The sequence below is a fragment of the Pseudarthrobacter sp. 1G09 genome (assembly GCF_050038305.1).
Classification (GTDB): Bacteria; Actinomycetota; Actinomycetes; order Actinomycetales; family Micrococcaceae; genus Arthrobacter; species Arthrobacter equi.
This window is the reverse complement of record NZ_CP188306.1, coordinates 4,159,982-4,217,284: the sequence shown is the minus strand read 5'-3', so window position 1 is coordinate 4,217,284 and position 57,303 is coordinate 4,159,982. Positions and strand designations below refer to the sequence as shown.

The following is a 57,303-nucleotide window of genomic DNA, read 5'->3' as shown; positions in this document are numbered from 1 at the left end:
GATTTCTTTCGTACTGAAAAAGCAAATGACGAAGAGCACGATCGTGACAGTCCCGATCAGTGGAACGGTGGCTCCGTAGCCTTGCGCGGCATTTCCTTCAGAACCGGAGAAGAACTCAATTAGGGGGAAGACAAGAAACCCGACGATCGTGCTGCCGAGGCTGGCCGCGACCATTCGATAGCTCGCGAAGGAGAGACGGTCGTCCGTGTTGAGGGACACAACTGCATTCAGAGCTCCGTATGGCATGTTCACTGCCGTTGAAGCGAGAGCTGCGATCGTGAAGGTGATGATGGCGTAAGTGATCTTGGCCGGCTCACTCCAATCCGGGTGAGCCCAGAACGTCAGGGACATCGCGATGACCATGACGATAGGTGCGAAGAGGATCCAGGGCCGGTATCGGCCCCACTTCGAGCGGGTGCGGTCGACGAGGCTGCCAACTAGCGGATCTATGACCGCATCGCTCAGCCGGATGAGCATGACGAAGATACTGACCACGGCCGCGGGAATAAGGAAGACATCTGTGTAGAAAACCAGCAGGAGTGCGCTGATGATGTACCACGAAAAATTGTAGGCAAAGTCGCCCAATGCGTACCCGATCTTCCTCCACACGGAGGCTTTGACGGTACGAAGATCTATATTTTTTCCATCTGGGGTGATTGCAGACATGCGTGATTACCTTTCGTCACTGAAAGCGCATAAATAGGGAATAGAGGGGTGAAGACAAGAAGAGCCAGTTCACTGGTTGTTCAGGATGAGGACTTTCCTAAAGTCGTTCTTTCCGCGCTTCCAGCACGTTATCGACTTCTTCGAGTGGAATGGCATGAGTGATCATGCCCGTTCGATATCATGAGTACTGTTTGCGTGTGGTGCCGGCAGGTGTACCAGCAGCAAAACATCACCGTCAGGTTCTTTAGAAACGGGGTTGACCTTTGCGAATTCCTCCGTTTTCATATGCAAGCCTGCGATGACGATGCGATCGCCAACCTGAAATCTTGCACGCCCGCACCGAGCTTGGTGATCATGCCGGCGAACTCATGGCCGAGGCTGAGCCCCGATCCGAGCGATTCGAGCGAATGAATATCACTGCCGCAGATTCCGCTCGAATCTAGGTAGATGGTGAATTGCCCCTCCCCGGGCGGAGACATCTCGAGCTCAACCGTCCCCGTGGGGCGGTCATCCCTGGTTACAGCAGCCTTCATGTAGTAAGCCTCCGGCTCTGCTTCGTTGCAGCAAGTGGTTTGACGGTAGGGCACAAAATGAACAGGTGTCAATGCTATTGACACCTGTTCATTGGCTGTCTAGTGTCGAGTCACCGCCCCATGGTGACGATGCCGGGGGAAGTACGAGGAGGTACGGAAAATGCAGACAGCACCCCAGGTCGCGGAGCTAGGGTCCATCAAGGAACGCTTTTCTCTCGCAGGCAAAAAAGCCTTGGTTACCGGCGCTGCCGGTGGGATCGGGCGCACTACTGCGGCGGCATTCGCCGAACTTGGAGCTGATGTAGCAATTGTTGACATCGCTCCGCGGCTGGACGATGCGCAAAAGGTTGCTGACGAAATAGCTGAGCGGTTTGGCGTGAAAACAATCGCCGTAGCCAGCGATGTGGGTGACGCCAATGCGGTCGACGCCATGGTCCAGACAGTCATCGACCAGCTGGGTGGGTTGGATATCGTCCACAGCAATGCCGGGATTGTCTCAGGCGAGGATAACGCTGATATGCCCGTCGAAGTTTGGGACCGGATGGTCCGGGTCAACTTGACCGGGATGTTCCTTGTGAACCGTCGCGCTGCAGCAACAATGAAGGCCAACGGCACCCGCGGTTCGATTATCAACACCGCATCGATGTCGGGGACGATCGTTAACCAAGCGCCGGAAGGCGGCCGCCACGGGATCGCCTACTCTACGACCAAGGCCGGGGTTATCCATCTTACGAAGGCGATGGCCGCGGATTATGCCCTCGATGGTATCCGTGTCAATTGCGTCAGTCCCGGCGTCATGATTTCAGGGATTCACGACGCTTACCTGCAAAGCCAGGGAGTCTCCTACGAGCAGTTCAACGCAGCCGCTCGGCACGCGCCCTTTTCCGTTCCCATGGGCCGTTTCGGAACCATGGACGAAATCGGCGGCATCGTCGCCTTCCTTGCCACTGACCTCGCTTCTTTCATGACGGGTGCTGACGTCGTGATCGATGGCGGCACCACTATCTGGTGACCCCCGACACCCACATCCCGGTCGCCTCTCGGCGCCTGAAAGGAACAACACTATGACTATCCTCGACGTATCGACCACGTCAGTCGATCAGGATCTCGTGAGCCGGTTGGAAGACAAGGCCATCAGGATTCGGAAGCAAATCGTGCTCTCCTCGCACTTGATCGGAGTCGTCCATTTGGGCGGACCCCTTTCTGCCACTGACGTCGCCGTCGCCCTCTACTACGAGTTCCTCGGCTTCGACCCCGAGAACCTCGACGACCCCGAACGCAACAAATTCATCCTGAGCAAGGGCCACAACGGCGTGCTGCTCTACAACATCCTCGCGGACCAGGGCCTTTACGACTGGGACGAGCTCTTCGGCGGCTACAACAAGCCGGACCACCCCTTCGGGATGCACCCTAATCGAAAGCACATTCGGGGAATCGAAGCCTCCACCGGATCCCTCGGGCACGGGATGTCGATCGCGACGGGCCTCGCCCTGGCGAACCGCGTGGACAATAAAAAGTCCCGCATCTTCGTCATGACCGGCGACGGGGAAATGGAAGAGGGGTCGAACTGGGAGGCCGCCATGTATGCCGGCTCGCACCAGCTCAGCAACCTCGTACTGATCATCGACTTCAACAAAGCGACCGGAATGTTCCGCCTCGGCGAAAATATCGTCGTCGACTATGTCAAGGCGTTCGACGCATTCGGGTGGGACGTTATAGAGATCGACGGAAACGATATGGAACAGGTCGTAGCGGCATTCCAGTCCCTGCCGCCAGTTGATTTCACCACCAAGTCCAACCCCACCGTGATCATCTCCCACACCGTCAAGGGTGCCGGTGTCGACTTCATGTCCGGCAGCCCCAAATGGCACCTCGGCAGCATCGACGACAAAAACCTGGACGTCGCAATCGCGTCCATTGAGAGCACCAGAAAGGCACGGAACTGAAGATGGCCGGATTCACCTTCAACACTGAGGACATGGTCAAACTCGAAAGCGCTCGAGACCTTGTCCCCAAGTACCTGCTCGAACTCATGGAAACCGACGACCGCATCATCATGCTCGACGTCGACGCCACCGCCGAAGGCAGCCCCCGTAAGGAGGGCGCGAAGAAATGGCCCGACCGGGTCATCGACGTCGGAATCGCAGAACAGAATCTCGTTGGTATTGCCGCCGGCTACGCCCTGGCCGGAAAAATGCCCTTCGCTAACGCCTTCGGGCCCTTCCTTTCACTCCGCGCGGTCGATCAGATCCACGCTGACGTCGCCTACAACGACGTGCCCGTGCGACTCATCGCCACGCACGGAGGCACAACATCAGGAGGGGGCCCCACGCACTACGCGATCGCTGACTTCGCAATCATGAACGCGATCCCCAACATGACCGTTGTCGCGCCCGCTGATGCCGCGCAAGCCGTGAAACTCATCAAAGCCTCGCTCGATTACCCCGGGCCCATTTTCATGCGCGTCGCACGGGGAGCCGAGCCGGCCGTGTACCCCGAGGGTGAAGATTACGAATACGTGATCGGAAAGTCGATCCGGGTCCGTGAAGGCAACGATCTGACAATCATCGGCACCGGCGTCGGTGTGTGGTTGGGACTGCAGGCATCGCTCACTCTTGAGAAGGAGGGCATCGGAGTCCGCGTCATCGATATGCACACCATCAAGCCGATGGACAGGGATGCGGTTGTGGAGGCAGCCGTTGAGACCGGTGCAATCCTAACCGTCGAGGACCACAACACCCTGGGTGGTCTCGGCACCCTGGTGGCTGCCACCGTCGCGGAAGCCGGGGTCAGCGCGCAAATTAAGAAGCTTGGAGTTCCCGACGAATTCGCCGTGCTCGGATACCCGGAGACGATCTACCCGCACTACGGATACGACGTTGCCGGGGTCACAGCGTCAGCACGCGAGCTCGCGAACGTGAAGGTTTCCGCCTAGCTGAATGCGTTCGGGCCCGGCGGATGGGACGATTCCGCCGGGCCCGCCTTTTGCCCGAAACAATATTGAGAGCAGTCAGATGAAGATTGGAATTCTTACCTCAGGTGGCGATTGCCCAGGACTGAACGCGGTGATTCGAGGGGCCGTTCTCAAGGGTGACCGCGTATTCGGGTCCCAGTTCGTCGGGTTCCGATTTGGTTGGAGAGGTGTGGTCGAGGGTGACTTCGTCCACCTCGACCGCCACAGCGTGCGGGGACTCTCCAAACAAGGTGGAACGATACTCGGTTCCTCCCGCACCAATCCATTCGACGGTGAATACGGCGGTCCCGACAATATTCGCGCCATGCTCAAACGCAATTCGATCGACGCAATCATCGCCGTCGGCGGCGAAGGAACGCTCACAGCCGCCGGCCGCCTCTCTGAATCGGGGATCCCTGTGGTCGGCGTTCCCAAAACCATCGACAATGATCTGGCGGCAACAGACTACTCTTTTGGATTCGACACCGCAGTGGAAATTGCCACCGAAGCGATCGACCGTGTCCGCACCACAGCTGAATCGCACGAACGCTGCATCGTCGTCGAAGTTATGGGGCGGCACGCGGGCTGGATCGCTCTCCACGCCGGAATGGCGGCAGGCGCTCACGCGATCCTCATTCCCGAACAGCCTCTCACGATCGAGACAGTCTGCGACTGGGTCATAAATGTGCGCGACAGGGGCAGAGCCCCCGTCATCGTCGTCGCAGAAGGTTTCCGTTTCGAAAGCATGGATCAGGCCTATTCCGACAAGGGCCTGGACGCATTCAACCGCCCTCGACTAGGCGGAATCGCCGATCGCCTCGCCCCACTGATTGAGGAAAAGACGGGCATCGAATCGCGGTCAACAGCAGTTGGATTCGCCCAGCGAGGCGGCGTCCCGAGCGCGTACGACCGGGTCCTCGCCACGCGCCTAGGCATGGCCGCCGTTGATGCCGCAGAGGCCTCACGCTGGGGCAGCATGGTCGCCCTCAAAGGTACTGACATCGTCACCGTGAGCATCGCCGAGGCCACCCACGCTCCCAAGCAAGTACCGCCGGAGCGCTACCACGAAGCATCACTTCTCTTCGGATAAACCACCCTGATCTAGGAACCACCATGACTCTTCAACGCCAACGGGATCAGCTCACAGGGTCCCGCATACACATCGGAACAGACCATGCAGGTCTGGAACTAAGCAAGCTACTCGCCTCAGCACTCACCGAAATCGGACATGAAGTCCTCGACCACGGACCAACCGAATACGACCCCCTCGATGACTATCCCGAGTTCTGTATCGCCGCAGCCCAAGCAGTCGCACGAGACATCGCGAATGGAACAGCCAGCCTCGGCATTGTCATCGGAGGATCAGGAAACGGTGAACAGATCGCGGCGAACAAAGTTCCAGGGATCCGAGCCGCCCTGGTATGGAACGAAGACACGGCGCGCCTCGCCCGCGAGCACAACGACGCAAACATTCTTGCCATCGGTTCACGACAGCATTCCCCGGATGAATGCATCAGGCTCGTCCAGGCCTTCGTTCGCGAGCCATTTTCAGGCGAGACGCGCCACCGCCGTCGCATCAGCCAAATACTCGACTATGAGGCCGGCCACTTGTCCAACCGGGGCTAATGCCCCAACAGAAGGAGAACCCCGATGTCCATCAACAGCAACGCACGCACCAACTGGAGAGGCGATTTCGCGTCCGGAGCAGGGCGAACCCTGCTGGCAACCTCGGGAACCACCGAACTCGACGTCAACTGGCTGGCACGGTCCGCGGGCAGCCATTCGACGACAACCCCAGAAGAACTGCTCGCAGCCGCACATGCTTCCTGCTATTCCATGGCCCTCGCGAACGTGCTCTCGGAAGCTGGCTCACCTCCTATCCAGCTGAACGTGGATGCCACAGTCACCTTCGTACCCGGCACAGGAGTAACGAGAAGCGAGCTGCGCGTTCACGCCAGCGTCCCGGGCATTTCAAAGGACGATTTCCAGCTCGCAGCGGTGGATGCCAAGACCAACTGCCCGGTGTCTCAGGCCCTTGCCGGAATCGAGATTGTCCTCGAGAGCGCCACCCTCGATTGACACGACGTCGGTCGAAGGAAGTCGCGCAAACGCTGGCCAGTCGCTTCCAGACGCCACCGGGTGCCCGCACTTTGGGAAGGGAACACAATGCGACTGCGCCCGACGCGCCCTGCGACGTGCACATCCTCAAACGGATCAGTTCGTCATCGTCAATCCCTGCAACAAAACCTGCCGCGGCGGCAGAAGAGATACCTAGGAGTGAACTCGTCCCAATGCAACAAGAGCCCGACGCACTAGAAACGCAAAAGGTCGATACAACACCGGCAGAAACTCCTCGGGAGCGCTTCCAGAACAGTAACTTCATGCCCTCTGACGTCCCCGAGTGGGTCCATCTCAATGGCGGGAACTACAACGGACCGCCGAGCAGCGAAGCTACTGGTTGAGGCGTCTAAAATCGAGGGCTGGTACTGGCACCTGGCCTTTGGGCACCGCTGACGCCCTTTTCAATTTTTCCCAGGGATCCTCACGCGGACTCGGAAGTCCTTATTTGAAGATACGGAAACACCTAGTTCCTGTCCTAGGAAGGAAACACAATGAACTCTCATGATCGTCCCCTCACGATCACCGCAAGCAACAGGGACGTGCTGGAGCGCGAGCTCAACCATGCCGTGGAGCTGACGCGTGAAAAGGCCATGTCAGAAGGTCTTCGCGGAATTCTGGTCACTCATGAGGCACCTGGTCGCTTCACCGTTGCCCTCCATGACGATGTTCCGTTTGGTCTAACCCGCGAAAAACGTGCGTGGTAGGCGGATACGTGGAAGCGGCTTACGGCATAAGTGACGATGCCACGACTTCACAACCCACCGACTAGTAGGGGAAACAGGAGCCCTTCGCCTGCCAGCCGATGCCACTTTGCGCTCGCGCGTTGATCACAAAAGAAGGGCCGACGGCGGCGCTGTATGCGCCGTCGTCGGGCCCTTCCTTTGGTGCGTGGCGCTTAGGCTGTGGGCTTAGTTGAGGTAGCCGTTCGGGTTCAGGACGTACTTCGTGGCCGCGCCGGCATCGAATTCCGCGTAACCCCGCGGCGCGTCCTCCAGGGAGATGGCCGTGGCGTTGACGGCCTTGGCGATGTGGATCCGGTCATGCAGGATCGCCATCATGAGCTGCCGGTTGTACTTCATCACCGGGCACTGGCCCGTGGCGAAGGAGAGGGACTTGGCCCACCCCGTGCCCAGCGACAGGGACAGGCTGCCCTTCTGGGCCGCCTCATCCGCAGCGCCCGGATCCCCGGTGACGTACAGGCCGGGGATGCCCACGGACCCGCCGGCGGTGGTGATGTCCATCAGCGAATTGAGTACGGTGGCCGGCGCCTCCTGGGCGCCGTGGCCGTGCCCGCGGGCTTCAAAGCCGACCGCGTCGATTCCGGAGTCCACCTCCCGGACACCGAGGATCTGTTCGATCTGGTCAGCGGGGTCGCCGTTGGCCACATTGACGGTTTCGCAGCCGAAGGACCGGGCCTGGGCCAGGCGGTCCTCGTTGAGGTCGCCGACGATGACCACCGCGGCACCCAGCAGCTGGGCGCTGGCGGCGGCGGCGAGGCCTACGGGTCCGGCTCCGGCAACATACACGGTGGAGCCTACTCCCACACCCGCTGTGACGGCTCCATGGAAACCGGTGGGCAGGATATCCGAGAGCATGGTCAGGTCCATGATCTTCTCCAGCGCCTGGTCGCGGTCCGGGAAGCGCAAAAGGTTCCAGTCGGCGTAGGGGACCAGAACGAATTCGGCCTGGCCGCCAACCCAACCGCCCATGTCCACGTAGCCATAGGCGGATCCCGGACGGTCCGGGTTGACGTTCAGGCAGATCCCGGTCTTGCGTTCCTTACAGTTCCGGCAGCGGCCGCAGGAGATGTTGAAGGGGACCGAGACGATGTCCCCCACCTTGATGAACTCGACGTCCGGCCCCGCCTCAATGACTTCCCCGGTGATTTCGTGACCCAGGACGAGGCCGGCCGGGGCGGTGGTGCGGCCGCGGACCATGTGCTGGTCCGAGCCGCAGATGTTGGTGCTTACGGTGCGCAGGATGACCCCGTGCGGGACCTTCCGGCCGACATTGATGGGATTGACGCCGGGGCCGGCCTGCAGTTCAAAGGTGGGGTAGGGGGTGTCGATGATTTCGACGACGCCGGGCTCCTTGTACGCAACGGCTTTGTTACCTGACATGGGCGTTTCTCCTTTGGTTGGTGTTCCGATTGCCACAAAAGGCCTGACGCTGGTTGCATCAGACCTTCCGTGGGACAGCTATTGACAGTTGTGGTGCAGCGGCCGGGTTCAGTCATGGATGCCGCAGCGGACGGCTACGCGTCGATGACCATGTCCGTGCGGGCGGTGGAGCAGCAGGGCAAGAACTTGCCGGCGTCGATTTCCCGCTTGCGGATTCCACCCTGGTGGTTCATGTCCACCTCACCGGACAGCTTGACCACCTTGCAGGAACCGCACATGCCCTCCTTGCAGTTGGCGCCGATCCGGACGCCCGCACGCTGCGCCACCTCAAGGATGGGGAGCTCCGGATCGATCCGAACATTGATTCCGGTGCGCAGGAAGGACAGGGTCAGGCTTCCGGTTCCCACGGTGTCGAAGCTGGACGCATCGGGAGCGCTGGTTTCCGGTGCGGCGCCGGTGCTCTCCTTGGAGGCCGGAGCGTCAGGGTCCACTGCTTCCAGCGGCAGCCCGGAAGCCTTCAGCGTTCCATCCTCGTCGTAGCCGGGCTCGTACATACCGAACGCCGCAGGCTGGCTTTCGTAGTAGTCCTCGGCTGAATCGGCGATCTCCTCAGCGATTTCTTCGGCAATGTCCGCTGCATGCGCGAGCTCCGCCTGGTATTCGAGGAGGGTCTGCCGGTCGCCGGAGAAGAACTCCATGTAGATGGAGGTGTCGTCGACGCCCACCTTCTTCAGCAGCTCAGTGGCGGTATTCAGGTAACCCTCCGGGCCGCAGGCGTACACCTGCCGGCCGTTGGCATCGGGGGCCACCTCGTCGATCATCGCCGAGGACAACCGTCCCTTGAAGCCTTCCCACTCGTCGGGCCTGCCGCGGTCGCCCAGTGCGTAGAACACCTTGACGCGCGAGTCCACGGACGCGATGTAGGCAAGCTCCCGGTGGAAGGCAAAGCCGCCGGCTTCGGCGCCGTGGTAGAGGACCACCACGTCGGCTGTTCCGGGCAGGTCGTGGATGGTCCGCAGCATCGACATGATAGGCGTGATGCCGGCGCCGGCCGCCAGGAAAAGGTACCGTGCGCGCCGGTCCGCATCGGGCAGGTGGAATGCACCCACTGGTCCCAGCATGTCCAGGACGGTGCCCGGCCGCACGTTGTCGTGCACCCACGGTGAAACCAGTCCACCGGCGTCGCGCTTGATGGTGACGCTGAAGGTCCAGGGTTCCGTTGGCGAGCTGGACAGCGAGTAGCTGCGGTCCACCGGCTCCTGGTCTTCGCCGTTCACCGGGAAGGCAATGTTCACGTACTGGCCCGCACGGAACGCCAGGGGAGCCCCGTCGCAGCGGCGGAACACGAACGTCATCATGCCACCGGCTTCGGGCACGGTCTCAACGCATTCGGCCATGAACTCCTGCGGGTGCCAGGGCCCCAGGGCGCGCGCGGCGCCTGCGGGTCCCTCGGTGCTGCCCATCACCCTGTTCCACGGCATCTCCAGGCCGCGGATGCGCTGCGGCTCCTGGATAGCCGCCGTTTCCGAGAGGAGCTCAATCATGCCAAGTGCTCCTGCACCCGCTGCACGTACCAGTTGATGAAGGCTTCCACCTGGTATTCGCTCTTCATGTACGGGCCGGGCTCGTAGGCGGGGCTGGCTGCACCCTGCTGGCAGAGTTCCACGAACGCCTTGTCCTGGATGTTGGTCTGCTCCCAGGTGTAGGTCAGCTTCTCGCGGTCGTAGTCGACGCCTTCCACGGCGTCGTCAGCTACCAGCCAGGTGGTACGCACAAGGGTCTGGTGTTCGTTGATGGGGAAGACGCCGAAGGTGATGACGTGGTCGCTCTGAAAGTGGAACCAGCTGTTCGGCTGCAGGTGCATGGAGCAGCGGCCCAAGCGGAAGTCCCGCAAGTCGCCGAGCAGCTTCTTGGAAAGCCTGCGCCCATCGGCCGAGAAGGACTCGCCCTCTCCGTCAAGGGATTCCCGGGAGATCCGGATGCCCGCGATGCGCGTGTCCAGTTCCTCCACCACCTCGTAGGGGAGGCCGTAGCGGCGGCACCGTTCCTCGAGCGAGGACTGTGCTTCCTTGTTGCGGTCCCACACCTCCTCGAGGTGGGTGGGGATCAAACCTTCCGTCAGGCCCCAGGTGGGGAAGAGGGAGCAGGCGAGTTCCGGGTGCCCGTCGCAGTGGTAGCACTCACGGTTGTTCTCCATGACGAGCTTCCAGTTGCCCTCTTCGATGATGTTCTGCTGGTAGGCAATCTTCGTCTTGGACAGGTCGTGCGGCGCGAGGTAGGGCTCGAAGATCTTCGAGGTCTCATCGAAGTCTGCGGGCGGTTCGTCAGCGATGCAGACGAAGATGAGTCCGGCAACCTCGCGGCTGTGGGCCTTCTTGAGGGCGAAGCAGTTCTTGTCGAACTTGGCCTCCCCGGGAGCGGAGGCGTGGATCAGGTTGCCCTCGGGGGAGTAGGTCCAGGAGTGGTAGCCGCACACCAGGTTGCCGGTGGAACCGGTGGCCTCGGTCAGGACGCGGGCGCCGCGGTGGCGGCACACGTTGTGCAGGACGTTGACGCCGCCGTCGTCGTTGCGCAGCACGATCAGGGAGTAGGGGCCGTAGTCGACAGTGATGTAATCGCCTGGCTCGGGCAGCTCGGCAACGCTGCCGGCAAAGATCCAGTGCTGGCCGAAGATGGCCTCCATGTCGATCTTGAAGATCGTGGGGTCAGTGTAGAAGGGGGCGTCGAGGGAGTAGCCCGTGCGCCGGAACTCGAACAGCGCAGCGATCTCTGCCTGCTGCTCTGCAGGCAGTGATGAAGCGAGTTTTCCGCGTGAGTTCAGGGGCACGTTCACTGGAGCAGTCATTTTTTCCTCCCGGGAGGCTGGGTAAGTATGCGGTTGGTGGGGAGACTTCGGAGTTGGTGGAGGCAACCCGCGGTGTCGGAATGTCGCCGTTACGCGGTGGGGGAGGATCGATGCGGAAGAAGGCCCGGCGTACGGATTGTGCTTTTGGTAAGCATCTCCATGTTTGGGGCCCCTCCGCATGCGTCTTACGCAACAACAATCATGATGTGCAACAGCGTGACGTATGCCACGCCGACTGTCAAGTAGTTACAAATGCATAGCCGGGGCCACAGAAATGTCTTGACATCGTGGTGCGTCGGGCCGCCGCGGCATGGCGGCTGATTGACCCGTCGGGCGCCGGGACGACGCCGTCAAAAAGTCGTCAAAATCCGTCCGCGCGGGGCAGCACGGAAGGGCCGACGACGGCCTGGCGAGTGCCGTCGTCGGCCCTTCCTGTGCGTTGTGCAGCAAGCGGTGGTGCCCTTTAGGGCACCCTGGCCACGACGGCCTCTTCCTCAGCCGGAACAGCGCCAGCTGGAAGAGATTCAGCGGGAGCAGCGTCCGGGGCCGGGCCTGCGGACGGGTGGGCTGCCACTGCAACGGCGTGCTCGGCCAGCACGCCCGTCTGGTGCCTGATCTTCAGCCGGTACAGCAGGGCCCCGCCGCCGGTCACGGCAGCTACAAAGAGGACGCCGCCCCACTGCAGGTACCACTCGAAGGGCGGCACCGAATTGTAGATCTCCGGCCGGGGCCAAATCAGGTTCACCGTCATGGCACCACCCCACAGGACCGCAAGGATGTTCACCGGCAGCCCCCACTTGCCCATGCAGAACCCTGGCTCGGCGCCGTCGGCATCGGCCAGCGGCCACTTCTTCAGGAGCCGCTTGCGCAGAAGGGGGACCGTCACCAGCAGGTAGGACATATAGATCAGCACGATGCTGATGCTGGACAGGATGGTGAAGATGGCCGGCTGCATCACGTTGATCAGCAGCGGCAGGACCGCAAGGATGCCGATGACAATGGCAGCCACGGTGGGGGTGCGGCGGACCGGGTCCACTTTACTGAGCTGCCTGCTGAAGGGCAGGTTGTTGTCCCGGGCCATGGCGAACATCATCCGGATCGCAGCCGCGTGGACGGCCAGGGTGCACACCACCACCGCCACCACAATGCAGGCCAGGAACGCCTTGCCGAACGGGCCGCCCAGGACACTGAGCACGATGTACTGCAAGCCGCCATCGGCTGAACCCACCTTCGGGTCGGTCAGGTCCGGGGCCGCAAGGATGCCGAACAGCAGGATAAGGCCGCCCAGCAGGAATGACGCCGTGACGGCGCGGAGGATGGCCTTGGGGGCAGTCTTCTTGGGGTCCTTGGTCTCCTCACCCAGCGAGCTGGCGGTGTCGAAGCCGTACATGACGTAGCCGGAGGCCATGGCCCCGATCAGGAAAACGCCGAAGAAGCCGAGGTCGTGCCCTTCGCCGAAGCCCGCCGTATCGAAGAAGACCTCCGGACCGCGCACCACATGCCAGCCGAGTGCGAGGATCAGCAGCACCGCCGCCACCAGCTCCACGAAGACGCCGATGCTGTTAATCCGCGTCATCAGCTTCACGCCGAAGGCGTTAATCAGGGTGGAAATGGTGATCATGATGGTGGCCAGCACCACGCCGTTCATGGCGAAATCGAACGGGCCGGTACCGTCACCGACGAACTGGAAGCCGGACCAGAGCTGCGGCAGCGTGATCTGCAGTGCCAGTGCCACCGAGCCCAGCGCCATGATGGACGACAGCAGCAACAGCCAGCCGGCCAGCCAGGAGGACGTCCCGGACGCCAGCCGCTTGGCCCAGTTGTAGACCGAACCGGCCACCGGGTAGCGGCCCGCGAGCTCGGCGAAACAGAGGGCCACCATCAGCTGGCCCACGAACACGATGGGCCAGGACCACGCGTACGCGGGGCCGGCCATGGAGAAACCGAAATAGAACAGCTGGAAAACGCCGGTGAGGATGGAAATGTAGCTGACGCCTGCAGCGAAGCTGGCGAACTTGCCGATGCTGCGGTCCAGGGTCTGGGTGTAGCCAAATTCGTCCATGCCGCTTGAATCAATACTCTTGCTGGGTTCCACTGTGGACTCCTAAATCAGAAAAGCACGATGGGATCGGCCGCCCTGGGGCGCGGCTGAGTCGAAGGGACGGCGTGCACGCGGCGTGGCCATATTAAGCCCGCTGCCGCGGTGCCGCGCCTGTCAGGCGAATGAAGGGGCGAAATCCTCCTCAGCCGTTGCCGCGGAGCTGCCGGCGTAATCCGCCTTGATCAGATCGGCGCAGCGCTCGCCGATCATCATCACCGTGATGTTCGGGTTGACCGTGACGTGCTCGGGCATGACGGACGCATCGGCGACCCGGAGCCCGGTGACACCCTTGACCCGCAACCGTGCATCCAAAGGCGACATCCCGTCGTCGTCCGCTCCCATCCGGACGGTGCCCACCGGGTGGTAGACGGTGTTGTGGGTCTTGCGGATGTAGTCCTGCAGTTCCTCGTCCGTCTGCGCCTCAACGCCGGGCGAAAGCTCCCGGCCGGTCCATTCCGCCATGGCGGGCTGGGCCGCGATTTCGCGGGCCTTGCGGATACCGGCCACCATGACGCGCATGTCGTGGCCGTCCGGGTCCGTGAAGTAGCGGGGATCCACCATCGGCTTGTCCCGGAAGTCGCGGCTGCGCAGCCGCACTGTCCCGCGGGAGCGGGCGTGGGTGACGTTGGGGGTGAGGCTGAAGCCGTTCTCCGTGGTGGGGTAGCCGTGGCGCAGCGTGTTCATGTCGAACGGGACGGAGCCGTAGTGCATCATCAGGTCGGGCCGGTCCAGGCCGTCCTCCGTGGGGGTGAAGATGCCGATCTCCCACCACTGGGTGGACGTCTGCACCATGGGCTGCCTGGCTTCGAACTGCACCACGCCTTCCGGGTGGTCCTGCAGGTGCTCGCCAACACCGGGGGAGTCCACCAGGACCTCAATGCCGTGGGCGGCGAGGTGTTGGGCCGGGCCGATGCCGGAGAGCATGAGCAGCTTGGGCGAATCGATGGCACCGGTGGACAGGATGACTTCCTGCCGCGCGGACAGCCGGTGGGTGCGGCCGAACGCTCCGTCCACCACGTCGACGCCGGTGCAGCGCCTGTCCGCATCGAACACCAGCTGGCGGGCGCGGAGGCCGGTCAGCAGGGTGAAGTTGTCCCGCTCCATGATGGGATGGATGTAGGACACCGAGCTGGAGGACCTGGTTCCGTCAGCCCGGCGGTTGATCTGGAAGAAGTTGGCGCCGTTGACCACGGTGGTGCCGGTGTTGAACCTGGCGCGGGGAATGCCCGCCTGTTCGCAGGCGTCAAGGAGGGCGACGCCGGAAGGATCCGCCGGGGGCACGTTCATCAGGTGCACGGGGCCGGAGTCCCCGTGGTGGGGTGCGTCCGGGCCGGCGTCCTGGTTGGTTTCCAGCCGTTTGTACAGCGGCCACGCGGCGTCGGCGTTCCAGCCGGTGACGCCGTATTTGGATTCCCATTCGTCCAGGTCCTCGCGCGGGGCCCAGAAGGCGATGCAGGAGTTGTGGCTGGAGCAGCCGCCCATCACCCTGGCGCGGGCGTGGCGCATGAACGAGTTGCCGTTCTCCTGCGGCTCGATGGGGTAGTCCCAGTCGTAGCCGGATTCCAGCAGTTCCATCCAGCGGTCCAGCTGCAGGATTTCGGGCAGGTTGCGGTCGTCCGGGCCCGCCTCAACGAGGGCCACGGTCACGTCCGGATCCTCGCTCAGCCGCGCGGCCACGGCGGCGCCGGCGGACCCGCCGCCGATGACGACGTAGTCGAATCCGCGCTCGCTGAGGTTTTCGATGTTGTCGATGTGCATCTAGTTCTCCTTGCTGTGCTCAGCGAACCAGCCGGTGACCTGCGGGCTGGTGTTCTGGTAGATGTGCTTGGCTTCCTGGTACTCGGCAAGGCCGGTGGGGCCCAGCTCGCGGCCGACACCCGACTGGCCGAAGCCGCCCCACTCGGCCTGGGGAAGGTAGGGGTGGTAGTCGTTGATCCAGATGGTGCCGTGCCGGAGCCTGCCCGCCACGCGCTGGGCCTTGCCGGCGTCCTGCGTCCAGACGGCGCCGGCCAGGCCGTAGATGGTGTCGTTGGCGGTAGCCACGGCTTCGTCCTCGGTGCGGAAGGTTTCCACCGTGACCACCGGGCCGAACGCCTCGTCGGTGACCACGGACATGCCGCGCTGCACCTGGTCCAGGATGGTGGGCTGGTAGTAGAACCCGGCGTCGTACTTTTCGCCTTCCGGTGCCGCGCCGCCGGTCCGGAGCCGCGCGCCCTCCTCGATGCCGCGCTGGACGTAGGCGTTGACCTTGTCCCGGTGGGCGGCGGAGATCAGCGGCCCGGATTCGGCGTCCTCGTCGAAGGGGCCGCCCAGCCGGATGCCCTGGGCACGGCGGACCAGTTCGTCCACGAAACGTTCGGCGATGGATTCCTCCACCACCAGCCGGGCGCCGGCGGAGCAGACCTGGCCGGAGTGGACGAACGCGCCGTTGAGGGCGTTGTCGACGGCGGCATTGAAGTCCGCGTCCGCGAACACCACGTTGGGGTTCTTGCCGCCGAGTTCAAGCGCCACCTTCTTGACGGTGCCGGCAGCGGCCGCGGCGATGCGCTTGCCGGTTTCCAGCCCGCCGGTAAAGGAGACGAGGTCGACGGCGGGGTGTTGCGAAAGGGGTGCGCCCGCCTCGGGACCGGTCCCGGTGACGAGGTTGGCCACGCCGTCCGGCAGGCCCAGGTCGTGCAGCAGTTGCATGGCCAGGATGCTGGTGGAGGGGGTCAGCTCTGAGGGCTTGAGGACGAAGGTGCAGCCGGCCGCCAAGGCGGGCGCGATCTTCCAGGCGGCCTGGAGTAGCGGGTAATTCCAGGGCGTGATCAGGCCGCAGACGCCCACGGGTTCGTAGGCGATCCGGCTGACGACGGCGGGGTCCCCGGCGTCCACCAGCCGGCCCGCCTGCTGCCCGGCGAGCCTGCCGAAGTATTCGAAGCAGGCGGCGATGTCATCCATGTCAATGCGGCTTTCCACCATCCTCTTACCGGTGTCCAGGGACTCGGCGCGGGCGAACTTTTCGCGGTGTTCCCGCAGGCCGGCGGCGACCTTGAGGAGGAATGCGCCGCGCTCGGGTGCCGGGACGCCGGACCAGGCCCCTGAATCGAAGGCGGCGCGGGCGGCTGTGATGGCACGCTCCGCGTCCGCTTGGCCTGCCTCGGACACCGTGGCGACCAGTTCGCCGTCGGCCGGGTTGCGGATTTCACGGACGGCGCCGGACGCGGCGGCCTCCCACGATCCGTTGATGAACAGGGTGGCTGCTGTATCGGTCATGTGTCTCCCTAAGTGGTAGGTCACGGGCCGCACCGGCTGGTGCAACGGCCGCGCTGCGGGCACGGCAGGGCAGCGCCGGGTGGTGCGGCGGCTGTGCTGCGGAGGTGACTTTTGCGGTGCGCGACGTCCGTGGTGCGGACATTGCGCCGGGGGTTTCGGGCAGGCGGGGCTTAGTGCGGCGCGGAGCGGAGGGTGAAGTGCCGGGCCCTGTCAGCCATAACCCGGGGAGGTGTGGCGTACGTCATAGAAGGACAGTAATGCATGTTGAACGAGTGTTCAATAGCAAGTTGAACACTCGTTCAAATGTGACGCAGGGAGAGTTTTTGTGGTGCTTCTGATTAGCGGGCTTCCGGAGCGGGGGCGAAGGCGATGTCCTCGGTGCGCTGGATGCTGCGCTGGATGGATGCCTTATCCACGCCCAGTAGGGAAGTCAGCCACATGCCGTTCTGGATGACCACCACATCTGACGCGCGTTCCCGGCACTCCGCCCAGGTGAGCCCGGGCCTGGCATTGGCCACGAGTGTGGCAAGGCCGTCGATGTACCGGTCAAAGGCGGCGGCGTTGATTTCGGCGTAGCCCTCATCGGCCTGGGCGAGGGCCCAGAGGTGAAGGCGCAGCGAGAGGTATTTGGTGGTCAGCAGATCCGCGCCCGCCACCCGGCGCAGGGCCGTGCGCAGCTGTTCGTCGGGAGCCGAGTCCGGGTCCGGTGTGACCAGCAGGAGGTCGTGCTCGTCGACGCGGTGGAGGGCTGCCCGGATCAGGCTCGTCTTGTCGTCGTAGTAATAGTTCACCAGGCCGAGGGCGACGCCCGCCTCCCGTGCCACGGAGCGCATGCTCACGCCGGAGATCCCGTGCCGGGAGAGCAGGTCCAGGGCCGCTTCGAGGATGCGGGACTGCCTGTCGAGCTGCTCGCCGGAGTTCACGGTGTTAGTCCCCATCTGGCCAGACTATTGCCAAACTCGCCGGCAGTGCACTTTCCCCATTCCGCAGCAGTGGTTTTGCGGCTGAACGGTCAGTCGACGACGCCGTTCATGTCATCGAACACCAGGTAGTCCCCGTGGGCGGCGTGGAAGCCGAAGCTTTCCCAGTACCGGCGCAACGATGCCTTCGCGGCCTCGTACCCGTCCGTTCCTTCGGCAGGGGCGTTGTCCGTGGGCGCCGGGACTGCTTCGAGGATGACCTTGGACGCTGAACGGCCCACGCTGCTCAGGACGGCTTTCAGGATCTCGTGGCCGAGCTTGTTCCTGCGGAATTCCGGAGCCACATGGAGCTTGGAAAGGATCAGCAGATCCCCGCCCAGGGCCAGGTCCTTGACCAGGTCCGGGCGGTTGATCGTCAGCATTTCACCCACCGCGGCGACGTCCTGGTTCACGGCGTCCAGGGTCAGGAACAGGTCGATGATCCCGGCATCCGGAACAACATACAGTTCCGCTTGGCCAACGCGGACTTCCTTGCCGTCGCCGCCGTCGTCCGCGCCGTCCCAGGTGCGGCCATTGACGCTGACGTTCCACACGAGGGGATAGTCGTCCGGATCGTGGTGCACGCCGGGTATCCCGCGGAACTGGCAGCGGTAATCGAAGGTCAGATACTCAGGGAGAAGTACTTCCACCGGAACTCCTAGTGCCACCACGCAATCGGCCTCGCGGCCCCATGGTCCTAAGACTAGGGACGGCGCCGCCGCTGCGCCATGGCCGGACCACGAAGAATCCCCGCCTGGCATCTGTTGGTGCTGGGCGGGGATCCATTCGTCGGCGGTCCGCTTACTTCTTGGGCAGGCCCGCCGGGTTCAGTTCGGACTTCGGGATTGCCTCGGAGGACAGGCCCCAGCGGTCCAGGATCTTGGCGTAGGTGCCGTCGTCAATCAGGTGGTTCAGGGCGGTCTGCGCTGCGACGGCCAGGCCGTTGCCCTTCTTGGTGGTGAACGCGATCTCGGCCTTCAGCGGCCAGCCGCCCTCCAGGGTGCCCACCTGCTTGGTCTTCCCGTCCTTTGCCGCCTTGTAGGCAGCGCCGGCGTTGGGCCCGAAGGTCAGGTCCGCCCGGCCCGACTGGAGGGCCAGTCCGGAGGCGGAGTCGTCGTCGTAATACTGGAACTCCACCGGCTTGAGGCCGTTCTTCTTGTTCTCCTCGTCCCAGCGCACCAGGATGGCTTCCTGATTGGTGCCGGAGCCAACGATGACCCGCTTGCCCGCCACGTCCTTGGCTTCCTTCACCTCGGTAATGTCCGAGTCGCTCTTGGCGTAGAAACCGAGCAGGTCGTTACGGTACGTGGCGAAGTCGAACTTCTCCTTGCGCGCCTCGGTGACGGTCACGTTGGAAAGAACGGCCTCGTATTTGGCCGACTCGATGCCCAGCGGCCAGTCGGCCCACGCCACGGGAAGGACCTCCACCTGCAGGCCGAGGGTCTCGCCCACAGCGTAGGCGATGTCCACCTCGCTGCCGATCAGGGTCTTGTTGTCCGAGGCGAAGGTGCTCAGCGGGGCCGTGCCGCCGGTGGTCACCACGGTCAGCTTGCCATCGGCCTTGATGGCGTCGGGAACCTGCGCGGCCGCCGCCTGGTCCACGTCCACTTTGAAGCGGTCCTGCTCGGGGGACAGGTTAAAGGTCTTGCCGGCTGCGGCGGCGGCAGTCTCCGACGTCGGTCCTGTCGCCGCCGTCGCGCCCGGATCGGCGCATGCGGCCAGGCCCAGCAGGGACACTGCCAGGGCCGCGATAAGGGCCGGTTTCGGCTTGGGGATGGCCATGGTTTCCTCCTTGGAGGTACGAAGTTGATGCGACGGATGATGCGCGTTGCAGCAACTATCCGGGAGTGCCACCAGCAGAATCAAAGGCCCCGAAACCGGGCGATACGGGGAGTAACCGCAGTTCACGCGGGGACCGCCGCGGTCACAATCCGCGTACACCGACGGAGGGGACCAGCTCACAAGAGCTGGTCCCCTCCGTCAATGCGTGAGCTTCAGGCCATCCGGCCGGAAAGCGCTAAGCCTGTCAGCCCAGGGCCTTGATGACTTCCTTGGCCACGTCCTCGCTGGACTGCGGGTTCTGGCCGGTAATCAGGTTCCCGTCGCGGACCACGTGTGAAGACCAGGCAGCGGCATTGTTGACGATCGCGCCCTTCTCCTTCAGCGCGTCCTCCACAAGCCAGGGCGTGTTCTCGCCGGTGCCGCCGTTCAGTTCCTCTTCGTTGCTGAAGACCGTCAGGCGCCGTCCCGCGAAAATAAACGTCCCGGCGTCGTCTGTTGCGCTGAGCAGGCCCGCCGGGCCGTGGCAGAACGGCGCGATGACCTTGCCGTCCTGGTCCGCGGACACCAGCAGGCGGCCCAGGTCGGCGTCCTTGTAGAGGTCCGCCATCGGGCCATGCCCACCGGGCATCACCACGGCGTCGTAGGAAGCGATATCGACGTCGGCGAGCACCAGGGGCTGCGACAGTTCGGTGCCGATTTTGGCCAGGTAGTCCCGGAAGCCCTCGGCGCGCTCCTCACCGCCGGCGGAATCTGCGGCCAGGCTGACCTGGTCCACGGTGGGCTTCGCGCCGCCCGGTGTGGCGATGTGGACAGTGTGTCCGGCGTCCACCAGGGTCTGGTGCGAGACCACCAGTTCTTCAGCCCAGAAGCCGGTGGGGTGTTCGCTGCCGTCCTTCATGGTGAGGGAATCGGCTGCTGAAACAACCATCAAAACGTTAGCCATGCTGTTCTCCTGCCTGTTGTGTTGCTGGGCACTGCGTGGAAAGCCGCCGCTACTTGCCGGCAGCCTCCAGCCCAGCGTACGTGTCGTCGTCGAGCGTGATGCCCGCCGCTGCGATGTTCTCCTCCAGGTGGCTGACGGATCCCGTGCCGGGGATGGGCATCATGACGGGGGAACGGCGGAGCAGCCACGCCAGCGCCACCTGCGAGGTGGTGGCATCCAGGCGCGTGGCGGCCTCGTCCAGCGGACCGCCCGGCTGTGCCAGCTCGCCCGCGGAAATCGGGGCCCACGGGATGAAGCCGATGCCGTTCTCTTCGGAGTAGCGCAGCACGTCCTCGGAGCTGCGGTCCGTCAGGTTGTACCGGTTCTGGACGGTGGAAACCGTGAAATGCTTTCCGGCGGCTTCAAGTTCCTCGACGCTGACCTGCGACAGGCCCAGCGCCCGGACCTTGCCCTCGTCCTGGAGTTCACGCAGCACACCGAACTGTTCCTCGGCGTCCACCTTGGGATCGATCCGGTGCAGCTGCAGCAGGTCGATGGTGTCCACCTTCAGCTTGCGGAGGCTCAGTTCCGTCTGCTGGCGGAGGTATTCGGGCCGGCCCACGGGAACCCACTTGTTGGGCCCGGTACGGGTAAATCCCACCTTCGTGGCGATTCTCAGGCCGTCCTTGTAGGGGTGAAGGGCTTCGGCGATGATTTCCTCGCTGATGTTCGGGCCGTAGGAATCCGCGGTGTCAATAAAGTCGACGCCGAGTTCGACGGCGCGGCGCACGACGGCCACGGCGGCCGCCCGGTCCGCGGGCTCGCCCCAGACGCCGTCGCCCACGATGCGCATGGCACCGAAGCCGAGCCGCTGCACGGTTCCGAGGTCCTTGAGGTCGATGGTGGCGGACTGGTTCGTTGTCCCTGTGCTCTTCGTATCTGTGCTGTTCGTCTCTGGGCTCATATGGGCGGCAACATCATCAGTGTGCTGGGTATTCCGCAGATCACAGAAATAAGCCGGCCGCCGCGGTGGTTATGCCCTCTGTGCCCGCCGCGATTCCGGCGGGCGAGATGACGCAACGATTTTCCGTACGCAACGCTCCGAAAGGCCGGCACCCAACGTGACCCTCCCGCTTTCCATCCTTGACCTGGCAACCATCGGCAAAGGCCAGACGGCGGCGGAAAGCTTCGCGGGCAGCGTGGCCATGGCGCAGAGCGCCGAGAAACTGGGGTACCGGCGGGTCTGGTACGCCGAGCACCACAACATGTCATCCATCGCTTCGTCCGCCACCAGTGTGCTGATCGCCCACGTGGCCGCGAACACCGAAAGCATCCGGCTCGGCGCCGGTGGGGTCATGCTGCCCAACCACTCGCCGCTGACCATCGCCGAACAGTTCGGCACCCTGGAAACCCTGCACCCGGGCCGGATCGACCTGGGCCTGGGCCGTGCCCCCGGCAGCGACCAGAACACCATGCGGGCCCTCCGGCGCGACCCGATGTCCGCCGACAGCTTCCCGCAGGACGTCCTCGAACTGCAGGGCTACCTCACCGGACCCACCCGGATCCAGGGCGTGGAGGCAACCCCCGGCAAGGGCACCAACGTCCCGCTCTACATCCTGGGATCGTCCCTGTTCGGCGCGCGGCTCGCTGCACAGCTGGGCCTGCCGTACGCCTTCGCCTCGCACTTTGCACCCAGCGCGCTGAAGGACGCCGTGGCCGTCTACCGCCGCGAATTTAAGCCCTCGGCGCAGCTGGACGCTCCCCACGTGATCGCCGGCGTCAACGTGATCGCGGCCGATTCCGCGTCCGAGGCGCAGGAGATGATGCAGGCCACCAAACGCGCCCGCGTGTCCCTCTTCTTCGGCGGCGGGACCCGTGAATTCACCGATGACGAGGCGGACATGATCCTCGACTCACCGCAGGGCCAGCACGTCTCGCAGATGATGACCTACTCGGCCGTGGGAACGCCCGACGTCGTCCTGGACTACCTTGACGGGTTCGGCAGGCATGCCGACGCCGACGAACTCATCGTGGCGCACCAGAGCACCGGCACGGACGCCCGGCTGCGCTCGGTGGAACTGCTGGCCGAGGTGGCCGGACTGGCGCGCGTCTGAGCTCACGCCTGCCCGGGCTTTTACACATACGCAATGAAGGGGATATTCAGGAGAAACCGCCGGGGATGACGATGGGTAATGCTCCCCCGGGAATCCGCCAGGATCTTCGGGAGGGGCGCCAACCGGTAGTCCGCAGGTGACCCAGCGGCTGCAGTCCCGGCCTGGTTCTGCCTCGAAGGGGTTCCCTGATGCCCACGCCTTTGAACCAGAGCGTGGCGGATTCCGCCCTGCTCACCCGTTCCCTTCCGCTGGACGTGCTCCGGTCGTTTGTCCAGGCGGACGCGGCGGACAGCGGGCTGACCCCGGCGCTGCTGGACGAACTGAAGGTTCTGGCACGTGTTCCTGTCCTGCTGGTTGCCTGCAACTACGGCGGCACCTTGTGCGACGCGGAAGGCATTTCCACCGAGATCCTCCCGCTGGGCAGCGCCGCCATCGCTTTGCGGGCACTGGCAGCCCTGCCCAGCACGCACGCCGCCATCATTTCAGGCCGTTCCCTGAGGGACCTGGCGGCGGTGTCCCGGCTCCCCGTGGAGGTCCACCTCATCGGGTCGCACGGCGCGGAGTCGGACATGGGCTTCGCGCACGCCCAGACGCTTGCCACCGAATCGGTCCTGCAAAAGGTCAACGCTGCGCTCAACGAGGCCGTAGGGTTCCAGAGCGGCGTTTGGATTGAGCGCAAACCGGTAGCGGTTTCGGTCCATACCCGTCCGGCGCCGGCAGACGTCGTCGCCTCGGTGACCGAGACTGCCCGGGAGATAGCGCGCACCCACGGACTGTTCTTCATTGTGGACGGCTCGGTGCTGGACCTCTCGGTGGTGGAGCCGTCCAAGGGTGAGGCACTGGAAACCCTCCGGTCCCGGCTCGGCGCCAGTGCGGCCATGTTCGCGGGTGACGCCGACAGCGACGAACTGGCTATCGCCACCCTCCGCGGCCCGGACCTGGGCCTGCGGGTCGGCGTGGGCGAAACCGCGGCGGCACACCGGGTCCGCGACCCCGAGTCCTTTGCCCGGGTCCTTGCCCTGCTCTTCGAACTTCGGCGGGCCTGGCTGTTCGGCGAGGACGCCGTGGGCCTCGAACGGCACACCATGATCGGCAACGGATCCTCCACCGCACTGCTGACACCGGACGCCAAGGTCTGCTGGATGAGCCACCCGTTGCCGGACTCCGGCTCGGTGTTCGCCCACATCCTGGGCGGTGACGCGGCCGGCCACTTCTCCGTGGAACCGGCGAAGGCATCGCAGGTGCTGGGCCAGCGCTACGTGGACAGCACCATGATCGTCGAAACCCGGTGGGCGGACGTCACGGTCACCGACTACCTCGAACCGGCCCCGGACGGCATCACCAGCCTGGTCCGGGTGCTGACCGGCACCGGGGCTGCCCGGATCACCTTCGCACCGCGGCCTGACTACGCGAACGCCCCGTTCGTCATGGAGGCCCGGGGCGATGAGCTGCATGTGGTGGGCACGTCGGAACCGATCATTCTCTTTGCGCCGGGAGTCACCTTCAGCATCACCTCGGACGGCAGGCACGGCACGGCCACGGCATCGGTAAATCTCCAGTCCGGGCCCGTGGTGCTCAACCTGCGCTGCGGCGACACCGAACCCCGGCCCGCAGACCCACAGGGGGAGACGGAACGCCGGGCGGAGGTGGCCCTTCACGCCCGCCAGTGGGTGCAGAAACTCGCCCTTCCGTCCGTGAAACCCTCGCTGGTACGGCGCTCGGCCCTGGTGCTCCGGGCCTTGGTCCACGAACCCACTGGCGCAGTCCTCGCCGCCCCCACCACCTCCCTGCCTGAGGGCATCGGCGGAACAAGGAACTGGGACTACCGGTATTGCTGGCTGCGGGACGCGTCCATGACGGTCAATGCCCTGGCGGACCTGGGGTCCACCGCGGAGGCCGCCGGGTTCCTTGGGTGGCTGGGGCGGATCCTTGAGCATGCGCCGGGCCCGGAGTGGCTGCATCCGCTGTACTCCGTCACCGGTGCGCCGCTGTCCACGGAAGCCGTGGTGGACAGCCTCCCGGGCTACGCCGGTTCCCGCCCGGTCCGGATTGGAAACGCGGCGGACCACCAGGTCCAGCTGGACGTCTTTGGCCCCGTTGCCGAACTGATCCATACCCTGAGTTCGAAGGAGGGCACACTCTCCGACGAGCACTGGGAGCTGCTGGTCCAGATGGCCTCGGCAGTCCTGGCCCGCTGGCATGAGCCGGACCACGGCATCTGGGAAGCCCGGCGCCCGGCACGCCATCACGTCTACTCCAAGGTGATGTGCTGGGTAACCCTGGACAGGGCACTGCGGACAGCTGACCGGCACGGCAGGGAGCCGGACCCCGCCTGGGCTCCCGTGGCCGCCACCATCCGGGACGAGGTACTGCGGGAGGGCTGGGACGAATCGGCCAAGTCCTACACGGTGGCCTACGACAGCCCGGACCTCGATGCCGCCGTCCTGCACATCGGACTTTCCGGCCTGCTGGATGTCACCGACCAGCGCTTCCTGGACACGGTCACCGCCGTGGAGCGGGAACTGAGGGTGGGGCCCACAGTTTTCCGGTACCGGTACGACGACGGCCTGCCGGGCCTGGAGGGCGGCTTCCACATCTGCACCACCTGGCTGATCGAGGCCTATGTCGCCGTGGACCGCATCGATGAAGCCTGGGATTTGTTCGACCAGTTGGTGAACCTCTTCGGGCCTACCGGGCTGCTGCCGGAGGAATACGACCCCGGCACCGAGACCCACCTGGGCAACCATCCGCAGGCGTATTCCCATCTGGGCTTCATCCGCTGCGCCCGCCTCCTGGATGCTCACCAGTCCGGACGGTAGGCAGCTCCTGTCCGGGGTACCTAGAGTGGAAGGATCAGGGATACAGAAACCGAATCGAGACTCATGATGACCGCCCGCGCCCAGGGGGTGGGGTTCCGCTCCGAGCGCGGCCCCATCCTCATCGCCTTGATGCTGTCCACCGGACTGGTGGCGATCGACTCCACCATCGTGGCTACCGCCGTCCCTTCCATCGTCCGCGACGTTGGCGGGTTCTCCTCGTTCCCGTGGCTGTTCTCGGCGTACCTGTTGGCCCAGGCCGTCTCCGTGCCCATCTACGGCAAGCTGTCCGACATGGTGGGCCGCAAGCCGATCATCCTGACAGGCATCGGACTGTTCCTGCTGGGCTCCGTCCTCTGCGGCGTGGCCTGGAGCATGCCGTCCCTGATCGCTTTCCGCGCGCTGCAGGGGTTGGGCGCGGGCGCGGTTTTGCCGGTAAGCATCACCATCGCCGGCGACATCTACTCGCTGGAGGAGCGCGCCAAGGTCCAGGGGTACCTGGCCAGTGTGTGGGCGGTGTCCTCAGTGGTGGGGCCCAGCCTTGGCGGAGTGTTCTCGGCGCTGGGAATCTGGCGCGGAATCTTCCTGGTCAACATCCCGCTGTGCATCCTGGCCGGCTGGATGCTGGTGCGGACGCTGCACGAGAATGTGGAACGCGCCAAGCACACGGTGGATTACGCCGGAGCGGCACTGATGGCGGGCTCTTTGGGCCTGCTGATCCTCGGCGCTTTGCAGGGCGGCGAGGCCTGGGCGTGGGATTCGCCGGTCAGCTTTGCCGTCTTCGGCGTAGGTGCGGTGCTCCTGGTGGTCTTCATCCTGGTGGAACGGCGTGCTGCGGAACCCATCCTGCCTTCCTGGGTGGTGCAGCGGCGCCTGCTGGTGACCACGGCGCTCGCATCCTTTGGCGTGGGTGCGGTGATGATTGGCCTGACCTCCTACGTGCCCACTTTCCTGGAGGGTGCGCTGTCCGTTTCACCGCTGGTCGCGGGCCTGGCCCTGGCGGCGCTGACCCTCGGCTGGCCGCTCAGCGCGTCACAGGCCGGCCGCCTGTACCTGCGGATCGGGTTCAAGGCCACCGGCCTGATCGGCATTTCCATCACCGTGGCCGGCCTGCTCATCCTGGCGCTGACCGCCGGCACGCCGAACGTGGCGCTGATCGCGTCCAGCTGCTTCGTCGTGGGCCTCGGCCTCGGCCTGCTCGCAACGCCCACGCTGATCGCCGCGCAGTCCAGCGTTCGGTGGAACGAGCGCGGCGTGGTGACCAGCACTAACATGTTCGCCCGCTCCATCGGCAGCGCCCTGGGCGTGGCGGTGTTCGGCGCCGTGGCCAACGCCATCTACTCCGGCAACCCGGGCGGTGAGGGAAACGGCCAGGCCGTGGTGGCCGCATCCAGCGCCGTCTTCCTGGCAGCCCTGGTGGCCGGGCTCCTGACGGTCCTGGCGGTGCTGGCCATGCCAGGGATGCAGGCCGCCGGTGCCGGGGATGCCGCCGCCGGGCAGGACCAGGTTTCCAAACAGGACACAGCCTCGAACCAGGATCCAACGAACGGCAACGACGACGGCGGGGAGGCCGCCGGTCCGGACCGCACCGAGGTGGAGGATTCCGGCCGCCGCGGCAGCTGATCCGGCCGGGAGCAGCTAGCGCGAGGCGCTGAAAATGGCGGGGGCGGGGCGGGTGCCCGTGGCGAGGTCGGCAAGGATCCGGCCCACCACGGGAGTGAACTTGAACCCGTGCCCGGAGAACCCGGCGCCGATCACCACTGGCCCAATCCGGTCCAGGACGAAGTCCTCATCCGGGGTGGTGGTGTAGGTGCAGCTGATGGCCTCGAAGGCGTCGGCGTCCACGCCGGGCAGCCAGGTCCGCGCATAGGCCTGCAGGGCAGCGAGCTGTTGCGGTTCCGGCTCGAAGGTGCGCCTGTCCGGGTCCACCACCGGGCCCACCCCGTGCCAGCCGGCCTTGATGCCTTCGCCGGGGGTGTGCATGCCGTAGACCGGGGAGTACCATCCCGCGTACTGCGATCCGCCACCGGGGTAATGGTTGAACCCGGGCCATACCGCGTCCGGGTCGGTGATCCGGAAGTGGGCCGGCTGCTCCTGCGTCACCCTGAGCTTCGGCGTCCGCAGGCGCCCGCCCGCGGCGGCGCCCAGCAGCTTTTCCGTCCAGCCGCCCGCCGTCACCACCACCTGCGCTGCGGTGACCACCTCTGTACCGGCGCTGCTTTCCAACCCCAGCCGGACGCCGTCGTCCGTTATCTCGAAGGACACCACCTTGGTGTGGTGCCGGATATCGGCGCCCCGGGCCGCAGCAAGGCGCTGGAAAGCCGGCAGTGCGGCCTCCGGGTTGAGCTGGCCGCCGTCGGGCATGTAGAGGACCTGCTGGTCGAAGCGGATGCCGCGCCAGCGCTCGCCTGCCTCGTCCGGACGCACGAACTCGGCGCGCAGCCCGGCCTGGGCCAGCGCTGCCGCAGCGTCCGGCAGCATGGGTTCGGGCCCGTGCGTGACGATGCCGGTCCGTGCCAGGAGCGTCTCGCCGCTGTCCTGCTCCAGCTCGTTCCAGAGGTCCAGGGATTCGGCGATCATGGCAACGTATTCGGGCCGGTGGTAGCCGGGATTGAAGTTGCGGGTGGTGCCGTGGGAAGCGCCGATCTTGTGCCCCGGCCCGAACTGCTCCACCAGGGTCACGTGGCGTCCCCGCCGGGACAGCGCCCATGCGGTAGCGGAACCCATGGCGCCGCCGCCGATCACCACGGTGTCAAGAGTTGTTGCCACTGGTCCTCCTCGTCCAGGTAGTCACGCCAGCAACAGCGCGACGCCGATCATCGCCGGAACAGCCACCACGGTAGTGATCAGCACGGTGTCCTTGGCCACAGTGAGGCCGGTCTTGTAGCGGCTGGCCGCCACGAACACATTCTGCGCCGTGGGCAGGGCGGACGTCACCACTACGGCGAACAGGGCGTGGCCGTCCATTCCCAGTGCAAATCGGGCAAAAACATACGCCAGCGCCGGCTGGACGGCCAGCTTAAACGCGCTGGCCAGCAGGGTGTCCACGCGCCGTCCGGCGGCTGCCTGCAGCGGCCGGGTCCCGTTCAGGCTCATGCCGAAGGCAATCAGCATGGCCGGGATCGCGGCGCCGCCAATCAGGTGGATGGGCTCCATGACCAGCTCGGGCACCTTGAAACCGGTCCCGGCAACGATCAGGCCCAGCGCCGAACCCACGATCATCGGGTTCCGCAGGATCATCACCGCGAAGCCGAGCGGGGTGGTCCGGTGCGAGCTGGTGCTGGAGTCCAGGATCATGAGGAACAGCGGCGTGAAGAAGGCCAGCTGGAAGATCAGCAGCGGTGCAACATAGCTGGCATCACCCAGGACATATACCGCAATGGGAATACCTAAGTTCGCCGAATTCGCGAGCGAGGCGGACATCGAGGACATCAGCGATTCGGGCAGCGAACGCTTCAGCCAGAACTTCACGATGGTGAAGAAGATGGCAGCCGTGGCAATGGCGGCCACTGCGGTCACCAGCAGCGGAGCGGCGAACACTTCCTGCGGCCGGGCCTTGCTGAGGGTCTCAAACAGCAGGGCCGGGCTGGCCACGAAGAAGGTGAGGGAGCTGAGGACCTGGCGGGCGTTGTCACCGAGGATCTTCCGCCGGCCAACGAACCAGCCCACCAGGATGATGCACCAGACAACGAAGAAACCGGCGAGTACCCCTAGCACGGAGGAACCCGCGGCGGGCGGCGGAAAAGGGTGCCGGGTCTCACGCCCCGGCTACAGGGCGGCGTTGTTGAGTGCGAACGGCGGACGCATCATCCCGGGGGCAATGCCCTCGGCGGGATCGTTCCCCAACTGGATGATGCGGTTGTCCTGGTCCACGTGGACCACCTTCGGCTCGTAGGCCTTGGCTTCCTCGGTGGTCATCTGGGCATACGTGATGAGGATGACGAGGTCGTTCTCGTGCATCAGGTGTGCGGCGGCGCCGTTAATGCCGATGACGCCGGAGCCGCGCTCACCGGCAATGGTGTAGGTCTCCAGCCGGGCGCCGTTGGTGATGTCGACGATCGAGACAAGCTCGCCCGGCAGGATGTCAGCTGCCTCCAGCAGGTCCAGGTCAACGGTTACGGAACCTACGTAGTGCAGGTCTGCGTGGGTGACGGTGGCCCGGTGGATTTTGGACTTGAACATGGTTCGATTCATAACGGCTCCAGTCTAGCGCCGGGGCCGTGCCGCCGCAGTGACGCACGGAACACCCGCAGCTCCGTCAACGGACGACGGCGGGCGGTTGCCTGGCGTCGTCCCCCGCCACCGCGGCGGCCGCGGCGGCCAGGGTTTCCCTTGCTGCCAGGATGGCGGGCCGCTGCGCACTGGACCGGCGGACCGACGTGAAGATGGTGCGGTGCGGCTTGCCCGGGAGCTCCAGCAGCCGGGCGGTGGTGCCACGCCCCGTCCACACCAGGTCCGGCATCAGCGCCACGGCGTTGCCGGATTCAATCAGCCGGGCCTGGGCCTGCAGGTCTGCCGTCTCGAAGCGCACATCCGGCTCGAACCCCGCGCTCCTGCACGCCTGTTCCGCCCAGTGGCGCGACGCGGCACCCCGCGGTTCCATGACCCAGGGGAGTTCCGCAGTGTCTGCGAGCGTGCGGATGGCTGTGCCGCCGTCGGACGCCGGAACCGCAAGCCGGATGGCGTCGGTGGTCAGTTTGACGCGGTCCAGTTCCGGGTAGCGGGGAGCCGCGTGGCCGGGGTACTGCTCGGCGATGACCAGGTCGAAGTCGCGGGCCCATGTCTCGTGGAGTGCTGTCTCCGGCTCCCGCTGGATCATCTCGATCCGGACTTCCGGGTAGGTTGCGGCCATTCGTGTGAGGGTGTCCGGCATCAGCGCCAGGGCCGCCGACTGGAAAACCGCGATCCGGACGGTGCCCGTAACGGTGGTCAGCGAGGCCGCCAGATCCGCCTCGGCCTGCTCCATGGTTTCGAGCAGCTGGGCCGTGTGGGCCACCAGCACCTCGGCCTGCGGGGTGAGCTGCACGCGGCGGCCGGTCTTCCGCAGCAACTCCACTCCCACCTCCTTCTCCAGAAGGGCCAGCTGCTGGGACACCGACGACGGGCTGTACTGGAGTGCCTCCGCCACCTCGGCCAGCGTCCCCCGGATGCTCAGTTCCCGCAACAGGCGCAGCCGGCGTACGTCAAGCATAGGGAATTCCTAACTGAAACTAATGAATATAGGTTAGAAGTAGTCACTTTATCTAATGCAAGCAGGCTTGCATACTGTTGGGACTGAGTTACCCCCGTCACAGCCTTTCCCGGTGTGCCGCGGCGGGGCAGCACCCCACAGCAGGAGTTCCCCATGAGCACTAGAGATATGAGCCAGTCCATCATGCGGCGGAAGCCCATTGATGACATCGAAGAAGAGAACAAGCACAGCGGCCTCTTTAAATCGCTGGGCCTGTGGCAGCTCACCGCCATCGGCGTTGGCGGCATCATCGGCGTCGGCATCTTCTCCCTCGCGGGGCTGGTGGCCGCAGGAAGCGAAGGCAACCCGGGAGTGGGGCCCGCGGTGCTGATCTCCTTCCTTATTGCGGGCCTGGCCTCCGCCGCGGCGGCCCTGTCCTACGCAGAATTCGCAGGCATGATTCCCCGTGCCGGATCTGCCTACACCTACGGTTACGTGGCACTCGGCGAGGTGATCGGCTGGTTCATCGGCTGGGACCTCCTGCTGGAGTACATCGCCATTGTGGCCGTGGTGGCCATCGGCATCTCCGGCTACCTTGACGCGTTCCTGTCCGGTATTGGCATCCATCTGCCCACCTGGATGACCTCCACGGCGGACGAGGGCAAGGGCGGCATCGTCAACATTCCCGCCATCCTGGTCTGCCTCCTGGTCACTTGGATCCTGTCCCGCGGCACCAAGGCCTTCGGCCGCTTCGAGCTCGTGGCGGTGGCCATCAAGGTCATCCTCATCCTCTTCATCATCGGCCTGGGCGTCTTCTATATCGACACCAACAACTACAACCCGTTCATGCCCTCCGGCTTCGGGCCCGTGCTGGCCGGCAGTGCCACCGTGTTCTTTGCGGTCTTCGGCTATGACGCCATGAGCACCGCCGCGGAGGAAGCCAAGGACGGCAAGAAGCACATGCCCAAGGCCATCATCCTCTCGCTCATCGTCGCCATGCTGCTCTACGTGGCCGCCACCCTGGTGCTCACCGGCATGCAGAACTACAAGGACATCGACCCCAAGGCCGGCTTCGCGTCCGCCTTCACTTCAGTGGGCTTGCCCGTGATCGCCACCATCATCTCCGTCTTCGCGGTGCTGTCCATCCTCACCGTGATGCTGACGTTCCTGCTGGGCGTCACCCGCGTGTGGTTCTCGATGAGCCGCGACGGGCTGCTCCCGGGCTGGTTCGCCAAGACCGACCGCCACGGCACCCCGCAGCGCGTCACGTGGATCGCCGGTATCGCCTCGGCTTTCCTGGCCGGCGTGTTCCCCATCAAGGAGGTCGCTGACCTGACCAACATCGGCATCCTGGCCGCGTTCGTCGTCGTCTGCCTGTCCGTCATCATCTTCCGCTACAAGCGTCCGGACGCGCCGCGCAGCTTCCGGCTGCCGCTGATGCCCCTGGTGCCAGCCTTCGGTGTCCTCGCATCGGCCTTCCTTATGCTGCAGCTGCACTGGGAAACCTGGCTGCGGTTCTTTGTGTGGCTGGTCATCGGCCTGGTCATCTACTTCGCCTACGGCCGCAAGAATTCGCTGATGAACCCCAACAGCCCACGGCACCAGGAAATCGAGGAAATGCACCGCCCCCTCGCTTAGCCACTCACCCGGACGCCCCATCACCTTCTGCCCCTCTTTCCGAAACGCGCCATCAGATACAGCGGCATCTTGCCGACCCCTCTCCCGCATCCGTGGGAGAGGGGTCGGTGCTTTCCGCGAAAGGTGGTGGGGCGTTGGTGGTTTGAGGGTGAAAGGTGGTGGGGCGTTGGTGGTTTGAGGGGGAAAGGTGGTGGGGCGTTGGTGGTTTGAGGGCAATGGGTGATGGCGGGTTTCAAGATGCTGGAAGCATTGATTTTCCTAACCTGTATTGGTTGGAAAAGATCGCTTTATCTTATGTGAGCAGGAGCGCATACTGATCAAAAGACCTCTCCCACCCAAGGAAAGATCGGGAAAACCATGACCCACGTTGCAATGGAACCGGCAGTCACCCACGCGGCCACCCCGCAGACGGTCGACGTCGACGTCCCCCAGGCCAAGGCCCTCGCCACCGAGGCGGTCGCCTTGGTCCGGCACTGGCTCACCGAGGCCGCGAAGGTTCCGGTGGATGCCTCCGCCGAACAGCTGGCCGGAGTCCTGAAGGACCCCAACGGCCTGGACTTCACGGTGGGCTTCGTGGACGGCGTGGTCCGCCCCGAGGACCTCAACGTGGCCGCCCGCAACCTGGCGGCGCTGGCGCCCAAGGTGCCGGCCTTTCTGCCCTGGTACATGCGCAGCGCCGTGGCGCTCGGCGGGACCATGGCCCCGGCACTGCCGCAGGTGGTCATTCCCGCAGCGCGCAAGGTGCTCCGCGAAATGGTAGGCCACCTGATCGTTGACGCCACCGACGCCAAGCTGGGCCCGGCCATCGCCAAGATCAAGAAGGACGGCATCAAGCTCAACGTCAACCTCCTCGGCGAGGCAGTCCTCGGCGAGCACGAGGCCTCCCGCCGGCTTGAAGGAACGCACACGCTGCTGGCGCGTCCCGACGTCGACTACGTCTCTATCAAGGTTTCCTCCACCGTGGCCCCGCACTCCGCCTGGGCCTTCGACGAAGCCGTGGAACACGTCGTCGAAAAGCTCACCCCGCTCTTCCAGCGCGCGGCCTCCTTCGCCGCCCCCGGCAGCAGCACCGGCGGCAAGGCCAAGTTCATCAACCTGGACATGGAAGAGTACAAGGACCTGGATATGACCATCGCGGTCTTCACCCGGATCCTGGACAAGCCCGAGTTCAAGGACCTCGAGGCCGGCATCGTGCTCCAGGCCTACCTCCCGGACGCGCTGTCCGCCATGATCCGGCTGCAGGACTGGGCCGCCGAGCGCCGCGCCAACGGCGGCGCCGGCATCAAGGTCCGCGTGGTCAAGGGCGCCAACCTGCCGATGGAGCAGGTGGAAGCCTCGCTGCACGACTGGCCCGTGGCCACGTGGGGTTCCAAGCAGGACTCGGACACCAGCTACAAGAGCGTCATCAACTACGCGCTGCATCCCGAGCGGATCAGGAACATCCGCATCGGCGTGGCCGGGCACAACCTGTTCGACATCGCCTTTGCCTGGCTCCTGGCCAAGCAGCGCGGGGTAGAAGCCGGCATCGAGTTCGAGATGCTGCTGGGCATGGCGCAGGGCCAGGCCGAAGCCGTCAAGAAGGACGTCGGCTCCCTGCTCCTTTACACGCCCGTGGTGCACCCGGCGGAGTTCGACGTCGCCATCGCCTACCTGATCCGCCGCCTCGAAGAGGGCGCCAGCCAGGACAACTTCATGTCCGCGGTGTTCGAGCTGGACAAGAACGAATCCCTGTTCGAGCGCGAGAAGCAGAGGTTCCTCTCCTCCCTGGAAGCTCTGGACAACAGCGTGCCGCGCCCCAACCGCCGGCAGGACCGCAACCTGCCACCGGCGCCGATGCCGCACGCCGGCTTCGACAACACCCCGGACACGGACCCCTCCCTGCCTGCCAACCGCACCTGGGGCCGGGCCATCCTGGACCGCGTTCCGGGCTCCACGCTGGGCAACGCTTCAGTGAAGGCAGCCTTCATCAATGACGAAGCGGCGCTCAACACGGCCATCGAAACCGCCGTGGACAAGGGCAAAGCCTGGGGCGCCCTCTCCGGTGCCGAACGCGCCGAGATCCTGCACCGTGCCGGAGTCGCCCTGGAAGCGCGCCGCGCCGATCTCCTCGAGGTCATGGCCAGCGAGACCGGGAAGACCATTGACCAGGGCGACCCCGAGGTCAGCGAGGCTGTGGACTTCGCGCATTACTACGCCGAGTCCGCGCGCAAGCTGGACGCGGTCGACGGCGCCACGTTCGTCCCGGCGAAGCTCACCGTTGTCACGCCGCCGTGGAACTTCCCGGTCGCCATCCCGGCAGGGTCCACCCTCGCGGCACTCGCCGCCGGCTCCGCCGTCGTCATTAAGCCTGCCAAGCAGGCCGCCCGCAGCGGCGCCGTGATGGTCGAGGCCCTGTGGGAAGCCGGCGTCCCGAAGGACGTCCTTACCATGGTGCAGCTGGGCGAGCGCGAGCTCGGCACGCAGCTCATCTCCCACCCGGCCGTTGACCGCGTCATCCTCACCGGCGGCTACGAAACGGCAGAGCTGTTCCGTTCCTTCCGCAAGGACCTGCCGCTCCTGGCCGAAACCAGCGGCAAGAACGCCATCATCGTCACCCCCAGCGCCGACCTGGACCTCGCGGCCAAGGACGTGGCCTACTCCGCGTTCGGCCACGCCGGCCAGAAGTGCTCCGCCGCGTCCCTGGTGATCCTGGTGGGATCCGTTGCAAAGTCCAAGCGGTTCCACAACCAGCTGATCGACGCCGTCACCTCCCTGAAGGTGGGCTACCCGCAGGACCCCACCAGCCAGATGGGCCCCATCATCGAGCCCGCCAACGGCAAGCTCCTCAATGCCCTCACCACCCTGGGCGAGGGCGAAAACTGGGCCGTGGAACCGAAGAAGCTGGACGAGACCGGCAGGCTCTGGAGCCCGGGCGTACGGTACGGGGTCAAGCGCGGTTCCTACTTCCACCTGACCGAGTTCTTCGGCCCGGTCCTCGGCGTGATGACCGCCGGGACCCTGGAAGAGGCCATCGCCATCCAGAACCAGATCGAATACGGACTCACCGCAGGCCTGCACTCGCTCAACTCCGGGGAGCTGGGAGTCTGGCTGGACAGCATCCAGGCGGGCAACCTCTACGTCAACCGCGGCATCACCGGCGCCATCGTGCAGCGGCAGCCGTTCGGCGGCTGGAAGAAGTCAGCCGTCGGCGCCGGCACCAAGGCCGGCGGTCCCAACTACCTGGCCGGGCTGGGCGACTGGACCCCCGCCGAGGCATCCGCGAAGGCTGATGTCACGCACCCCGGCGTCCGCCGGATCATCAACGCCGCAGGCGCCGCCCTGGAGCCGGCCCACCTTGAGTCCGTGCAGCGCGCCCTGGCGTCCGACGCCGAGGCCTGGGCCAGCGAGTTCGGCACCGCCAAGGACGTTTCAGGTTTGAGCGCGGAGCGCAACATCTTCCGCTACCGCAACCTGCCGATCACCATCCGCCTCTCCGGAGGTGAGCCGCTGGCCCACCTCGTGCGGACCGTGGCGGCCGGCGTGCTGGCGGGGTCACCGCTCACCGTGTCCACCGCCGTCGAACTTCCCGCCCAGCTGCGGGCCGTGTTCCTCGGCCTCGACGTGGACCTGACGGTGGAGTCCGACGCCGGCTGGCTGGCTTCGGCAGGCCGGCTCGCCTCGGCGGGCAAGCTCTCCGGCGCCCGTGTCCGGCTGCTGGGTGGTGACGCTTCGGCTCTGGCGGAAGCAACCGGCGGGCGGCCCGACATCGCTGTCTACTCCCACGCAGTGACCGAAGCCGGCAGGGTTGAGCTGCTGCCGTTCCTGCACGAGCAGGCTGTCAGCATCACCGCCCACCGGTTCGGCACCCCGAATCACCTTTCGGATTCGCTGATCTAGCAGGCCCGAACCAACGAGGCCGGGCGGCCACCTGAGGGGTGGCCGCCCGGCCTCGTTGTTGGTTGGCCTTGCGGGAGCGTGGGTAACGGCCCGCCCGGCCCGTGGCATGTCAGCCCAGGTACCAACCTGGCGGAGACCACGTCACGGGCACGCTATGGGCCGAGAAGTCCTCGCACCGCGTGCAGTTGTAGGCCACCTCGCCCAGTGCCGCGACTGACCCGTCGTGCCGGTAGGTGGGCGGAATATAGGACTCAAGATAGATGAATTCGTCCGTCCTGCACTTTTCGCAGGTCGGCTTTCCGATGTAGCCCGAATCGGTGGTGGCAAGGCCGCTGCCGAGGGTGGACTGCCGTGTTGCCGGCCGGGTGCTGGTGTGCGGGCGGGCGTGTGCGGCGCTGAAGTGGGTGTTCCTGGCTGTCGTCATTGGCTGCCTGTCCCGGGCTGCGTGCCATGGTGTGCAGGCGCGCCCGTATTGTAGAACCGGCCTGCTGCTTGACCCTGGAGGAACCAGCATAGATTATGCAACGATCTGACATCAATGAAAGATTTCTCCCGGCTCTGCCTTGCCGGTTCACCCCTGGCGGTTGATGATCCGCCCCACAATGGACTGCGTAAGCGCGTCGATGACTTCTGCATTGGCCAGCGGGTTCCGGATCAGGGTGAAATCCACATCGCCGACCGCCGGCAGGTCGAACCGGCGGGTGATGATCTTCAGGTCCTCCGGTACCAGCGATGACGGCATGACAGCCACGCCGATTCCGGCCCGGACGGCGGCCAGGACGCCGCTGATCTGGCGGGTGGTGCAGGTGATCCGCCAGGTCCGGCCGTGCGCTTCGAGAGCGTCGATGGCAAGTTTCCGGCTGAGGCTGGGGGAGGGGTAGGCGATCAGGGGCACCGGCGCGCCCGGTTCGAGGGACGTCTGCTCCAGGCCCACCCAGGAGAAGGAATCGTGCTGGACCACGGTGCCGTCCTTGGCCCCGGCCACCCACTTGACGAACACCAGGTCCAGTTGGCCGGCGTTGAGCTTGCGGTAGAGCTGGTCGCTTTGGCCCACCGTCAGTTCAAGGTTAATCTGCGGGTAGATCTGCCGGAACTCGCGCAGGATCCGGGGCAGCCCGGTGATGGCCAGATCGTCGGCCGTGCCGAAACGCAGCCGGCCCCGCATCGCCGAGCCGGAAAAGTAGCGGGCCGCGGCGTCGTGGGCCGAGAGGATGTTCCTGGCGAAACCCGCCATCGCGTCCCCGTTGTCCGTCAGCCGCACGTCCCGGGTGTCCCGGGTGATGAGGACACGTTTGGCGGCAGTCTCCAGCTTCCGGATGTGCTGGCTGATGGTGGGCTGGGCCAGCCCCAGCCGGTCCGCGGCCTTGGTAAAGCTCAGGGTCTCGGCAACAGCCAGGAACGAGCGGAGTTGGGCTGGTTCGAACACGGTGGACTCCATCGGCTGCGCGTTGTATTGCGGTTTGCAATACGAGTTATAGGGACAATACGTCTCCATAATCTGTTAGCGCCACCATAGCGTTAAGGGCATCCCGGACCGCACCCACTTTGAGGACAAACCTGTGGCACCCCCACCGCCGTCGTCGGCAACCGTCAGCCAGCCCGTCATCGATTCCGCGAGTTCAGCACCGGCCCTGCCGCCCGCCCCGCAAGCTCCCCACGTCCGGAACGGGGACGCGCTCACCCAGCCCGTGCCCGTCGTCGCGGAACGCCTGCCGTGGAAGCACACGTTTATCTCCCTCAGCGTGCCCAACTTCCGGATCTTCGCGGTGGGCCACTTCATCGCCGTCATCGCCATCTGGATGCAGCGCATCGCCCAGGACTGGCTGGTCCTCCAGCTGTCCGGGTCCGTCACGGCCGTGGGGTTCACGGTGGCACTGCAGTTCCTGCCGTCGCTGCTGCTGGGTCCGTGGGGCGGCATGATTGCCGATCGGTTCGCCAAGCGGAAGATCCTGATCCTGTGCCAGAGCATGGCCGCCGTCCTGGCTGCCCTGCTCGCCACGCTCGCCCTGACCGGCGCCATCGCGGTGTGGCACGTCTACGTGATCGCCCTGGTCCTGGGACTGGTCACGGTGCTCGACCAGCCCGCGCGCCAGGTGTTCGTCAACGAACTGGTGGGTCCCACCCACCTGCGGAACGCCATCAGCGTCAACTCCACCACATTCCAGCTGGGCGGGCTGATCGGGCCGGCGCTGGCCGGATTGCTCCTCACCGCCGTGGGTGCGGGCTGGGCCTTCGCGGCCAACGCGGTGGCCTGCTGCTCCACGGTGGCGATGCTGCTCATCCTCCGCAAGGACCAGTTGCACGTCAGCGCCCCCGCACCCAAGAGCAAGGGCATGCTGCGCGAGGGACTCAGGTATGCGCTGAGCAAGCCCACCATCTACTGGCCTTGGCTGATGGCCGGATTCATCTCCGTCTTCGCCATGAGCCTGCCGGTGATCCTCGCGGCCTTTGCCGACCACGTCTTCCGTGTGGGCGCCGGCGGATATGGCCTCCTGAACGCGCTGGTGGCCCTCGGTGCCCTGGCCGGTGCCATAGCCTCGACCCGGCGCCGCCAACTGCGGCTGCGCTCGGTGGTGTTCTGTGCGGGAATGTATGGGGCCATGCTGTGCCTGGCTGCGCTGGCTCCCTCGCTGGCAACGTTCGGGGCTGTGATGGTGCTTTCCGGGTTCTGGTGCCTGATGTTCCTCACCGGCTCCAACCAGCTGGTGCAGATCAGCTCAAACATGGGGATCCGCGGGCGCGTCATGAGCCTGTACATCATGGTGCTTATCGGCGGCCAGGCAATTGGCGGTCCGATGCTGGGGTGGATCGCCGAACACGCCGACCCGCACATTGCCCTCCTGGTATCCGGCGGGGTGCCTGCACTCGCGGCCGTTGTGGTGGGCACCGTCCTGGCACGGAAGGGCGCGTTGACCCTGCGGGTGGATTTGAAGAACCGGCGCCGGCCGGTGCGGATCGCTCCCCGGGCCGTGTCCCGCGCCTGAGGAGGGGAAAACTGGAGCGGCTGACGGGAATCGAACCCGCGTATCAAGCTTGGGAAGCTAGCGCTCTACCATTGAGCTACAGCCGCGTTGCCGCCGCATCTGCGGGGCAGAACTTAGCTTAGCGCAGATGGAACGGCGGTCCGGCCACGGTGCCGGCAGTTCCAGCCGTGTCCCAAGTCCGGCACGTCATCCAGTAACTCTTCAATAACGTCGCCGCATCTGGCTAGGTTGGCACCCGGCGGGCTGGCTAACCTGAACCGGAATGCTGTGGCGCCAGGGGGAGGCGGTCCGGGCAGCATGCCGGCGTCAACCACAGAAAGATCCCCATGGCATCCGCAGAACACGAGGTCCTCATCCGGCGTGACGCCATGGCCGTGTACCTGTACCTGCTGGACGCCACCAACTTGCCCATGTGGCGCGAAGCTGTCCGGAGCGTGAAGCTGGTGCAGGGCTCTGCCGGCACCAAGGGGGCCGTGTACCGCAAGATGGTGGCGGGGCGGTCCGGGCTTAGCATTCCGGCCGAGCTGGAAATCACCCAGGCCAGGCCCGGCGCCGAAATCCAGTTCCGGGTGACCTCCGGCCCGTCAAACCGTTCGGGCGGCTACTACCTCAGCACCGAGAACGATGGCACCCGGCTCCGCTACGCGCTCGAAGCCCGGCCGGAAGGCTCGTTCTCCTTCCTTGACCGGTTCGGCCTCCTGAATAAGATTGCCCAGCGACGGGTCCGCGCCGAGGTATCCCAGCTGGACCGGCTCAAGGACGTGCTGGAGCTGCAGACCGTGAGCTAGCCAGGCAACGTCCGGCCCACCAGCTTCCGCCACCGCCGTTCTTCGGCAGGTCTACGCCTTCTGCCTGGTACTTACTGCGTGGTTCTTACTGCGCCAGCCGCTGGCCGGTCCAGGGGCCTGCAATGTTCGACGGCGACGCCAGGCTTCCGCCCGAGAGGTCCCAGTACTGCACAACATCGGAAGCCCTGCGGAGCGCGACGCCGGTGGAGTTCAGGCCGGTGACGTTCTTCAGCGCCCTGATGCCGGTGACATCCTGCCAGCCGGTGGCCACCGTGGGCCGCGCCTCAGCTCGGAGGGTTGTGGTTCCCCAGCCGCGGTAGAGCTGTACCGCGCCATCAGTGCGGAGGGCGAGGACATCCTGGAAGCCGTCGGCGTCGTAGTCCACCATCGCGAGGCGGGACGCGTTGATGCCGCTTGTGATCAAGGCCCTGGCCGAGAGGTCGCTGGTTCCCTTATTGGGGTACAGGAAGAGGTTCCCGCTGCCGTCCAGGGCCAGGATCTGCGGCATCCTGTTGTTGGCGCACCAGCCGCCCACCGCGAGGGTGAGGGACTGCCAGCCGCCGGATCCCAGGGTGATTGCTGCCTGGAACCCTCCGGTGGCGATGCCGCGGTGCAGGGTCAGGTTCCCGTTGGTCCACTGGGTTACGAGGTCGTAGGCGCCATCCCGGTCCCAGTCGGTGACGAAGACTTCCTTCGCGCCGCTGAAGCCGGAGCCGATGACCTTGGCGGCGGCGTACGTGCGGACACCTGTTGAGGCCCTGTTGAGCAGCTGGCCCGAAGAATTTACGGTCACGAGGTCGCCGGGCCCCGTGATGGCCGCGGCACTCAGGTCCAGGGTGGGAGGCATGTGCCGCCCCGTGGCATCGCACAGGGTGGGTGCCGGCGCTGGGAAAGCGGAGCCTCCGGCGGAGGACCCGCTGGACCCGCCGGGTGAGTCCACGGTGCCGGCCGGGAGGGTGGTATAGCCGAAGAAGTTGACTACACCCCAGATCTGGTAGGTGGAGTTGGTGTAAGAGATGCCGGCGCCCATGACGTTGAACCGGGGGTCAATGAGCATGGCGTTGTGCCCGGGGGAGCCTTTCCACCATTCCACCAGCTGGGCGGCATCCCTGTCTGTCCGAATGGCGATGACCTCGCCTGCGCCGTTGTTGGGGTTCATGGCGCGCGGATCTGTCCAGAAGTTGGCGCGGTGTTCAATGACCTCGCGTGAGGCAATGCTGTCCGACCACTCCTGGGAGAGGCCGGCGACAGTGGGGTTGTATTTCACCGGGTTCAAACCCTTGGACGCCCGGTACTCGTTGATCCTGGTGAAGACGGTGAGGATCGCTGCGGAGTTGTCGTCCTTGACCAGTGCCTCCGTGGCCGGGGGCGCAGCCAATGATTCGGAGGTTGCCGGCCCGGACGTGGTGGGCCCCGATGTTGCCGGCGGCGGGGAAGCCAGTTCGGCGTCCGGTGCCCACAGTGGGGGTATTGACGGGACCTCGGCAGCGGGCTGCGCAGTGGCGGGAGCCGAAGCGCCGGCGGAATCTGCTGATGGCGCGGGGGACGGTTCCTGGACCGGCTTGATGTCCAGCGCCGGTCCCCCCGCGGGGGCCGACGGAGCTGCCGGCGTTGCCACGTCCAAAGGCGGGGTGGGCGAGGCAACCCTGATGTCCGGATCTACAGCCGGGGTAAGGGCGGTGCCGGAGGCGCTGTTCCCCGCGCTGGATGTGCCGGCGCCGTTCCCGGTGGCCGCCCCCAGCGAGACGCGTGACGCTCCTGACGACGACGCGTGCTGCGCGGTAACCAACGGCAGCGGGACTGGCCCCGCCGTCGAGGAGGCGAGCACCAGCGCGCAGAGCACGCCAATAAAAGTGGGCGCGACTAATTTATTCACAACATCCCCAGCTCTGTTGGGCCATCCGGGAGACCATCCGGCGCCTGTGTATCTGAGGCAACATTAGCCCCACTGGACTACAGCAACAACGAAAGAATGTGGCTGTGGATATCCCATACGGTAATTTGGGACGGTGCTGATCTCAGACCGCGATATTCGTGCCGAAATAGACTCCCAGCGGATAGTGCTGGAACCGTTCGAGCCCGCGATGGTGCAGCCGTCGTCGGTGGACGTCCGGATCGATAAGTTCTTCAGGCTTTTCGACAACCACAAGTACGCCCACATCGATCCTGCGCAGGAGCAGCCGGAGCTGACGCGGCTGGTGGAGGTTGAGCAGGACGAAGCCTTTATCCTGCACCCGGGCGAGTTCGTCCTGGGCTCCACTTACGAGACCGTCACCCTCCCGGATGACATCGCAGCCCGGCTGGAAGGCAAGTCCTCGCTGGGCCGCTTGGGGCTCCTGACGCACTCCACCGCGGGCTTCATTGACCCCGGCTTTTCAGGCCACGTCACGCTGGAACTGTCCAACATGGCCACGCTGCCCATCAAGCTGTGGCCCGGCATGAAGATCGGCCAGCTCTGCTTCTTCCGCCTAAGCTCCGCGGCAGAGTACCCCTACGGCCAGGGCGAGTACGGCAACCGTTACCAGGGCCAGCGCGGCCCGACCGCCAGCCGGAGCCACCTGAACTTCCACCGCACCCGCATCTAGCGCCACCGGCACTCCGTACCGGTTTCGCCTACGCCTGCGCCGGGACCTGCCGCCTCCGCGTCGATGCCTTGACCAGGGGTTCCACGAAGCGCGCGGCCAGCGGGCCGATGACGGCCATCAGCAGGACGTAGGCGGTGGCCAGGGCGGCAAGGTTGGACGGTACGGCGCCTGAGGCGACGGCCAGCCCGGCGATCACGATCGAGAACTCGCCGCGGGCGATGAGCGTGGCACCGGCCCGGAAACGTCCGGGCCGGGCAATCCCTTCGCGTTTGGCTGCCCAGATTCCGGTGGCCATTTTGGTTCCGGCAGTGAGCACCGCCAGCACCAGGGCCCAGCCCAGTACCGGCGGGATGGATGTGGGGTCGGTGTTCAGCCCGAAGGCCACGAAGAAGATGGCGGCGAAAAGGTCGCGCAGCGGTTCCAGAATGCGGGTGGCGTTGTGGGCGGTGGCGCCGGAGATGGCGATGCCGAGCATGAAGGCGCCCACCGCTGCGGAGACCTGCATGGCAGAGGCCAGCCCAGCCACCAGGAGCGCGGCGCCCAGCACGTTGAGCAGGAACACCTCCGAGTTTTCGCTGTGCACGGCCTTGGACACATGGTGGCCGTGCCGCAGCGCCACCATGAGAACCGCAGTGACCACGGCCAACGCAATGGCCACGGTGGTCAGACCGCCCAGGAAACTGACGCCCGCGAGGGTGGCAGTCAGGATGGGAAGGTAGACGGCCATGGCCAGGTCTTCGAACACCAGGATGGACAGCACCACCGGTGTTTCACGGTTGCCCAGCCTGCCCAGGTCCGTGATGACCTTCGCGGCGATTCCGGACGAGGAAATGTAGGTGACGCCGCCCATCACCATGGCCCCCACACCGCCCCAGCCGAGGAGCAGGGCCAGCGCCGCTCCCGGAAGGAAGTTGAGCACGAGGTCCAGCACGCCGGCCTGCCACGACCGCCGCAGGCCCGTGAACAGCTCCGCCGCCGTATATTCCAGTCCGAGCATAAGCAGGAGCAGGATGACGCCGATTTCGCCGGAAAGGTGTGCGAACTCGTGCATGCCTTCGAGCTTCACCACACCACCGGCGCCGAAAGCGAGCCCGCCCAGCAGGTAGAGCGGGATGGGTGACATTCCTATCCGTCCGGCCAGCCTGGCCAACAGGCCAAGGCAGAACACAACGGCCCCCAGTTCGATGAGGGTCAGGGCCAGCGGGTCCATAGGGGTCAGCCGTGGCGCAGGATGTCGGCCGCCGAATCGAGGCCTTTCAGGGTTCCGACAGCAACCAGCAGGTCACCGGTATGAAGGATCACGTCGGGTCCGGGCGAGGGCAGGACCTCGCCTTCGCGCATGATGGCCACGATGGAGACGCCGCACCGGGTACGGATGCACGCCTTGCCCATGGGCTGGTTCTGGAACGGGGACTCCGGGGCGATGGAGAACTGCCGGGTAACGATGCCCGGGACGTCCTTGTGCTCTTCCGTCAGCTTCATGGCGAGGTGCTGGCCGCCCAACAGGTTGCCCAGGGTTGCGGCTTCATCGCTGGTCAGGGGAATGGAAGCCTGGCAGGTATCGGGATCATCCCACGTGGAGACGATGAGCTCGGTCTGGCCTTCCCTCAGCTCCACCACGCCGATCCGGCGTCCGGAGGCTGTCATGAAGTCCTTCCGGCGGCCGAGGCCGGGAAGGTTCGTTTCGTCCACGTTCATGGTTAAAGCCTAGTCTTCCGGAGCGCTGCGTGGGTGGGGTCAGGCGGAGGGGACGATGGCGATGGGAGCCTTGTCCGGCGACTTTACCGGCAGCAGGACCAGCAGCCCGGCGAGCAGGACCACCATGATGCCCAGGATGCCCCATCGCTGCGCCTCTCCGGCGGCTACCAGCGGGGTTGCCACCGTGATGCACAGCGTGAAGAGGGCCGGTGCCAGGAAGCTGACGGCCCGGCCGGTGGTGGCGTAGAGGCCGAACAGTTCGCCGGACTCCCCGTGCGGTGCGAGCCGGGCGAGGTACGCGCGCGATGACGACTGCGCCGGGCCTACGAACAGGCAGAGGAACAGGCCGAACACCCAGAACGTGGTGCTGCCGGCCCAATCCATGCCGAAGAAGGAATAGTCGCCGTTACCCAGTACCAGGATCACGGTGCCTGCCACCAGCAGGCCCGCGAGCGAGCCGATGATGACTGCCTTGGGTCCCACCCTGTCGTCCAGGAACCCGCCGATGATGGCTCCGACTGCCGCCACCACATTGCCGAAGATGGCGAAGAAGATGACCTGTGAAAGCTCGAACCCGAAGGTGCCCGCGGCGATGATGCCGCCGAAGGTGAACACCGCGGCCAGCCCGTCACGGAACACGGCGCTGGCCAGCAGGAAGTAGATGGTGTGCGGGCTGGTGGAGTAGATGGCGCGGATTCGCCGGAAGAGCAGCCGGTAGCTGGCCACGATGCCGAGGCGGGCTGCCTGCCCGGTCCGGGGCAGTTCCGGGACGGCGAGCAGGACCGGCAGGGCAAAAATGAAGAACCAGAGGGCCGAAAACACGGCCACCAGCCGGATGTTCAGGCTGTCCCGGGTGGACGCGCCGAACCAGTCGAAGCTGGGCTGGACGAACAGCTGCAGCACGATCAGCAGTGCCACGATGCCGCCCAGGTACCCGGCGCCCCAGCCGATGCCGCTGACCTTGCCGATGTTCCGGGGGGTGGAAATTTGTGCCAGCATGGCGTTGTAGTTGACCCCGGCGAACTCGAAGAACACGTTGCCCAGGGCGATCAGCGTGACGCCCAGCAGCAGGAATTCCGGCTGCGGGAAGACGAAGAAGCACAGCGCCGTGAGGACTGCGACGGCGGCCGTGTTGACTCCCAGCCACAGCTTCCGCCTGCCGCCGGCGTCGGAGCGCTGCCCGGTCACGGGGGCCAGCAGCGCGATGGCGAGGCCCGCCACGGCGAGGGCGCCGCCAAGGACCGCCGAGGCTTCGTCCTTGCCGCCGAAAGCGTTGGACGTCAGGTAGACGGTGAACACGAAGGTGGTCATCACGGCGTTGAAGGCTGCCGAACCCCAGTCCCAGGACGCCCAGGCCAGGATCCGGCCCTTGCTGGAGACCTGGTTGCCGGATGCTAGTTCCGAGGACGGCTGCATGGCCCGGGGAGCGCTGGCGCTGTTCATAGCTGCATCGTATCCGCCAAGGGCGAACAGGATGCGGACCGAAGCCCTGACTGGCGCGGAATCGCGCGCGGGGGCCGGGAAACCGCGACGGGTCAGGCGCCCGGGCTTGATAAACTGTGGATTCCCGAACCCGACATTTTGCCGCCTGCTCCAACTTTTGACAATCGAATTCCTGACGTTGCGGAGATACCAGTGATCACAGTCCTTGCCGTGCACTTTTCGGTGGCTGTACTGGCGCCGTTGTTCTTCAGGAAGTGGGGCCGCAACGCATTCTACGCTTTGGCAGCGGTTCCCGCTGCCTCGTTCGTCTGGCTCCTGTTCCAGTACGGCCCCGTCTATTCGGAACAGGGTGCGGTGGCCGAGGTCATCCCCTGGATTCCCGGCCTCCACCTCGAGTTCGCCTTCCGCATGGACCCGCTGGCCTGGGTGATGTCGCTGCTGGTGCTGGGCGTTGGTGCCCTGGTGCTGCTCTACTGCGCCCGGTACTTCAAGCGGAAGGACCAGGACCTCGGCGCGTTCGGCGCGCAGCTCCTGGGTTTCGCCGGCGCCATGTTCGGCCTGGTGGTGGCCGATGACCTGCTGCTGCTCTTCATTTTCTGGGAACTCACCACCATCCTGTCCTACCTGCTGATCGGCTTTGCCCGGACCAGGCTGGCGGCCCGGCGCTCGGCGCTGCAGGCCCTGATGGTCACCACCGCCGGTGGCCTGGCCATGTTGGTGGGACTCATCATGCTGGGCCAGGCGGCCGGAACCTACCGCATCTCTGCCATCCTCGAACAGGCCCACGTGCTCGTGGAGGGCCCGTCCGGCGCCGTGGTGAGCGCCGCCGTCGTGCTCATCCTGGTGGGCGCCATCACCAAGTCCGCGCTGGTGCCCTTCCACTTCTGGCTTCCCGGCGCCATGGCCGCCCCCACCCCGGTCAGCGCCTACCTGCACGCCGCCGCCATGGTGAAGGCCGGCATCTACCTGGTGGCACGGCTGGCGCCAGGATTCGCGGAGACGGCCTACTGGCAGCCCGTGGTGCTGGGCCTGGGCCTGGCCACCATGCTGGTGGGCGGCTACCGGGCGCTGCGCCAGACTGACATCAAACTCATCCTCGCCTACGGTACCGTCAGCCAGCTGGGCTTCCTCACCATGGTGGTGGGCCTCGGCACGCCGGACGCCGCGTTGGCCGGCCTGGCAATGCTGCTCGCCCATGGCCTCTTCAAGGCGACGCTCTTCCTGGTGGTCGGCATCATCGACCACCAGTCCGGAACGCGCGATGTCCGGAAGCTTTCGGGCGTCTTCAGGTCCTCCCGCGCCCTGGGGATCGTGGCCGGTATCGGTGCCGCGTCCATGGCCGGCATCCCCTTCCTTGCCGGGTTCGTGGCCAAGGAATCCGTGCTGGAAGCGTTCGTCCACCACGCCGGGGACCCTGACGCCGGACCGTGGGGCATGGTGGTCCTGGTGGGGCTGGTCCTGGGTTCAGTCCTCACCTTCGCGTACAGCGCGCGCTTCATGTGGGGCGCCTTCGCCGTCAAACCCGGCGTGGAGCCCACCCAGTTCAAGGCCGTCCGGCCTTCCTTCATCGCAGCCCCGGCCGTCCTGAGCATCCTGACCATCGCCTACGGCCTGTGGCCGGCGCCGGTTGACACCTGGATCCAGCCGTATGCCGCGCTGTTCGCGTCCACAGCGCCCGACGCCGGAACACCGGCCGAGCAGGCCGGGCACCTGGCATTGTGGCACGGGCTGACCCCCGCACTTGGCCTGACGACGCTCACCTTTGTCCTCGGCGCTGCCATGTACTTCGGCCGCAACGCCGTGGCCCGGGCGCAGGCGCTGGTGCCGGACTGGGTGGATGCCGACCGTGCCTACCAGCTGACCATCGGTGCGCTGGACGACATCGCCGTGTGGATCACCGGCCGGACCCAGCGCGGTTCGCTCTACTTCTACCTCGCCGTCATCCTCACAGTGGCGTTCGTCCTGCCGCTGACTGCCATCCTCTTCGCCGGCAAGCCGCTTCCGGACAATATCTACCTGGTGGATCCGGGCTCTCCGCTGCAGATCGTCGCGGGCATCGGCATCCTGATCGGCGCCCTCGCAGCAGTCAAGGCGAACAAGCGCTTCCTCGCCGTCCTGATGGTATCGGTCACCGGCTACGGCATCGCCCTGATGTTCGCCCTCCAGGGGGCCCCGGACCTGGCACTGACGCAGATGCTGGTGGAAACCATCATCCTGGTGGCCTTCGTCCTCGGCATGCGCCGCCTCCCGCCCGAACTGCGGGACCGTACCGGCGGCAAATACCGTGTGGTCCGTGTCATCATCGGCGCAGCCTTCGGAGCCACCATGGTGTTCGCGGCCATCTATGCCATGGGCGCCCGCGTGGCCCAGCCCATCTCCCTGCAGTTCCCGCAACTGGCCTACGAAGGCGGCGGCGGATTGAACATTGTCAACGTCACGCTCGTGGACATCAGGGCCTGGGACACCTTCGGTGAAATCACGGTGCTGGCACTGGCCGCCACGGGTGTTGCCAGCCTCATCTTCGTCCGCGGCCGCGGTGACCGCCTGCGGGCCTCCTCCTCCGTGGCGGAAGGAACCGTGGGCCGCTTCCACGGCGTGGACCCGGGTTCCCGGGACGGTGCCGCCCTGGCCATCAGCAGGAAGTTCGCCACGGCCACCCGGGACGCCTGGCTGGTGGCCGGCCGGACGCTGGCACCGGAACGCCGCTCCATCATCTTCGAAGTGGTCACCCGGCTGGTCTTCCACTCGCTGGTGATCTTCTCGCTCTACCTCCTGTTCGCCGGCCACAACCTGCCTGGCGGCGGCTTCGCCGGTGGCCTGACCGCCGGCCTGGCACTGACCATCCGCTACCTGGCCGGCGGCCGGTTCGAACTCAGCGAGGCAACCCCCGTCAGCGCCGGTGGCCTGCTGGGCATCGGCCTGGCCACGGCCGCGGGCTCGGGTGTTGCGCCGCTCTTCCTGGGCGGCCAGGTGTTCCAGAGCGCCATCATCCAGTTCTGGCTGCCCGTGTTCGGGGACATCAAGTTCGTCACGTCCACCATTTTCGACATCGGCGTGTACATCGTGGTGGTGGGACTGGTGCTGGACGTGCTGCGCAGCCTCGGCGCTGAAGTGGACGAACACATCGAGGAGCGGGGCACCGAACCCGCAGAGTACGAGGAACCCGAGGACATGCCAGCCGAAACCATCTCAGGAGGCAAGGCATGAGCATCAACCTCGCCCTGCTCCTGGTCATGGGTGCCCTGTATGCCTGCGGCATCTACCTGATCCTGGAACGCAGCCTCACCCGCGTCCTTCTGGGGCTCATGCTCCTGGCCAATGCCACCAACCTGCTGATCCTTGCCACCGGCGGCTACTCCGGCCTGGCCCCGCTGTTCTCCAAGGACACCGCTGCGGGGGACTACAACGATCCGCTGCCGCAGGCGCTGATCCTGACGTCCATCGTGATCTCGTTCGCGGTAACCGCCTTCATGCTCGGCATCATCTACCGGACCTGGGTGCTGGCACGCGAGGACGAAATCCAGGATGACGTGGAAGACCTCCGCGTCGCCGAAACCCCCAGCTTCGACGCCGAGGACGACGCCGAGATTCCCGCCGAAACGTCCGAGTTCCCGCTCACCATGCTGGGCGGCGACGGGCAGGACATCTCAGACCACCGACCGGGGTCCGGCGATGATACGTCCGGCGGCCGTGAAGCCGGCGCCCGGGTGCACGGCGGCACCGCCACCGTGGTGGCGGGCGACCGCGAAATGCCCGCCGGGAACGCGGCCCAGGAAGAAAAACCCGGCTCACCCAACGTCAAGTCCAGCCCGGAAGGAGGCGGACAGTGAACATCGCCAGTCTGGCCCCGCTCGCCGTCGTACTTCCCATCCTGGGCGCCGCCCTGACCTTCCTGCTGATCCGGCACTCCCGTGCCCAGCGGGCCGTCAGCATCGGACTGCTGTCCCTGACCCTGCTGCTCGAATGCTTCCTGATGGCGGCTGTGTGGGACGGCGGCACCGTGGCCGTCAGCATCGGCGGATGGATTCCGCCATGGGGCATCGTGCTGGTGGTGGACCAGTTCTCGTCACTGATGCTGGTGGTTTCCTCCGCGGTGAGCCTCGCGGTGCTCGTCTACGCCACGGGCCAGGGCATGGCCGACGGCGACAAGGACGCACCGGTGTCCATCTTCCACCCCACTTACCTGATCCTGGTGGCCGGGGTGTCCAACGCCTTCCTCTCCGGTGACCTCTTCAACCTCTATGTGGGCTTCGAGATCCTGCTGACGGCAAGCTACGTCCTGATGACGCTGGGCGGCACCGGGCCCCGCATCCGCGCCGGCGTCACCTACGTGGTGGTGTCCGTGGTGTCCTCGGTGCTGTTCCTGATTTCCATCGCCATGGTCTACGGGGCCACCGGTACCGTGAACATGGCGGACCTGGCCATCAAACTCGGCGAACTGGACCAGGGCACCAAGACCCTCCTGCACGTCATGCTGCTGGTGGCGTTCGGCATCAAGGCCGCCGTCTTCCCGCTGTCCTTCTGGCTGCCTGACTCCTACCCCACGGCCCCCGCCCCGGTCACCGCCGTGTTCGCCGGCCTGCTCACCAAGGTGGGCGTTTACGCCATGGTCCGCACCGAGACCCTGCTGTTCCCCGGAGACACCCTGAACACCCCGCTGATGATCGCGGCGCTGCTGACCATGGTGGTGGGAATCCTGGGCGCCCTGGCGCAGAGCGACATCAAACGTCTGCTCTCGTTTACCCTGGTCAGCCACATCGGCTACATGGTGTTCGGGCTGGCCATGTCCTCGGTTGTAGGCCTCGCGGCAGCCATCTTCTACGTGGCCCACCACATCACCATCCAGACCAGCCTGTTCCTGGTCACCGGCCTGATCGAACGCCGCGGAGGCAGCTCCTCCGTGGACAGGCTGGGCGGGTTGGCCAAGATCTCGCCGCTGCTGGCGCTCCTGTTCTTCATTCCCGGCATGAACCTGGCGGGCATCCCGCCCTTCTCCGGGTTCCTCGGCAAGGTGGGCCTGATGCAGGCCGGCGTGGAACTGGGAACCCCGCTGGCCTACGCGCTGGTGATCGGCGGCGTGGTGACCAGCCTCCTGACACTGCTGGCCGTGGCCAGGGTCTGGAACCGTGCCTTCTGGCGGCGTCCTGCCGACGCCGAACACCCGGATCCCGTCCTGCTGGCCGCCCCCGGGCAGCCGGTGGAGGAGGAAGTCGTGGACGACGAACCCGTGGCGGATGGGGCCGGCAGGACCGGCCTGGCCGCACCGGTCCTCAGCCGGGCGGGAAGCGGCGGCAGCAGCACGCTGGTCCGTTCCACCCTGATGCCCCGCACCATGGTGGGGCCCACCGCCGGCCTGGTGGTCCTCGGCATGGCGTTGACGGTCTTCGCCGGACCCCTGTTCGGCCTGTCCGACCGGGCAGCGGCAGACATGCTGGACCGCGGCCCCTACATCCACGCCGTCCTGGGTGAGGACGTAGCGGTCCCGGCCGTTGGGACACCAGCGGGAGGAGGAAAATGAGCCGCCGCCGTATCTCCCTGCGCCAGGAGCTTCCGCTCCTCGTCTGGCTGGTCATCGTCTGGGGCGCCCTCTGGCAGGACTTCAGCCCCGGCAACCTGCTGTTCGGGGCACTGCTGGCCATCGCCGTCGCCCGGCTGTTCTACCTGCCGCCCGTGGAGCTCAGCGGACGCTTCAACGTCCGGCACGCCATTCCCTTCGTACTGATGTTCCTGGGCCGGGTGGTGGTGGCCAGTTTCCAGATCCTCTACCTCGCCGCCGTCCGCGGACCCAAAGTGCACAACGCTGTGGTGGCCGTGACGCTGCGGAGCCACCAGGACCTCATCGTCACCGCCACCGGCCACGTGATCTCGCTGATCCCGGGCTCGCTGGTGGTGGAAGTGGACCGGTCAACCTCCACCTTGTACCTGCACGCCATCAACATCAGCTCCGCCGAGGACGTGGAAAACCTGCGCAATGAAGTGCGTGACATCGAAGCCAGACTCATCCGGATCATGGGCACCAACGAAGAACTCGCCATCGTACGGGCGGAGGCAGCAGCATGATGCAGGTGGTCCTGGCAGTTACGGCCATCATTCTCTCGCTCGCCGCCGGCGGGGCAATCATCAGGATCGCCCGTGGCCCGTCGCTGCTGGACCGGGTGCTGGCCTCGGACGTCCTGCTGGCCATCCTGGGCGCCGCGCTGTGCATCGACATGGCCGTGAACCGGCACCTGAACAACCTGATGCTGGTGGTGGCCATCTCCGTGATCGGCTTCATCGGGTCAGTGACCGTTGCACGCTTCGTGGCCGACCGGCGGGAGCACCCCAGTGAGCCCTGACATGATGACCCCGGACCTGACCAGCCTGGACGGCTGGATTGACGTGGTATCCGCCGTGTTCATGGTGGTGGGAGCCATCATGTCCCTGGGCGCCGCCATCGGACTGCTGCGCTTCCCGGACCTCCTGAGCCGCATGCACGCCGCCACCAAGCCGCAGGTGCTGGGACTGTTCCTGCTGCTGGCCTCCATCGGCCTGCAGATGCGCACGTGGTGGGTGTGGCCGGTCCTGGTGGTTGCCTGGATCTTCCAGCTGCTGACGGTTCCCGTGTCCGCCCATATGGTGGGCCGCGCCGGGTACCGGACCAAGCACCTGCACCGGGAACTGCTCACCTCGGACGAGCTTGACGCTGTAGTGCAGAAAGCCGCCGCCCAGGCCGCCCGTGAGGACGGCGAGGACGACGGCTCAACCCGCTGAAGCCAGCCGGCGGGCGGGGACAGCATGGGTGTCTAGACGATGTCCTGCGTCTTGGCGAACCGGGTGATGGCCCGCTGCGTGCCGCGGTTGGCCAGGACCTGGATGATGGTGCTGACGAACGCCGAGATCAGCGCGAACGTCAGGGCCGAGCGAAGGCTGGTGGGGACGTCCTCGCCCTTGCCGGTGGGAGGCTTGTTGCCGGTGGTCTTTTCCCAGATGGTATTGACCAGCTTGGTGCCGGCAAATCCTGCACCCAGGCTTACGCCGGTGCCGAGCAGCTTGATGAGAAGGTTCATTCCTGGTACTCCTTGCGGGCGGTAAAACGGTCTGCACCCCACCCTACTGGCTAAGTTCCTACGGCGCGGGGATGAGCCCCTCCCATGCCACTGTCCAGCCCTGGGGGAAGCCGGGAGCGTGCCGCGCCGGGCCGCCATCCCATCCCGCAGCCATGAGCGCCACCGCCGCCAGCAGGCCGCCGTTGCCTGGCAAATACAGCGGGAGCGAATCCGTCTGCCGGTTGTGCCCGTTGGGCAGGACCAGGTTCTTGGCCGCGTCCATCAACAGCGCGTCCACGGCGGCCTCCGGGTCTTCCAGCCGCGCGGCCGTCATGGCCATCACGGGGTAGTCCCAGCCCCAGGTGCTGTCCCAGTCCCAGCCGGCCAGTACGTCAGCCAGCGTGGCCCGCATCGTTTCCGGGTCCACGAGGTCCGTGCGGGGGAGCACCCCCAGGGCGCACAACATCGAGGGGTGGTCCGTGCGGATGGTGAAGGGCTCGACGTCGATCGCCGCGTACACGCCGTCCACCACCCTGGGCGGGACCATGCCGTCCGCTACCGCCGCCCAGGTGCCCTCAGCAGGCAGGCCCAGCCGTTCCCGCCACACATTCGCCACCCGGAGGGCCCACTGCCAGTAGGCAAGTTCGAAGGTGGGGTTGGTGACCGTCCCGCGCACCGACTCGTAACTCTCCTGCGCCGGCACCAGGGGCGGGCCCAGTTCTAAGCCCCGGTCCGTCGGGTGGGCGAAGGCGGCCATGAACTCCGCCGTTTCGAAGACCACCGTGGCGAATTCCTCCAGGAGTTCCTGTGATGGTTCGGCCCGGTAGGCGAGCTCCGCCAGATGGATGGGGTGCGGCTGCTGCCAGACCAGGAAGGTGCCGATGGGGCTGGGGCTCTCCCGCCCGTCCGGACCCACCTGCTTGGGCCAGCGGACGCCGTCGAACCCCTGGGCTTTGGCCGTCTGCCGGGCGGGTTCCAGGACGGACGCGTACCAGCGGAGGGCGGGCAGCAGGAGCTCCGTCCGGTTCCACGTGGCGAAGTGGGCGGCATGCCACCAGTGCATCTCGAGGTGGAAGCGGCCGCGCCACGAGTTGCAGACCAGGCCCGTCTCCTGCGGCGGCAGCGACCCGGAGCAATTGATGGCGGTGAGGTACTGGGAGAGCACCGTCCGGCGTTCGATCTCACCGGCGCGGGGATCGGCTGTTCCGGAGAGGTCGACGGCGCCGCCCGACTTCCAGAATTCCGGCCAGGCCGTGCGGGACGCGGCAATGGCAGCGCTGCCCGGCGCCATTGCCACATCCGGTGCCGATGCCAGCTCAGGGCCCGGCTCCGATCCCGGAACTGAACGCCCGCCGAACCCGCCGATGCCGCCGTTGCCACGCTGAAGGCAGTCACCCTTTCCCGTGCTGATGAAGTGCACGCTGAAGTCGAGGCTGTCCTGCCCCCCGGTGGCCCGGATGAGCACTTCGTGCGGGCTGGCCTGTTCGAGCTCCAGCCCCTCGCCGCTGACGGCCACCTGGTACCCGGAACCGTCCAGGCAGCGCGAAATCAGCCAGCGGCGGCACGGGCCGGCGGCGTGACGTTGTTCAACGGTGGTGGTGTGGGCGGCGGGGCTGTTCCAGTCCGCTGCGTTGTGCCAATCCTCCGAACCGTAGGGGAATGTCAGGGATACGGCGAGGCCGTCCGCGAGGGCGGGGGAGAGGACGCGGAAGCCCAGCTCGTCCCTGTCCGGGCGGCAGGCCGTGGTGACATTGACCGGACTGCCGTTCAAGGTGAAGATGCTGGTGGCCGTGCCCGTCCAAAGGTCCAGGACCTGGTGCGCTCCGGTGATGTCGTCCCGGGTGAGCGCGGGGGCATCCCTTCCCGGGAGCGCAAAGCTGATCCGTCCCAGGTCCAGCCGGTGGGGGTTGGCGCGGAGCCAGGTTTCCGCCCGCGATGACTGCGTTTCGCGGCCATCCACGATGGCGCCCACCATGTCCACGTAGGGGACAGGGCCACGCGGTGAATCGTAGAGGACCGTGGAACCGGCAAGGGTGTACTCCTGTTCCGGCGGGACTGAGTGCCAGCCCCACTGCGCCTGCGTGCCCAGCAGCGTGCCGGGCGGCAGGTTATCCCTGGCGGCCACGGGATATTCACCGGGCAGGGACTGCATGCCGGTCAGGTCCATGGTGTAGCAGAACTCACCGTTGCCCACCGAGGCGGGACTCCGCGGATCGAGGCTGTCCTGTTCCACGTTATGGCGCCGTACCAGCGCTTCGCGGTTGATCACGGTGGGCTGGCTGTGCACGTCGCACTCCTTGGCTCATGCCTGGGCCCGGTCCGGCAGCAGGCAGCTCAGAAAACGCTTTCCCGCTTAATCCTTGTGCGCACCTCCGGCAGTGTCAACTGTTCGGCGACAGCGGCGGCTCCGGGAGGGAGGGGTCGGAGCGGAACGTGATGAATTTGTGCGTGCCGTCGCAGTACGGCTTGATGGCCGATGCGCCGCACCTGCACAGTGCAACCGTCCTGCGGTCCCGGGGGACGGGGTCGCCGGACGGCGTGACGATTTCGAAATCACCGCGGACGATCAGTGGTCCGTCCGGGCAAACCATGATCGAGCTCTCTGGCTGGTCCTGCTTCATATCCGTCTCCCTTCCTTGGTCATGCGGCGGCCGGTACTGATGCCCGCAGGGAGGTCCGGCCGCTGTCCCAGGTGGCCAACAGGTGGACGGACATCCTGGCATCGACGGCCATTGCCGCTGCAGCGCCGAAAAGGACATCGTCCAACAGCGCAGGTTCGGCTTCGACGAGGCCTCCGGCGAGGTCCCGTCCGGCAATCTGCTCGTGCACGGCGTCGGCTTCGACGTGTTCATCGAAATAGTGGGTGACATCAGTGCCGAAGCCATGCCGGCGGAAGCCGTTGGCGTAAAAACGGTTGGGCTGCGACGAGGTCATCTCGTAAATGGCCAGGTGCCCCGTGATGGCACCGCGCAACCGCCGGTTCAGTCCGCACATGGACATCAGGTTCACCGCAGCCAGGGATATGGCGGGAACGGTGTCAATGTAGGCCCCGTAGCGGTCGTCCAGGCCCAGGCCGCGCATGCTGCGGGCGAAGAGTGCGCTGTGCATGCGCTCGGGACGGCCACCGCCGTACTCATCAGCCTGGATTTCGACGAGGGCCGCCTTGGGCCGGCCTGCCAGCCGCGGGATCGCCCACGTGTGCGGGTCGGCTTCCTTCAGCTGGTAGATCGACTTGTGGATCAGGAATTCCTTGAGCTGGTCCAGGCTGGCCTTGCGGGCGACGTACCGGGAGACGCTGGGTCCGGTATCGGCGGATGCCAGGGTGAACAGCACATCGGCTACCTGGTCACTCGTCGGATTGTCCGCCGGCTGGAATTCCAGGCCTGCCACCGCTTCGTGGGCGGCGGAGCGCAGTGCGGCTTCGAACGGTTTTTCGAGCAGCCTCCGGACCCGCAGGAGGTCCGGTTCCCACTCCCACTCGTCAGTCACGCCGCCCAGGCCGGAGTAGTGCAGCTCGTACAGGCAAAAGAGGGCCAGCTGAAGGTCGTCATCGCCGATGATGTCCGTGGTCTTCGCCAACTGCGCGGCGGCGAGCCGGTGGAGGAGATCCAGGTCCTCGGCAGCGTCCTCCGGGCGTCCGGACAGGACGCCGAGCAAGGCGCTGCTGACGGGTCCTCTAGGGGCGGGGAATTTCATGGTGCTCCTTGATGATGCTCTCGATCGGGTGCGGTGGCTGTCGGGGTGCGCGGCGACAGCAGGACGGCAAGAAAAACCATGCCCAGTCCGAGGCTGAGGTGCAGGACGTTGTCCGGGTGGTTGGCCGGAAGGAAGTTGGCCGGGGTGTCATCGGCCACCAGCAGTCCGTAGACCCAGAGGGCAAGGTGGGCCACGCCGCCGTATATAAAGAAGCTGCGGGCGTGCCGGTGGGTCCGGCACATCAGGATTCCTGAGGCTCCGAATGCCCCGTGCAGCAGGTTGTGGAGCACGGATACCTGGAAGGTGCCGAAGAGTTCGGCGCCCGAGCCGGGCCCGGCAAAACCGAGGTGGTGGAGGTTGTGCGTGACGCCCGGGATGAACCCGAGCACACCCGCAGCCAGGAGCAGGATGCCTGCGGAAAGCGAGGCCCATTGCAGCCCTGAACGGGCAGCCCGGTTTAGGGTGCTTGCTGCCACGTCCTGTACTCCTGGGGTTGCCGGTAACAAACATAGTAAGCATGGTTACTAATAAAAAATAAACAAGCTTCCCTATTTGTCTCCGGGTCGCCCGGATGCCCGGTGGTTGAACCCCGGCTTCCCTGCCCCTGCAATAGGGTTGTTTAGCCTTCGGCCGCCGTCCCCGAAGTACCCAGCGCCCCGCGCATCGCTTCCACCACCAAATCGTGGTCTGCTACCTGGGGCAGCCCGGACACGGTCACCGTGGCAACCGCTCCTACGCCCGGGACGTAGACCGGGAATGCACCGCCGTGCGCGGCATAACGGGACTGGTCGAACCACGCATTGTCCTCGATCCTCCCGCCACGGGCCCGGCCGCGCAGGCCCACCAGCAATGACGGCACCTCGTAGCGGGCGGCCGTACGCTGCTTCGCGCGGACCCAGTGTTCGTTGTCCGGGGTGGCTCCGGGGAGCGCAACATGGAAAAGGACCTGCTCGCCCTTGGTGATGTCGATGGCGATGGGAAGATTCCGCTCCTTGCCGAGCTCCACCAGGAGCAGGCCAAGGTTAAGGGCGTCATCCGGCGAAAAGCCGGGGAACTGCAGTTCCCGGATCTCCGCCTCAATCCGGCCGATCAGGGCCTGGAGCGAGCCCTCCGGCTGGGCATCGGCGGAGTCGGGATCGTACTCAGTCACATCTGGCGGTTTGGCGGTCATGGCCCACAATCTACCGCTCTCCAGGTGTAAACTTGAGCACGC

The 57,303-nt window shown here is 65.7% G+C and carries 50 protein-coding genes and 1 tRNA gene (1 of these 51 running past the window's edge); 21 read left to right on the top strand and 30 right to left on the bottom strand.

The annotated features are described in order from the left end of the window. Both ACP3TD_RS19440 and ACP3TD_RS19435 read right to left on the bottom strand, forming a co-directional pair. Positions 1-666: the 5' portion of an MFS transporter gene (locus ACP3TD_RS19440; protein ID WP_426764676.1), read on the bottom strand. The gene continues 795 nt to the left of window position 1, outside the view; the window shows 666 of its 1,461 coding nt (coding positions 1-666); the start codon lies at positions 664-666; its stop codon lies off the left edge, out of view. Between the two features lie 281 nt (positions 667-947). Continuing rightward, positions 948-1,199, bottom strand: coding sequence for an alcohol dehydrogenase catalytic domain-containing protein (locus tag ACP3TD_RS19435; RefSeq protein WP_426764675.1), 252 nt, complete (start codon positions 1,197-1,199; stop codon positions 948-950). Positions 1,200-1,359: 160 nt separating this feature from the next. Here ACP3TD_RS19435 and ACP3TD_RS19430 point away from each other — a divergent pair, with 160 nt between their 5' ends. The 7 genes from ACP3TD_RS19430 to ACP3TD_RS19400 all read left to right on the top strand — a co-directional run bounded on the left by ACP3TD_RS19430 (position 1,360) and on the right by ACP3TD_RS19400 (position 6,977). After that, the gene (locus tag ACP3TD_RS19430; protein WP_426764673.1) at positions 1,360-2,211 is read left to right on the top strand and encodes an SDR family NAD(P)-dependent oxidoreductase; all 852 of its coding nucleotides are present in this window, start codon (positions 1,360-1,362) and stop codon (positions 2,209-2,211) included. A 97-nt stretch (positions 2,212-2,308) separates the two neighbouring features. Next, entirely contained in the window at positions 2,309-3,145 is an 837-nt protein-coding gene (locus tag ACP3TD_RS19425; RefSeq protein WP_426764671.1) for a transketolase, read from the top strand. 32 nt (positions 3,146-3,177) lie between these two features. After that, entirely contained in the window at positions 3,178-4,134 is a 957-nt protein-coding gene (locus ACP3TD_RS19420) for a transketolase family protein (protein ID WP_426764669.1), read from the top strand. Positions 4,135-4,213: 79 nt separating this feature from the next. Continuing rightward, a complete protein-coding gene (locus ACP3TD_RS19415; RefSeq protein WP_426764667.1) occupies positions 4,214-5,242 on the top strand; it encodes a 6-phosphofructokinase in 1,029 nt (342 codons plus the stop codon). 23 nt (positions 5,243-5,265) lie between these two features. Further along, positions 5,266-5,778, top strand: a complete 513-nt coding sequence (locus ACP3TD_RS19410) for a ribose-5-phosphate isomerase (protein ID WP_426764665.1) — start codon at positions 5,266-5,268, stop codon at positions 5,776-5,778. A 24-nt stretch (positions 5,779-5,802) separates the two neighbouring features. After that, positions 5,803-6,231 (top strand): OsmC family peroxiredoxin, encoded by a 429-nt coding sequence (locus ACP3TD_RS19405; protein WP_426764663.1) that lies wholly within the window; start codon positions 5,803-5,805, stop codon positions 6,229-6,231. A 533-nt stretch (positions 6,232-6,764) separates the two neighbouring features. Then, the gene (locus ACP3TD_RS19400; protein WP_426764662.1) at positions 6,765-6,977 is read left to right on the top strand and encodes a hypothetical protein; all 213 of its coding nucleotides are present in this window, start codon (positions 6,765-6,767) and stop codon (positions 6,975-6,977) included. A 204-nt stretch (positions 6,978-7,181) separates the two neighbouring features. Here ACP3TD_RS19400 and fdhA read toward each other — a convergent pair whose 3' ends face one another. From fdhA to ACP3TD_RS19345, 11 genes are all read right to left on the bottom strand, one after another. Next, complete coding sequence (gene fdhA / locus ACP3TD_RS19395) at positions 7,182-8,393, bottom strand: formaldehyde dehydrogenase, glutathione-independent (RefSeq protein WP_426764661.1); 1,212 nt, start codon at positions 8,391-8,393, stop codon at positions 7,182-7,184. 134 nt (positions 8,394-8,527) lie between these two features. Then, positions 8,528-9,937: a ferredoxin reductase gene (locus ACP3TD_RS19390; protein ID WP_426764659.1), complete on the bottom strand. Its 1,410-nt coding sequence runs from the start codon at positions 9,935-9,937 to the stop codon at positions 8,528-8,530. After that, positions 9,934-11,238, bottom strand: coding sequence for an aromatic ring-hydroxylating oxygenase subunit alpha (locus ACP3TD_RS19385; RefSeq protein ID WP_426764657.1), 1,305 nt, complete (start codon positions 11,236-11,238; stop codon positions 9,934-9,936). Before ACP3TD_RS19385 ends, ACP3TD_RS19390 begins: the two co-directional genes overlap by 4 nt. A 463-nt stretch (positions 11,239-11,701) precedes the next feature. Continuing rightward, complete coding sequence (locus ACP3TD_RS19380; RefSeq protein ID WP_426767312.1) at positions 11,702-13,300, bottom strand: APC family permease; 1,599 nt, start codon at positions 13,298-13,300, stop codon at positions 11,702-11,704. 153 nt (positions 13,301-13,453) lie between these two features. After that, the gene (locus tag ACP3TD_RS19375) at positions 13,454-15,097 is read right to left on the bottom strand and encodes a GMC family oxidoreductase (RefSeq protein ID WP_426764655.1); all 1,644 of its coding nucleotides are present in this window, start codon (positions 15,095-15,097) and stop codon (positions 13,454-13,456) included. After that, a complete protein-coding gene (locus tag ACP3TD_RS19370; RefSeq protein ID WP_426764653.1) occupies positions 15,098-16,594 on the bottom strand; it encodes an aldehyde dehydrogenase family protein in 1,497 nt (498 codons plus the stop codon). A gap of 338 nt (positions 16,595-16,932) precedes the next feature. Then, a complete protein-coding gene (locus tag ACP3TD_RS19365; RefSeq protein WP_426764650.1) occupies positions 16,933-17,532 on the bottom strand; it encodes a TetR/AcrR family transcriptional regulator in 600 nt (199 codons plus the stop codon). A gap of 74 nt (positions 17,533-17,606) precedes the next feature. After that, positions 17,607-18,203, bottom strand: a complete 597-nt coding sequence (locus tag ACP3TD_RS19360; RefSeq protein ID WP_426764648.1) for a hypothetical protein — start codon at positions 18,201-18,203, stop codon at positions 17,607-17,609. 151 nt (positions 18,204-18,354) lie between these two features. Continuing rightward, positions 18,355-19,335: an ABC transporter substrate-binding protein gene (locus ACP3TD_RS19355; RefSeq protein WP_426764646.1), complete on the bottom strand. Its 981-nt coding sequence runs from the start codon at positions 19,333-19,335 to the stop codon at positions 18,355-18,357. Positions 19,336-19,579: 244 nt separating this feature from the next. Continuing rightward, a complete protein-coding gene (locus tag ACP3TD_RS19350; RefSeq protein WP_426764644.1) occupies positions 19,580-20,278 on the bottom strand; it encodes a type 1 glutamine amidotransferase domain-containing protein in 699 nt (232 codons plus the stop codon). Between the two features lie 49 nt (positions 20,279-20,327). Then, entirely contained in the window at positions 20,328-21,221 is an 894-nt protein-coding gene (locus ACP3TD_RS19345) for an aldo/keto reductase (RefSeq protein ID WP_426764642.1), read from the bottom strand. Positions 21,222-21,378: 157 nt separating this feature from the next. Here ACP3TD_RS19345 and ACP3TD_RS19340 point away from each other — a divergent pair, with 157 nt between their 5' ends. The 3 genes from ACP3TD_RS19340 to ACP3TD_RS19330 all read left to right on the top strand — a co-directional run bounded on the left by ACP3TD_RS19340 (position 21,379) and on the right by ACP3TD_RS19330 (position 26,810). After that, positions 21,379-22,371 carry an LLM class flavin-dependent oxidoreductase gene (locus ACP3TD_RS19340; RefSeq protein ID WP_426764640.1) on the top strand — a complete coding sequence of 331 codons (993 nt, stop codon included), beginning with the start codon at positions 21,379-21,381 and terminating at the stop codon, positions 22,369-22,371. Positions 22,372-22,559: 188 nt separating this feature from the next. Further along, the gene (locus ACP3TD_RS19335; protein WP_426764638.1) at positions 22,560-25,190 is read left to right on the top strand and encodes a trehalase-like domain-containing protein; all 2,631 of its coding nucleotides are present in this window, start codon (positions 22,560-22,562) and stop codon (positions 25,188-25,190) included. Between the two features lie 63 nt (positions 25,191-25,253). After that, positions 25,254-26,810, top strand: a complete 1,557-nt coding sequence (locus tag ACP3TD_RS19330; protein ID WP_426764636.1) for an MFS transporter — start codon at positions 25,254-25,256, stop codon at positions 26,808-26,810. A gap of 15 nt (positions 26,811-26,825) precedes the next feature. Here ACP3TD_RS19330 and ACP3TD_RS19325 read toward each other — a convergent pair whose 3' ends face one another. The 4 genes from ACP3TD_RS19325 to ACP3TD_RS19310 all read right to left on the bottom strand — a co-directional run bounded on the left by ACP3TD_RS19325 (position 26,826) and on the right by ACP3TD_RS19310 (position 30,378). Beyond that, the gene (locus ACP3TD_RS19325) at positions 26,826-27,956 is read right to left on the bottom strand and encodes an FAD-dependent oxidoreductase (RefSeq protein WP_426764634.1); all 1,131 of its coding nucleotides are present in this window, start codon (positions 27,954-27,956) and stop codon (positions 26,826-26,828) included. 21 nt (positions 27,957-27,977) lie between these two features. Continuing rightward, a complete protein-coding gene (locus ACP3TD_RS19320) occupies positions 27,978-28,904 on the bottom strand; it encodes an AEC family transporter (protein WP_426764633.1) in 927 nt (308 codons plus the stop codon). 51 nt (positions 28,905-28,955) lie between these two features. Beyond that, the gene (panD, locus tag ACP3TD_RS19315) at positions 28,956-29,381 is read right to left on the bottom strand and encodes an aspartate 1-decarboxylase (RefSeq protein ID WP_172829877.1); all 426 of its coding nucleotides are present in this window, start codon (positions 29,379-29,381) and stop codon (positions 28,956-28,958) included. A 64-nt stretch (positions 29,382-29,445) separates the two neighbouring features. Then, positions 29,446-30,378, bottom strand: coding sequence for a LysR substrate-binding domain-containing protein (locus ACP3TD_RS19310; protein ID WP_426764631.1), 933 nt, complete (start codon positions 30,376-30,378; stop codon positions 29,446-29,448). 153 nt (positions 30,379-30,531) lie between these two features. Between ACP3TD_RS19310 and ACP3TD_RS19305 the strand changes: the two genes are divergently transcribed. Beyond that, complete coding sequence (locus ACP3TD_RS19305; RefSeq protein ID WP_426764629.1) at positions 30,532-31,995, top strand: amino acid permease; 1,464 nt, start codon at positions 30,532-30,534, stop codon at positions 31,993-31,995. Positions 31,996-32,352: 357 nt separating this feature from the next. Then, positions 32,353-35,871, top strand: a complete 3,519-nt coding sequence (locus tag ACP3TD_RS19300; protein WP_426764628.1) for a bifunctional proline dehydrogenase/L-glutamate gamma-semialdehyde dehydrogenase — start codon at positions 32,353-32,355, stop codon at positions 35,869-35,871. A gap of 109 nt (positions 35,872-35,980) precedes the next feature. On the opposite strand, the gene ACP3TD_RS19295 is transcribed toward ACP3TD_RS19300, so the two are convergent. Continuing rightward, positions 35,981-36,295, bottom strand: coding sequence for a hypothetical protein (locus ACP3TD_RS19295; protein WP_426764627.1), 315 nt, complete (start codon positions 36,293-36,295; stop codon positions 35,981-35,983). Positions 36,296-36,442: 147 nt separating this feature from the next. Further along, positions 36,443-37,297 (bottom strand): LysR family transcriptional regulator, encoded by an 855-nt coding sequence (locus ACP3TD_RS19290; RefSeq protein ID WP_045732473.1) that lies wholly within the window; start codon positions 37,295-37,297, stop codon positions 36,443-36,445. 133 nt (positions 37,298-37,430) lie between these two features. On the opposite strand from ACP3TD_RS19290, the gene ACP3TD_RS19285 reads away from it, so the two are divergent. Then, positions 37,431-38,855, top strand: a complete 1,425-nt coding sequence (locus ACP3TD_RS19285; RefSeq protein WP_426764624.1) for an MFS transporter — start codon at positions 37,431-37,433, stop codon at positions 38,853-38,855. Positions 38,856-38,867: 12 nt separating this feature from the next. Here the strand turns inward: ACP3TD_RS19285 and ACP3TD_RS19280 are convergent. Next, positions 38,868-38,941 (bottom strand) — tRNA-Gly (locus tag ACP3TD_RS19280). A gap of 240 nt (positions 38,942-39,181) precedes the next feature. Here ACP3TD_RS19280 and ACP3TD_RS19275 point away from each other — a divergent pair. Then, on the top strand, positions 39,182-39,643 hold the full coding sequence (locus tag ACP3TD_RS19275) for an SRPBCC family protein (RefSeq protein ID WP_426764622.1): 462 nt from the start codon (positions 39,182-39,184) through the stop codon (positions 39,641-39,643). Positions 39,644-39,728: 85 nt separating this feature from the next. On the opposite strand, the gene ACP3TD_RS19270 is transcribed toward ACP3TD_RS19275, so the two are convergent. Then, positions 39,729-41,519: a CAP domain-containing protein gene (locus tag ACP3TD_RS19270; RefSeq protein ID WP_426764620.1), complete on the bottom strand. Its 1,791-nt coding sequence runs from the start codon at positions 41,517-41,519 to the stop codon at positions 39,729-39,731. A 133-nt stretch (positions 41,520-41,652) separates the two neighbouring features. Here ACP3TD_RS19270 and dcd point away from each other — a divergent pair, with 133 nt between their 5' ends. Further along, a complete protein-coding gene (gene dcd / locus ACP3TD_RS19265) occupies positions 41,653-42,228 on the top strand; it encodes a dCTP deaminase (RefSeq protein WP_091716511.1) in 576 nt (191 codons plus the stop codon). A gap of 28 nt (positions 42,229-42,256) precedes the next feature. Here dcd and ACP3TD_RS19260 read toward each other — a convergent pair whose 3' ends face one another. Genes ACP3TD_RS19260 through ACP3TD_RS19250 form a run of 3 tightly spaced genes read right to left on the bottom strand, consistent with a single transcriptional unit; the run spans position 42,257 to position 45,369 of the window. After that, a complete protein-coding gene (locus ACP3TD_RS19260; RefSeq protein ID WP_426764617.1) occupies positions 42,257-43,438 on the bottom strand; it encodes a cation:proton antiporter in 1,182 nt (393 codons plus the stop codon). A gap of 5 nt (positions 43,439-43,443) precedes the next feature. Further along, entirely contained in the window at positions 43,444-43,926 is a 483-nt protein-coding gene (locus tag ACP3TD_RS19255) for a cation:proton antiporter regulatory subunit (protein ID WP_056081463.1), read from the bottom strand. Between the two features lie 39 nt (positions 43,927-43,965). Continuing rightward, the gene (locus tag ACP3TD_RS19250; protein ID WP_426764615.1) at positions 43,966-45,369 is read right to left on the bottom strand and encodes an MFS transporter; all 1,404 of its coding nucleotides are present in this window, start codon (positions 45,367-45,369) and stop codon (positions 43,966-43,968) included. 192 nt (positions 45,370-45,561) lie between these two features. On the opposite strand from ACP3TD_RS19250, the gene ACP3TD_RS19245 reads away from it, so the two are divergent. Genes ACP3TD_RS19245 through mnhG form a run of 6 tightly spaced genes read left to right on the top strand, consistent with a single transcriptional unit; the run spans position 45,562 to position 52,119 of the window. Then, a complete protein-coding gene (locus tag ACP3TD_RS19245; protein WP_426764613.1) occupies positions 45,562-48,576 on the top strand; it encodes a Na+/H+ antiporter subunit A in 3,015 nt (1,004 codons plus the stop codon). Further along, complete coding sequence (locus tag ACP3TD_RS19240) at positions 48,573-49,199, top strand: Na(+)/H(+) antiporter subunit C (RefSeq protein ID WP_426764611.1); 627 nt, start codon at positions 48,573-48,575, stop codon at positions 49,197-49,199. Before ACP3TD_RS19245 ends, ACP3TD_RS19240 begins: the two co-directional genes overlap by 4 nt. Next, on the top strand, positions 49,196-50,887 hold the full coding sequence (locus tag ACP3TD_RS19235; protein ID WP_426764609.1) for a Na+/H+ antiporter subunit D: 1,692 nt from the start codon (positions 49,196-49,198) through the stop codon (positions 50,885-50,887). Before ACP3TD_RS19240 ends, ACP3TD_RS19235 begins: the two co-directional genes overlap by 4 nt. Then, on the top strand, positions 50,884-51,429 hold the full coding sequence (locus ACP3TD_RS19230) for a Na+/H+ antiporter subunit E (protein WP_426764607.1): 546 nt from the start codon (positions 50,884-50,886) through the stop codon (positions 51,427-51,429). Before ACP3TD_RS19235 ends, ACP3TD_RS19230 begins: the two co-directional genes overlap by 4 nt. Then, positions 51,426-51,704 (top strand): monovalent cation/H+ antiporter complex subunit F, encoded by a 279-nt coding sequence (locus ACP3TD_RS19225; RefSeq protein ID WP_426764606.1) that lies wholly within the window; start codon positions 51,426-51,428, stop codon positions 51,702-51,704. The genes ACP3TD_RS19230 and ACP3TD_RS19225 overlap by 4 nt, the downstream gene beginning before the upstream one ends. Before the next feature lie 4 nt (positions 51,705-51,708). Next, a complete protein-coding gene (mnhG, locus tag ACP3TD_RS19220) occupies positions 51,709-52,119 on the top strand; it encodes a monovalent cation/H(+) antiporter subunit G (protein WP_426767310.1) in 411 nt (136 codons plus the stop codon). A 32-nt stretch (positions 52,120-52,151) separates the two neighbouring features. Here the strand turns inward: mnhG and ACP3TD_RS19215 are convergent, their stop codons facing one another. From ACP3TD_RS19215 to ACP3TD_RS19190, 6 genes are all read right to left on the bottom strand, one after another. Beyond that, entirely contained in the window at positions 52,152-52,415 is a 264-nt protein-coding gene (locus ACP3TD_RS19215; RefSeq protein ID WP_015938803.1) for a DUF4235 domain-containing protein, read from the bottom strand. A 58-nt stretch (positions 52,416-52,473) separates the two neighbouring features. After that, a complete protein-coding gene (locus ACP3TD_RS19210; RefSeq protein ID WP_426764603.1) occupies positions 52,474-54,681 on the bottom strand; it encodes a hypothetical protein in 2,208 nt (735 codons plus the stop codon). A 94-nt stretch (positions 54,682-54,775) separates the two neighbouring features. Further along, the gene (locus ACP3TD_RS19205) at positions 54,776-55,015 is read right to left on the bottom strand and encodes a CDGSH iron-sulfur domain-containing protein (RefSeq protein ID WP_426764601.1); all 240 of its coding nucleotides are present in this window, start codon (positions 55,013-55,015) and stop codon (positions 54,776-54,778) included. Positions 55,016-55,034: 19 nt separating this feature from the next. Next, the gene (locus tag ACP3TD_RS19200) at positions 55,035-56,090 is read right to left on the bottom strand and encodes an iron-containing redox enzyme family protein (RefSeq protein WP_426764599.1); all 1,056 of its coding nucleotides are present in this window, start codon (positions 56,088-56,090) and stop codon (positions 55,035-55,037) included. Continuing rightward, positions 56,087-56,566 carry a DUF4383 domain-containing protein gene (locus tag ACP3TD_RS19195; RefSeq protein ID WP_426764597.1) on the bottom strand — a complete coding sequence of 160 codons (480 nt, stop codon included), beginning with the start codon at positions 56,564-56,566 and terminating at the stop codon, positions 56,087-56,089. Before ACP3TD_RS19195 ends, ACP3TD_RS19200 begins: the two co-directional genes overlap by 4 nt. Before the next feature lie 143 nt (positions 56,567-56,709). Beyond that, positions 56,710-57,261, bottom strand: a complete 552-nt coding sequence (locus ACP3TD_RS19190) for a heme-degrading domain-containing protein (RefSeq protein ID WP_426764595.1) — start codon at positions 57,259-57,261, stop codon at positions 56,710-56,712. Positions 57,262-57,303 lie beyond the last annotated feature (42 nt).

What these genes read in the sequence shown, in the direction of transcription:
- ACP3TD_RS19305 (WP_426764629.1), top strand. Translation starts at nt 30,532, where the DNA reads ATGAGCACTAGAGATATGAGCCAGTCCATCATGCGGCGGAAGCCCATT.
- ACP3TD_RS19365 (WP_426764650.1), bottom strand. Translation starts at nt 17,532, where the DNA reads ATGGGGACTAACACCGTGAACTCCGGCGAGCAGCTCGACAGGCAGTCC.
- ACP3TD_RS19345 (WP_426764642.1), bottom strand. Translation starts at nt 21,221, where the DNA reads ATGAGCCCAGAGACGAACAGCACAGATACGAAGAGCACAGGGACAACG.
- panD (WP_172829877.1), bottom strand. Translation starts at nt 29,381, where the DNA reads ATGAATCGAACCATGTTCAAGTCCAAAATCCACCGGGCCACCGTCACC.
- fdhA (WP_426764661.1), bottom strand. Translation starts at nt 8,393, where the DNA reads ATGTCAGGTAACAAAGCCGTTGCGTACAAGGAGCCCGGCGTCGTCGAA.
- ACP3TD_RS19375 (WP_426764655.1), bottom strand. Translation starts at nt 15,097, where the DNA reads ATGCACATCGACAACATCGAAAACCTCAGCGAGCGCGGATTCGACTAC.
- ACP3TD_RS19380 (WP_426767312.1), bottom strand. Translation starts at nt 13,300, where the DNA reads ATGGACGAATTTGGCTACACCCAGACCCTGGACCGCAGCATCGGCAAG.
- ACP3TD_RS19250 (WP_426764615.1), bottom strand. Translation starts at nt 45,369, where the DNA reads ATGAACAGCGCCAGCGCTCCCCGGGCCATGCAGCCGTCCTCGGAACTA.
- ACP3TD_RS19355 (WP_426764646.1), bottom strand. Translation starts at nt 19,335, where the DNA reads ATGGCCATCCCCAAGCCGAAACCGGCCCTTATCGCGGCCCTGGCAGTG.
- ACP3TD_RS19190 (WP_426764595.1), bottom strand. Translation starts at nt 57,261, where the DNA reads ATGACCGCCAAACCGCCAGATGTGACTGAGTACGATCCCGACTCCGCC.
- ACP3TD_RS19335 (WP_426764638.1), top strand. Translation starts at nt 22,560, where the DNA reads ATGCCCACGCCTTTGAACCAGAGCGTGGCGGATTCCGCCCTGCTCACC.
- ACP3TD_RS19350 (WP_426764644.1), bottom strand. Translation starts at nt 20,278, where the DNA reads ATGGCTAACGTTTTGATGGTTGTTTCAGCAGCCGATTCCCTCACCATG.
- ACP3TD_RS19420 (WP_426764669.1), top strand. Translation starts at nt 3,178, where the DNA reads ATGGTCAAACTCGAAAGCGCTCGAGACCTTGTCCCCAAGTACCTGCTC.
- ACP3TD_RS19200 (WP_426764599.1), bottom strand. Translation starts at nt 56,090, where the DNA reads ATGAAATTCCCCGCCCCTAGAGGACCCGTCAGCAGCGCCTTGCTCGGC.
- ACP3TD_RS19215 (WP_015938803.1), bottom strand. Translation starts at nt 52,415, where the DNA reads ATGAACCTTCTCATCAAGCTGCTCGGCACCGGCGTAAGCCTGGGTGCA.
- mnhG (WP_426767310.1), top strand. Translation starts at nt 51,709, where the DNA reads ATGACCCCGGACCTGACCAGCCTGGACGGCTGGATTGACGTGGTATCC.
- ACP3TD_RS19405 (WP_426764663.1), top strand. Translation starts at nt 5,803, where the DNA reads ATGTCCATCAACAGCAACGCACGCACCAACTGGAGAGGCGATTTCGCG.
- ACP3TD_RS19295 (WP_426764627.1), bottom strand. Translation starts at nt 36,295, where the DNA reads ATGACGACAGCCAGGAACACCCACTTCAGCGCCGCACACGCCCGCCCG.
- ACP3TD_RS19230 (WP_426764607.1), top strand. Translation starts at nt 50,884, where the DNA reads ATGAGCCGCCGCCGTATCTCCCTGCGCCAGGAGCTTCCGCTCCTCGTC.
- ACP3TD_RS19260 (WP_426764617.1), bottom strand. Translation starts at nt 43,438, where the DNA reads ATGGACCCGCTGGCCCTGACCCTCATCGAACTGGGGGCCGTTGTGTTC.
- ACP3TD_RS19430 (WP_426764673.1), top strand. Translation starts at nt 1,360, where the DNA reads ATGCAGACAGCACCCCAGGTCGCGGAGCTAGGGTCCATCAAGGAACGC.
- ACP3TD_RS19300 (WP_426764628.1), top strand. Translation starts at nt 32,353, where the DNA reads ATGACCCACGTTGCAATGGAACCGGCAGTCACCCACGCGGCCACCCCG.
- ACP3TD_RS19385 (WP_426764657.1), bottom strand. Translation starts at nt 11,238, where the DNA reads ATGACTGCTCCAGTGAACGTGCCCCTGAACTCACGCGGAAAACTCGCT.
- ACP3TD_RS19255 (WP_056081463.1), bottom strand. Translation starts at nt 43,926, where the DNA reads ATGAACGTGGACGAAACGAACCTTCCCGGCCTCGGCCGCCGGAAGGAC.
- ACP3TD_RS19390 (WP_426764659.1), bottom strand. Translation starts at nt 9,937, where the DNA reads ATGATTGAGCTCCTCTCGGAAACGGCGGCTATCCAGGAGCCGCAGCGC.
- ACP3TD_RS19205 (WP_426764601.1), bottom strand. Translation starts at nt 55,015, where the DNA reads ATGAAGCAGGACCAGCCAGAGAGCTCGATCATGGTTTGCCCGGACGGA.
- ACP3TD_RS19415 (WP_426764667.1), top strand. Translation starts at nt 4,214, where the DNA reads ATGAAGATTGGAATTCTTACCTCAGGTGGCGATTGCCCAGGACTGAAC.
- ACP3TD_RS19240 (WP_426764611.1), top strand. Translation starts at nt 48,573, where the DNA reads ATGAGCATCAACCTCGCCCTGCTCCTGGTCATGGGTGCCCTGTATGCC.
- ACP3TD_RS19275 (WP_426764622.1), top strand. Translation starts at nt 39,182, where the DNA reads ATGGCATCCGCAGAACACGAGGTCCTCATCCGGCGTGACGCCATGGCC.
- ACP3TD_RS19435 (WP_426764675.1), bottom strand. Translation starts at nt 1,199, where the DNA reads ATGAAGGCTGCTGTAACCAGGGATGACCGCCCCACGGGGACGGTTGAG.
- ACP3TD_RS19225 (WP_426764606.1), top strand. Translation starts at nt 51,426, where the DNA reads ATGATGCAGGTGGTCCTGGCAGTTACGGCCATCATTCTCTCGCTCGCC.
- ACP3TD_RS19310 (WP_426764631.1), bottom strand. Translation starts at nt 30,378, where the DNA reads ATGCTTGACGTACGCCGGCTGCGCCTGTTGCGGGAACTGAGCATCCGG.
- ACP3TD_RS19400 (WP_426764662.1), top strand. Translation starts at nt 6,765, where the DNA reads ATGAACTCTCATGATCGTCCCCTCACGATCACCGCAAGCAACAGGGAC.
- ACP3TD_RS19410 (WP_426764665.1), top strand. Translation starts at nt 5,266, where the DNA reads ATGACTCTTCAACGCCAACGGGATCAGCTCACAGGGTCCCGCATACAC.
- ACP3TD_RS19370 (WP_426764653.1), bottom strand. Translation starts at nt 16,594, where the DNA reads ATGACCGATACAGCAGCCACCCTGTTCATCAACGGATCGTGGGAGGCC.
- ACP3TD_RS19330 (WP_426764636.1), top strand. Translation starts at nt 25,254, where the DNA reads ATGATGACCGCCCGCGCCCAGGGGGTGGGGTTCCGCTCCGAGCGCGGC.